Annotated in this window: 52 protein-coding genes and 1 pseudogene (1 of these 53 running past the window's edge); 25 read left to right on the top strand and 28 right to left on the bottom strand. The window is 69.9% G+C overall.

The annotated features are described in order from the left end of the window. Positions 1-461: the 3' portion of a zinc finger Ran-binding domain-containing protein gene (locus SSMG_RS42180; RefSeq protein WP_009071640.1), read on the top strand. It extends 280 nt beyond the left edge of the window; only the last 461 of its 741 coding nucleotides appear in the window; the start codon falls outside the window, past its left edge; it ends in the stop codon at positions 459-461. Here the strand turns inward: SSMG_RS42180 and SSMG_RS00265 are convergent. Next, complete coding sequence (locus SSMG_RS00265; RefSeq protein WP_009071639.1) at positions 445-1,356, bottom strand: LysR family transcriptional regulator; 912 nt, start codon at positions 1,354-1,356, stop codon at positions 445-447. The two genes, SSMG_RS42180 and SSMG_RS00265, sit on opposite strands and share 17 nt — an antisense overlap. Positions 1,357-1,479: 123 nt before the next feature. On the opposite strand from SSMG_RS00265, the gene SSMG_RS00260 reads away from it, so the two are divergent. Further along, positions 1,480-2,469 (top strand): NADP-dependent oxidoreductase, encoded by a 990-nt coding sequence (locus SSMG_RS00260; RefSeq protein WP_037712083.1) that lies wholly within the window; start codon positions 1,480-1,482, stop codon positions 2,467-2,469. Positions 2,470-2,507: 38 nt separating this feature from the next. On the opposite strand, the gene SSMG_RS00255 is transcribed toward SSMG_RS00260, so the two are convergent. From SSMG_RS00255 to SSMG_RS00225, 6 genes and pseudogenes are all read right to left on the bottom strand, one after another. After that, positions 2,508-2,912: an OmpH family outer membrane protein gene (locus SSMG_RS00255; protein WP_009071635.1), complete on the bottom strand. Its 405-nt coding sequence runs from the start codon at positions 2,910-2,912 to the stop codon at positions 2,508-2,510. A gap of 9 nt (positions 2,913-2,921) precedes the next feature. After that, entirely contained in the window at positions 2,922-6,119 is a 3,198-nt protein-coding gene (locus SSMG_RS45155; RefSeq protein WP_009071633.1) for a WXG100 family type VII secretion target, read from the bottom strand. A 333-nt stretch (positions 6,120-6,452) separates the two neighbouring features. After that, a complete protein-coding gene (locus tag SSMG_RS47520; protein ID WP_353611791.1) occupies positions 6,453-6,641 on the bottom strand; it encodes an acyl carrier protein in 189 nt (62 codons plus the stop codon). A gap of 572 nt (positions 6,642-7,213) precedes the next feature. Next, a pseudogene (locus SSMG_RS47515) lies at positions 7,214-8,311 on the bottom strand (AMP-binding protein); the annotation flags it as partial. A 44-nt stretch (positions 8,312-8,355) separates the two neighbouring features. After that, positions 8,356-8,982 carry an NAD(P)-dependent oxidoreductase gene (locus SSMG_RS00230; protein ID WP_009071629.1) on the bottom strand — a complete coding sequence of 209 codons (627 nt, stop codon included), beginning with the start codon at positions 8,980-8,982 and terminating at the stop codon, positions 8,356-8,358. Positions 8,983-8,999: 17 nt separating this feature from the next. Beyond that, entirely contained in the window at positions 9,000-9,446 is a 447-nt protein-coding gene (locus tag SSMG_RS00225) for an SgcJ/EcaC family oxidoreductase (RefSeq protein ID WP_009071627.1), read from the bottom strand. 88 nt (positions 9,447-9,534) lie between these two features. Here SSMG_RS00225 and SSMG_RS00220 point away from each other — a divergent pair, with 88 nt between their 5' ends. After that, positions 9,535-9,978 carry a MarR family winged helix-turn-helix transcriptional regulator gene (locus tag SSMG_RS00220; protein WP_009071624.1) on the top strand — a complete coding sequence of 148 codons (444 nt, stop codon included), beginning with the start codon at positions 9,535-9,537 and terminating at the stop codon, positions 9,976-9,978. Between the two features lie 11 nt (positions 9,979-9,989). Here the strand turns inward: SSMG_RS00220 and SSMG_RS00215 are convergent, their stop codons facing one another. Both SSMG_RS00215 and SSMG_RS00210 read right to left on the bottom strand, forming a co-directional pair. Further along, complete coding sequence (locus SSMG_RS00215) at positions 9,990-11,195, bottom strand: RNA polymerase sigma factor (RefSeq protein WP_009071623.1); 1,206 nt, start codon at positions 11,193-11,195, stop codon at positions 9,990-9,992. After that, on the bottom strand, positions 11,192-11,563 hold the full coding sequence (locus SSMG_RS00210) for a YciI family protein (RefSeq protein ID WP_009071621.1): 372 nt from the start codon (positions 11,561-11,563) through the stop codon (positions 11,192-11,194). The genes SSMG_RS00215 and SSMG_RS00210 overlap by 4 nt, the downstream gene beginning before the upstream one ends. Positions 11,564-11,680: 117 nt before the next feature. Here SSMG_RS00210 and SSMG_RS00205 point away from each other — a divergent pair, with 117 nt between their 5' ends. After that, positions 11,681-12,448 carry a methyltransferase gene (locus SSMG_RS00205; RefSeq protein ID WP_037716333.1) on the top strand — a complete coding sequence of 256 codons (768 nt, stop codon included), beginning with the start codon at positions 11,681-11,683 and terminating at the stop codon, positions 12,446-12,448. 6 nt (positions 12,449-12,454) lie between these two features. On the opposite strand, the gene SSMG_RS00200 is transcribed toward SSMG_RS00205, so the two are convergent. Further along, positions 12,455-13,201: an alpha/beta fold hydrolase gene (locus SSMG_RS00200; RefSeq protein WP_009071617.1), complete on the bottom strand. Its 747-nt coding sequence runs from the start codon at positions 13,199-13,201 to the stop codon at positions 12,455-12,457. A gap of 80 nt (positions 13,202-13,281) precedes the next feature. Between SSMG_RS00200 and SSMG_RS00195 the strand changes: the two genes are divergently transcribed. Continuing rightward, on the top strand, positions 13,282-13,878 hold the full coding sequence (locus SSMG_RS00195; RefSeq protein WP_009071615.1) for a TetR/AcrR family transcriptional regulator: 597 nt from the start codon (positions 13,282-13,284) through the stop codon (positions 13,876-13,878). A gap of 372 nt (positions 13,879-14,250) precedes the next feature. Here SSMG_RS00195 and SSMG_RS00190 read toward each other — a convergent pair whose 3' ends face one another. Then, positions 14,251-14,784 (bottom strand): hypothetical protein, encoded by a 534-nt coding sequence (locus tag SSMG_RS00190; RefSeq protein ID WP_100266672.1) that lies wholly within the window; start codon positions 14,782-14,784, stop codon positions 14,251-14,253. 183 nt (positions 14,785-14,967) lie between these two features. On the opposite strand from SSMG_RS00190, the gene SSMG_RS00185 reads away from it, so the two are divergent. Then, entirely contained in the window at positions 14,968-16,014 is a 1,047-nt protein-coding gene (locus tag SSMG_RS00185; protein WP_009071611.1) for a LysR family transcriptional regulator, read from the top strand. A 359-nt stretch (positions 16,015-16,373) separates the two neighbouring features. Here the strand turns inward: SSMG_RS00185 and SSMG_RS00180 are convergent, their stop codons facing one another. The 4 genes from SSMG_RS00180 to SSMG_RS00165 all read right to left on the bottom strand — a co-directional run bounded on the left by SSMG_RS00180 (position 16,374) and on the right by SSMG_RS00165 (position 18,438). Further along, the gene (locus tag SSMG_RS00180) at positions 16,374-16,739 is read right to left on the bottom strand and encodes a DUF427 domain-containing protein (protein ID WP_009071609.1); all 366 of its coding nucleotides are present in this window, start codon (positions 16,737-16,739) and stop codon (positions 16,374-16,376) included. An 82-nt stretch (positions 16,740-16,821) separates the two neighbouring features. Next, positions 16,822-17,535, bottom strand: coding sequence for a trypsin-like serine protease (locus SSMG_RS00175; protein ID WP_009071607.1), 714 nt, complete (start codon positions 17,533-17,535; stop codon positions 16,822-16,824). A 152-nt stretch (positions 17,536-17,687) separates the two neighbouring features. Continuing rightward, complete coding sequence (locus SSMG_RS00170) at positions 17,688-18,089, bottom strand: hypothetical protein (RefSeq protein ID WP_009071605.1); 402 nt, start codon at positions 18,087-18,089, stop codon at positions 17,688-17,690. Then, on the bottom strand, positions 18,073-18,438 hold the full coding sequence (locus SSMG_RS00165) for a hypothetical protein (RefSeq protein ID WP_037712077.1): 366 nt from the start codon (positions 18,436-18,438) through the stop codon (positions 18,073-18,075). Before SSMG_RS00165 ends, SSMG_RS00170 begins: the two co-directional genes overlap by 17 nt. 318 nt (positions 18,439-18,756) lie before the next feature. Between SSMG_RS00165 and SSMG_RS00160 the strand changes: the two genes are divergently transcribed. From SSMG_RS00160 to SSMG_RS00140, 5 genes are all read left to right on the top strand, one after another. Next, entirely contained in the window at positions 18,757-21,141 is a 2,385-nt protein-coding gene (locus SSMG_RS00160) for a protein kinase/lanthionine synthetase C family protein (protein ID WP_009071601.1), read from the top strand. Between the two features lie 406 nt (positions 21,142-21,547). Continuing rightward, positions 21,548-23,914 (top strand): nitrate- and nitrite sensing domain-containing protein, encoded by a 2,367-nt coding sequence (locus SSMG_RS00155; protein WP_009071599.1) that lies wholly within the window; start codon positions 21,548-21,550, stop codon positions 23,912-23,914. Positions 23,915-23,956: 42 nt separating this feature from the next. Beyond that, on the top strand, positions 23,957-24,382 hold the full coding sequence (locus tag SSMG_RS00150; RefSeq protein WP_009071597.1) for a roadblock/LC7 domain-containing protein: 426 nt from the start codon (positions 23,957-23,959) through the stop codon (positions 24,380-24,382). Then, positions 24,379-24,744, top strand: coding sequence for a DUF742 domain-containing protein (locus SSMG_RS00145; RefSeq protein ID WP_009071595.1), 366 nt, complete (start codon positions 24,379-24,381; stop codon positions 24,742-24,744). The genes SSMG_RS00150 and SSMG_RS00145 overlap by 4 nt, the downstream gene beginning before the upstream one ends. Next, entirely contained in the window at positions 24,725-25,312 is a 588-nt protein-coding gene (locus SSMG_RS00140) for an ATP/GTP-binding protein (RefSeq protein ID WP_009071593.1), read from the top strand. Before SSMG_RS00145 ends, SSMG_RS00140 begins: the two co-directional genes overlap by 20 nt. A 73-nt stretch (positions 25,313-25,385) precedes the next feature. Here the strand turns inward: SSMG_RS00140 and SSMG_RS00135 are convergent, their stop codons facing one another. Then, on the bottom strand, positions 25,386-26,759 hold the full coding sequence (locus tag SSMG_RS00135; protein ID WP_037712070.1) for a tryptophanase: 1,374 nt from the start codon (positions 26,757-26,759) through the stop codon (positions 25,386-25,388). A gap of 45 nt (positions 26,760-26,804) precedes the next feature. Further along, positions 26,805-27,902 (bottom strand): tryptophan dimethylallyltransferase family protein, encoded by a 1,098-nt coding sequence (locus SSMG_RS00130; protein ID WP_199785733.1) that lies wholly within the window; start codon positions 27,900-27,902, stop codon positions 26,805-26,807. A 331-nt stretch (positions 27,903-28,233) separates the two neighbouring features. Here SSMG_RS00130 and SSMG_RS00125 point away from each other — a divergent pair, with 331 nt between their 5' ends. Beyond that, a complete protein-coding gene (locus SSMG_RS00125; protein WP_037712068.1) occupies positions 28,234-28,770 on the top strand; it encodes a DinB family protein in 537 nt (178 codons plus the stop codon). Positions 28,771-29,613: 843 nt separating this feature from the next. Then, positions 29,614-30,969, top strand: coding sequence for a 3-carboxy-cis,cis-muconate cycloisomerase (gene pcaB / locus SSMG_RS00120; RefSeq protein ID WP_037716327.1), 1,356 nt, complete (start codon positions 29,614-29,616; stop codon positions 30,967-30,969). Positions 30,970-31,035: 66 nt separating this feature from the next. On the opposite strand, the gene SSMG_RS00115 is transcribed toward pcaB, so the two are convergent. Together SSMG_RS00115 and SSMG_RS00110 are read right to left on the bottom strand one after the other, a co-directional pair. Next, on the bottom strand, positions 31,036-31,566 hold the full coding sequence (locus tag SSMG_RS00115; protein WP_009071583.1) for a DUF4383 domain-containing protein: 531 nt from the start codon (positions 31,564-31,566) through the stop codon (positions 31,036-31,038). Between the two features lie 160 nt (positions 31,567-31,726). Then, a complete protein-coding gene (locus SSMG_RS00110; protein WP_009071581.1) occupies positions 31,727-32,173 on the bottom strand; it encodes a DUF1772 domain-containing protein in 447 nt (148 codons plus the stop codon). A gap of 90 nt (positions 32,174-32,263) precedes the next feature. On the opposite strand from SSMG_RS00110, the gene SSMG_RS00105 reads away from it, so the two are divergent. Together SSMG_RS00105 and SSMG_RS00100 are read left to right on the top strand one after the other, a co-directional pair. Continuing rightward, positions 32,264-32,842, top strand: coding sequence for a TetR/AcrR family transcriptional regulator (locus SSMG_RS00105; RefSeq protein ID WP_009071579.1), 579 nt, complete (start codon positions 32,264-32,266; stop codon positions 32,840-32,842). A gap of 119 nt (positions 32,843-32,961) precedes the next feature. Further along, positions 32,962-33,825 (top strand): hypothetical protein, encoded by an 864-nt coding sequence (locus SSMG_RS00100; RefSeq protein WP_009071577.1) that lies wholly within the window; start codon positions 32,962-32,964, stop codon positions 33,823-33,825. 3 nt (positions 33,826-33,828) lie between these two features. Here SSMG_RS00100 and SSMG_RS00095 read toward each other — a convergent pair whose 3' ends face one another. Both SSMG_RS00095 and SSMG_RS00090 read right to left on the bottom strand, forming a co-directional pair. After that, entirely contained in the window at positions 33,829-35,046 is a 1,218-nt protein-coding gene (locus SSMG_RS00095) for an esterase family protein (protein WP_037712066.1), read from the bottom strand. A 336-nt stretch (positions 35,047-35,382) separates the two neighbouring features. Next, positions 35,383-36,345 (bottom strand): alpha/beta hydrolase, encoded by a 963-nt coding sequence (locus SSMG_RS00090; protein ID WP_009071573.1) that lies wholly within the window; start codon positions 36,343-36,345, stop codon positions 35,383-35,385. Positions 36,346-36,510: 165 nt separating this feature from the next. On the opposite strand from SSMG_RS00090, the gene SSMG_RS00085 reads away from it, so the two are divergent. The 4 genes from SSMG_RS00085 to SSMG_RS00070 are packed head-to-tail and all read left to right on the top strand — an operon-like array spanning position 36,511 to position 39,750. Continuing rightward, a complete protein-coding gene (locus SSMG_RS00085; protein WP_037712064.1) occupies positions 36,511-36,984 on the top strand; it encodes a MarR family winged helix-turn-helix transcriptional regulator in 474 nt (157 codons plus the stop codon). 49 nt (positions 36,985-37,033) lie between these two features. Further along, positions 37,034-37,882, top strand: coding sequence for an SAM-dependent methyltransferase (locus tag SSMG_RS00080; protein ID WP_037712062.1), 849 nt, complete (start codon positions 37,034-37,036; stop codon positions 37,880-37,882). Positions 37,883-37,915: 33 nt separating this feature from the next. Next, positions 37,916-39,079, top strand: coding sequence for a sensor histidine kinase (locus SSMG_RS00075; RefSeq protein ID WP_009071567.1), 1,164 nt, complete (start codon positions 37,916-37,918; stop codon positions 39,077-39,079). Next, positions 39,076-39,750: a response regulator transcription factor gene (locus SSMG_RS00070; RefSeq protein WP_009071565.1), complete on the top strand. Its 675-nt coding sequence runs from the start codon at positions 39,076-39,078 to the stop codon at positions 39,748-39,750. Before SSMG_RS00075 ends, SSMG_RS00070 begins: the two co-directional genes overlap by 4 nt. Here SSMG_RS00070 and SSMG_RS00065 read toward each other — a convergent pair. Continuing rightward, complete coding sequence (locus SSMG_RS00065; RefSeq protein WP_009071564.1) at positions 39,717-40,592, bottom strand: CPBP family intramembrane glutamic endopeptidase; 876 nt, start codon at positions 40,590-40,592, stop codon at positions 39,717-39,719. The two genes, SSMG_RS00070 and SSMG_RS00065, sit on opposite strands and share 34 nt — an antisense overlap. A 108-nt stretch (positions 40,593-40,700) precedes the next feature. Beyond that, positions 40,701-41,630 carry a patatin family protein gene (locus SSMG_RS00060; RefSeq protein WP_037712057.1) on the bottom strand — a complete coding sequence of 310 codons (930 nt, stop codon included), beginning with the start codon at positions 41,628-41,630 and terminating at the stop codon, positions 40,701-40,703. A 112-nt stretch (positions 41,631-41,742) separates the two neighbouring features. Here SSMG_RS00060 and SSMG_RS00055 point away from each other — a divergent pair, with 112 nt between their 5' ends. From SSMG_RS00055 to SSMG_RS00040, 4 genes are all read left to right on the top strand, one after another. Next, positions 41,743-42,291 carry a PadR family transcriptional regulator gene (locus SSMG_RS00055; RefSeq protein ID WP_037716323.1) on the top strand — a complete coding sequence of 183 codons (549 nt, stop codon included), beginning with the start codon at positions 41,743-41,745 and terminating at the stop codon, positions 42,289-42,291. Beyond that, complete coding sequence (locus SSMG_RS00050; protein ID WP_009071560.1) at positions 42,288-44,294, top strand: NADPH-dependent 2,4-dienoyl-CoA reductase; 2,007 nt, start codon at positions 42,288-42,290, stop codon at positions 44,292-44,294. Before SSMG_RS00055 ends, SSMG_RS00050 begins: the two co-directional genes overlap by 4 nt. 29 nt (positions 44,295-44,323) lie before the next feature. Further along, positions 44,324-45,292, top strand: coding sequence for a prephenate dehydrogenase (locus tag SSMG_RS00045; protein WP_009071557.1), 969 nt, complete (start codon positions 44,324-44,326; stop codon positions 45,290-45,292). 65 nt (positions 45,293-45,357) lie between these two features. Beyond that, positions 45,358-45,588, top strand: a complete 231-nt coding sequence (locus tag SSMG_RS00040) for an antitoxin (RefSeq protein WP_009071555.1) — start codon at positions 45,358-45,360, stop codon at positions 45,586-45,588. A 123-nt stretch (positions 45,589-45,711) separates the two neighbouring features. Here the strand turns inward: SSMG_RS00040 and SSMG_RS00035 are convergent, their stop codons facing one another. After that, positions 45,712-47,670, bottom strand: coding sequence for an FUSC family protein (locus SSMG_RS00035; RefSeq protein ID WP_009071553.1), 1,959 nt, complete (start codon positions 47,668-47,670; stop codon positions 45,712-45,714). Positions 47,671-47,744: 74 nt separating this feature from the next. Here SSMG_RS00035 and SSMG_RS00030 point away from each other — a divergent pair, with 74 nt between their 5' ends. Beyond that, on the top strand, positions 47,745-48,191 hold the full coding sequence (locus SSMG_RS00030; RefSeq protein ID WP_009071552.1) for an SRPBCC family protein: 447 nt from the start codon (positions 47,745-47,747) through the stop codon (positions 48,189-48,191). Positions 48,192-48,276: 85 nt separating this feature from the next. Next, positions 48,277-49,035: a polysaccharide deacetylase family protein gene (locus SSMG_RS00025; protein ID WP_009071551.1), complete on the top strand. Its 759-nt coding sequence runs from the start codon at positions 48,277-48,279 to the stop codon at positions 49,033-49,035. 73 nt (positions 49,036-49,108) lie between these two features. Here the strand turns inward: SSMG_RS00025 and SSMG_RS00020 are convergent, their stop codons facing one another. The 4 genes from SSMG_RS00020 to SSMG_RS00005 form a co-directional block, all read right to left on the bottom strand. Then, a complete protein-coding gene (locus SSMG_RS00020; RefSeq protein ID WP_037712054.1) occupies positions 49,109-51,697 on the bottom strand; it encodes a CHAT domain-containing protein in 2,589 nt (862 codons plus the stop codon). Positions 51,698-51,750: 53 nt separating this feature from the next. Next, on the bottom strand, positions 51,751-52,236 hold the full coding sequence (locus SSMG_RS44550; RefSeq protein ID WP_037712051.1) for a hypothetical protein: 486 nt from the start codon (positions 52,234-52,236) through the stop codon (positions 51,751-51,753). Continuing rightward, the gene (locus tag SSMG_RS00010) at positions 52,233-52,838 is read right to left on the bottom strand and encodes an RNA polymerase sigma factor (RefSeq protein ID WP_009071544.1); all 606 of its coding nucleotides are present in this window, start codon (positions 52,836-52,838) and stop codon (positions 52,233-52,235) included. Before SSMG_RS00010 ends, SSMG_RS44550 begins: the two co-directional genes overlap by 4 nt. 1,610 nt (positions 52,839-54,448) lie before the next feature. Beyond that, positions 54,449-55,249, bottom strand: a complete 801-nt coding sequence (locus tag SSMG_RS00005; RefSeq protein WP_050788094.1) for an SGNH/GDSL hydrolase family protein — start codon at positions 55,247-55,249, stop codon at positions 54,449-54,451. Positions 55,250-55,409 lie beyond the last annotated feature (160 nt).

The raw sequence follows: 55,409 nt of genomic DNA, 5'->3' as shown, positions 1-55,409 counted from the left end.
CGCGCCCGTATGTCCGGCGCCGGAGGAAACGGCGGGTCTTCCCGTGGGTGATGCTGGGTGTCTTCGGCTTCCTGGCCCTCGTGTACGGCAGCGACTTCCTCGCCAACCTCGGCTCGCAGTTGCGGCAACCCCCGCAAACCTCGGCCACGGCACCGTGCCCGGCCGAGGCGGCCCAGTGGCTTCCCGACTCCGGAGCCGGAGCGAGTTTGGTGGCCAGGTACGACACCGGCAAGCACCTCGTGACGATCTGCGTCGGCTCGGACGGTTCCTACCGCTACAACGGCCAGATCAAGGGCAAACCGGTCACGGCGGAGAACCACGTCTCGCTTCCGGCCGACAAGACTTCCGCCGGATTCACTGCTTCCAACGGCGATTACCACTACGAGATCTCCGGACTCGACCTGACGGTCCGGTACCGCGACCGGGTCATCGGCCGGGAACAGCTCACCCCGGTGCGGTAAGGCCGGTCTCCTCGACCGCCTGCAACTCGGCCACCGCGCGCAATTCCCGGACCAACTCGCGCACCGCGAGGGATTGCGCACCCGCGTAAGTCGCGACGTATCCGATCCGCCGCGTGGGCGGGTCGGCGATCGGGGTGACCGAGACGCCCGGCGGGGCGGCGGCGAGCGTGAGTTTCGGCAGGATCGCCATGCCGATCCCTTGCGCCACCATGGAAAGGACCACCCCGTCGTCGGCGACTTCCATTTTCGTGGAAGGCAGCCAGTCCTGCCGGGCCCACCAGGAGCGGGTGTAGGAGGAGCAGTTTTCCGGCCAGTCAAGCAGCGGCAGGCCGCGCGGTTCGGGCTGGTTTCCTGGGTTGACCAGGAAGTACGGCTCCCGGAACAGTTCCCCGGCGACCAAACCGGTCGGTGGGGTTTCGTCCTCGCCGAGGGTGGCGATGGCGACGTCCGCGCGGCCGTCGGCGACCTCGCCCGCGGTGCCGCGGCCCAGTTCGGGGACGATCAGGACCTGCGGGTGCAGACCGGAATGCTTGGCGGTCAAGCGTTCCAGTGCCGCGGGCAGGAGATGTGCGGCGGCGCTGCGGAAAGCGGCGATGCGCAACGGACCGGTCAGTGCCCCGGCGGCCGCGCCTCGGGCTTCCGCGCGAAGGACGTCGAGTTGGCGCAGGATCAGCCGGGCGTGCACGAGTGCGCGGGCACCGGCCGCGGTGGGTCGGGCGCCGGTGCGGCCGCGGTCGAACAGGATGGCGCCGACCTTGCGTTCGCAGGTCCGGACGGCGTGCGAGACCGCGGACTGAGTCAGGCTCAGCTCGGCGGCCGCGGCGGTGAAGCTGCCGGTGCGCTCCACCGCGAGCAGCAGGCGCAGCTCGCCCGGCGTGAGGTCGACAGCATCCATGCGGCCAGCCTAGCTGCCACCATGAGCGAGATTCATGGATCAAGCCGGTCCATCGATCCGGAGATCTGCCCGAGTGGCGTTGTCACGCTTAAGTTGCTGGTCAGAGCCAACCAAGGAGATCCCGTGTCCCTGACCGCCGTCCGCCAGGTCCGCCGCCCCGAGGGCGCGCCGAGTGCCGCTGATTTCGAGTTCGTCACCCAGCCGCTGCCGGACCTCGCCGACGGACAGGTGCTGGTCGAGAACCGTTACCTGTCCGTCGATCCGTATATGCGCGAGTTCATGGAGTGGGGTGGCTGGGAACTCGGCGCGGGTCTCGAAGGACGCACGATCGGCGAGGTCGTCGAGTCGAAGGAGCCGACGCTGCCGGTCGGCACGACGGTGTTCCACCGGCACGGCTGGGCGACCCACGCCGTCCTCACCACCGCCGACCTCCGGACGATCACCCCGGCGGACGGCGTTCCGCTCAGCGCCTACCTGGGCATTCTCGGTGGGACCGGGCTCACCGCGTACGTCGGCCTGACCCGGATCGCGCAGGTCCGTCCCGGCGACGACGTGTTCATCTCCGCCGCGGCCGGTGCGGTCGGCAGCGCGGCCGGACAGCTCGCCCGGTTGCTTGGCGCACAACGGATCGTCGGCAGCGCCGGGTCCGCGGCGAAGGTCGAGCACCTAACTCGCGATCTCGGTTTCGACGCCGCCTTCAACTACCACGACGGCCCGGTCACCGATCTGCTCGCGAAAGCGGCTCCGGACGGGATCGACGTGTATTTCGACAATGTCGGCGGCGATCACCTGGCTGCCGCGATCGACGCCCTCCGCGACCACGGCCGGGTCGCCTGGTGCGGTTCGGTCGCGCAGTACAACAGTCTGCGCACGCCACCGAGCGCGCCGCACAACCTGTTCGACGTCGTCGGGAAAAGCCTTCGGATCGAAGGGTTTCTGGTGCGCAATCACCTGGACGCCCGCGAAGAGTTCGAGGAATTCGTGGTCCCGCACGTCCGCAGCGGGCGAGTGCTGGTGAATGAGACTGTGGCGGAAGGGTTTTCCGGCATCGTGGACGCGTTCATCGGGATGCTGTGCGGGGAGAACGTCGGGAAAATGCTCGTCCGGGTCTGAACCGGGAGGGGCCGCGCAGCCCCTCCCGGTTCAGGACCTCAATCGCGCCAGCGGTTGTTGAGGAAAGCGTCGTCGTCCTCGTCGTCCTCCACCGGACGCGGGCGGCGCGCCGGACGACGCGGTGCCTCGGTCCGCAGGGCGGGCTGGTTCGGTGTCACCGCGAACGGGGAGGCCGAACCCGGCTCGTTGCCGAACTCGTCGGAGTCGAACGCCGAGGGCGGGTCGGTGCTCGGCCGGTCCGTGCTCCAGCCGGACTTGGTCTTGCGCTTGCCCAATTCCCGCCGGTGCTGGACGTACCGTTCGGCCGCCTGCACCTGCTTGGTCATGTACTCCTGGGACTGCGCCTTGATCTCCTCGGCCTTCTGCTCGCGCAGCGCCCGGCGATCGGCCTGCTCCCGGACCAGCGCGTCCAGTTCGGCCTTCATCGCGGCGGTTTCGCTCATGCGTCCCTCCTACCTGGTCCGGATGATCGGCGCGTCGTCGTCATCGTCGAGTGAACCAGTGATCCGGCTGGCGGGTTCGGCGAGGTTGTCGAAGACCGCGCCCTCCACGCGGTACGCCGCGCGCCGCTCGGTTTCGCCACCGCCGCCACCGCCGCCGTGTCCGCCGCCCATCGCGCCCATGCCGGGCATTCCGGCGCCACCGGGCTGACCCCCGCCGGAGTGGTCGCCCGCGGGTTGCGAGAACCCGCCGCCGGTGTGGGTACCGGACACGGGCGTGCTGTCGACCCCGACTACGGGCCCGCCGTGCAGCGGAGCACTCGGGATACCGGCAGGCACGCCGGTGTGCGAAACCTCTGGTCCCGGACCGCCCTGGATCGGATGGCCCGGCGCGCCGCTCGGAACGCCGTGGTCCAGCGGCTGGACCGGTTCTCCCGCGTGGTGTCCGCCGCCGTGCGACGCTCCCTGCCCGGGGCCGTCTCCCGCCGGATGCGCCGGGTCGCCTGCCGGATGCCCGCCGAGCGGGTCGCCGGTGTGCGAGATTTCCGGGCCCGGGCCGCCTTCGCTCGGACGCCCGACGGGGTGGCTGCTGGGCGAGGCACCGCCGTGCCCGGGACCGTCGGGTCCCTTGTGGTCACCGGGGTGCTGGCCAGGACCGTCGCCCGCGTGGTGGCCGGTGCTGTCGCCGGGCATCTCCGGACCATGGTCGACCGGACGCGTGCCGTGCGGCTTGTCCTCCTCGCCGAGGGTGTAGGTCGTCGGGTTGCCCTTGCCGTCGTCGACCGTGACGACAGTCGGCCCGTTCGGCCCGTCCGGACGCTCGGCGGTGATCTTCGTGTCGCCGTCGCGGAGGTGGATCTTGCCGTCCGGACCGGGGTGGTGGACCTCGTCGCCGTGCTGACCGTCCCCGCCGTCGTGCGCGGACTTGTCGTCGGACCAGTCGATCTTGAAGTCCTTGACGGGCCCGGAGCCCTCGCCGATCTTGATGTCCATCTTGCCGTCGTGATCCGGCTCGGACATCTCGAACGTCTTGTCGCCCTGCTTGACCTTCAGGACCTCCCGGCCGTCCTCGTCGGGCTTGCCGTCGTGGTTCTTGTCGTCGTCGGGCTTGCCGTCGCCCGGCTTGCCGTCGTCGCCACCTGGGCCGCCGTCGGCGGGGTCGGTCTTGATCGGCGGGCCGTCCACCGGACCGCCGCCGCCGGGCGAACCGCCGCCGCCCTTGTCGCCGGGAACCTTGTCGTCCGGGCCCTTGCCGTCGGAACCCTTGTCGTCCGGGCCCTTGCCGTCGGGGCCGGGCGAACCGGGTTCGCCGCCGCCCGGTCCGCCGAGGGGAGCGCCGCCGTGACTGCCCTGCGAGTCCTTCTTCAGCGACTCCATCGCGGCTTCGGCCTTTTGCTTCGCCTCCGCCTGAGCCTTCTGCTTGGCCTCTTCCTCGGCCCGCTGCTTGGCTTCTTCCTCGGACTGGCCCTGGTCCGGCCCCCCGGAACCGCCCGAGCCCGAACCGGAACCAGGCCCGCCGGAGCCGGATCCGCCGCCGGAGTCGGTCTTGATCGGCGGGCCGTCCACCGGACCGCCGCCGCCAGTCCCGCCGCCCGAGCCCCCGCCGAGGGGACCGCCGCCCGGCACCTCGGACGGGACGTCGAGGTCGGGAACTTTCCCGCCGCCTCCGCCGGATCCGCTGCCGGAACCGCCACCCGAACCGGATCCGCCGCCGGTGCCGCCTCCCGTACCGCCGCCAAAGCCGCCGCCCGCGCCGCCGGAAGGAGGGCCTGCGGAATGTCCGAACCGGACCCGCCGCCAGTGCCACCCCCAGTGCCGCCACCGTGACCGCTGCCGGAACCACCGCCGTAGCCACCCTGGCCACCGCCGTAACCGCCCGTTACCCTGACCGCCAGAACCCGGACCGCCAGAACCCGGACCGCCGCCTTGGCCGCCCCCGCCCGGCCCCTGACCGCCACCGCCAGGACCACCGCCACCAGGCCCGCCGGGACCACCCGAGCCCCCGGCCCCGCCAGCTCCGCCGTCCGTGGCGCCCTCGAACTTGTTCTTGAGCTTGCCCATCTCCTTGTCGAGGGCGTCGTAAGCCTTGTCGACGAGGTCCTTGGCGTCCTTGCAGGCCTTCTCGAACCCCAGGTAGATGGTGTCCCACATGTCGGGGTTGAACTGGTTCATGATCCACTGCTTGGCGAGGTCCTTGCCGTGGCTCTGGATCTCGTCGTCGTCGCAGCAGCCCTGGTCGTTGAGGGTGTCGACCAGGTTGGTGCCGAAGTTGTAGTCCATCCACCCGGCGATCTGGGCCAGGTCGTTGACGCTGCCGTGCTCGCCGTTGGCGACCGCGATGACCTTCTGCGCCATCGTGTAATCAGCCTTGCCGACCTGGTCGCGGTACAGGGCGATGACCTGGTCGGCCTTCCCCTTGCACAGGTCGAACAGCGTCTTCGTGGTGTGCAGCGTCGCTTCGCTGGCGTGGCTGAGGTCCTCCCCCAGCTTCGCCGCCTTCTTCTGGATGCTCTCGTTGTACCGGTCCGACGCCGCGTCGGCACCGGCGCCGGTCCAGGTCCCGAACAGGGTGCCGAGTTCGGTCCCGGTGTCGGTCAGCGTCGCCTTCACGGTTTCCGAGCCGTGCTTGAAATGCATGGCGTCGTTGACGAAACTCTCGAAGCTGATCCCGCGCTGCTCGTCGAACGGACCGCGGATGTCCTTGTCGAGGTCGAGCTTGCGCGTGTTCCCCTTGCAGTCGTCGGGGATTTTCTCGAGCAGCCCGCCGAAGGTCTCGAACACTCGCAGCGCGGCGGCCGCCGGGTCGAAGAGTTCGTCGGAAGTCTTGGTGCCGGTGGCCCCGGCGTCCTTGCCCTCGCCGGGCGCGGGCGGCTGCTTCTTGTCGAGCTCGCCCTTGCCCTTGTCGACTTCCTTCTTCTTCTCGTCCTGGTTGTAGCTGTTCTGCTGGCCCTTCCGCCGGGCCTCCTCGTAGATCTCGTCGAGTTTCGGGGCGCCGCCCGGCATTTCGAACGGATTCTTCGGGATGGTGATGAACGTCCGCCCGTAGGCCTTGAGGTACTTCTCGACGTCCTTGCCCTCGTCGCCGCCCGGGTTCGGATGTTCGTTGACCCACGCCCGGAGCAGCCCGTCCTTCAGCTCCGGCGGCACCGCCGAGTTGTCGAGCAGCGCCTTGACATCCGGCCACGTCTTCGGCTTGTTTTCGTCCGCCATCAGAGAATCCCGTCGACGCCGTTGCCGGTCTTGTCGATCGTGCCGGCCTGGTTGTCCTCGTTCTTGCCGTACGCGGACCCGGCGGTGCCGATGTTCGTGCCGAACGCTTCGAGAGCCTTGCTGTACCCGGAGAGCGCGCCCCACAGCTGCTTGGCGCCCTCGAGGTACTTGTCGGCGTGCGCCTGGTGCACGCGCCCGAACTTCTCCTTGGTCAGCTCGGAGTTTTCCAGGTCCGGATTGTCGTCAAGGAGTTTCTCCGCCAGGTCACCGATGTTCTTCGACGCCTTCGACAACGCTTCGGTTGTCGCGGTGTACCCGCCCCCACCGCTCATTTCAGTGCTTCTCCTCAGCTCGGCTAGCTGCCAGGGCCTCCGCGAGCACGTCCGCCACGGATTCCACGTCGGTGAACCGATCGAGCTCGTCCAGATCGATCGACACGTCGTAGTAGATCTCCAGCGCCGCGAGAAGCCGGATCCGGCCCTTCGAGTCGATGCCGAGCTCCTCGAGCGGAGCGTCGGGCACGACGAGGGCCGGGTCGAGCCGGAAGGTGTCGCTGACGACCTTCGTGACCTCGGCGCAGTGATCACCCACGGACGCCACCGTAACGCGCCTTGGCGGCGGACCGGGCGACCTTCCCGCTGGAAGTGCGCGGAAGTCCGCCAGAAGGGACCAGGCGTACCGCGCGGAGGGTGAGATCGTGCTCTCGTGACACCGCTCGCAGCACCGCCCGGGTCACGTCCTTGACCTCGGCTTCGGCGTCGCGGGCCCATTCCGCGACCACCATCGCGCCCTCGCCCTGTTCGTCGGCGACGCACGAACGCGGCGACCCGGTCGCGGCGGATCGCCGGATGCGCCTCGCCCGCCGCCGCTTCGAGGTCCTGCGGGTGGAAGTTGCGGCCATCGACGACGATCAGGTCTTTGAGCCTGCCGGTGACGTAGAGGTCGCCGCGGTGGAAGACGCCCAGGTCGCCGGTGCGCAACCAGCCGTCGAGCCCGTCGAGGACCCCGCCGAACGCTTCCGCGTCGCCGCGGCCCCAATAGCCGGACGCGACGTTCGGGCCGTGCACCCAGATCTCGCCGACCTCGCCCTCGGGCTGCTCGTGTCCGTTGTGGACAATCCGGACGAGCTGCCCGACCGGCCGTCCCACCGACATGACCGGCTGGCCGTCCGGCGTTTCGACGGCGCGGCCCTGGGCCAACGCTTCCCGGTCGAGCACCGCGCCGCGCGGTCCTTCTTCGCCCGCGCTCGCGACGTACACCGTGGCCTCCGCCAGCCCGTACGACGGCCGATGTGCCTCCGGACGGAACCCGTACGGGCCGAATACTTCGTGGAACCGCTCGACCGTGCGCGGCCGAACCGGCTCGGCTCCGTTGAGCGCGACGCGGACGTCCGAGAGGTCGAGGTCGTCCTCCGCGCCGACGTCGGCGGCCAGGTCGTAGGCGAAATTCGGGGCCGCGGTGAAGACGGCCGGATAGTCCGAAAGCTGGCGCAGCCACCGCTGCGGCCGGTGCACGAACTCCGCCGGGGACATGAACACCGACCGGCCGCCGACGTAAACCGGCAGGCACAGCAACTGGATCAGGCCCATGTCATGGAAGAACGGAATCCAGCCGGCACACGTCGTCTGCTCGTCCGAACCGTAGGCGCGGCTGGCTTGCCAGCAGGCCGCGACGATCGCCCGGTGCGGGATCACCGCGCCCGCCGGTTCGCGCGTCGACCCCGACGTGTACTGCAGGTAGGCCGGGCTTTCCGGATCGGCGCGGACCGGATCGGCGCCCGGCCCGGACAGCTCGTCCACCACTACGAGGTCGGCCGAATCGCTGAACTCGCGCACCTTCGCCGCGACGGCGGACGACGTCGCCCACACCCGCGCGCCGGAATCGGCGAGGACTCCGGAAAGCCGGTCGGCCTGCGCGCGATTGCCGGGCAGCATCAACGGAACGGCGACCATCCCGGCGGCGAGCGCGCCGAAAAACGCCAGCGGATAAGCGAGTTCCTGCCCGGCGAGGATCGCGACGCGCTCGCCCGGTTCCGCGATCCGGCGCAATTCCCCCGCCACGATCCGGACTTCGGCGGCGAATTCCGCCCACGTCAACGTGTGCTCGACGCCGCGATGGTGATCTTGGTGGGTGAACAACGGCCGTTCGTCGCCGGCGCGGGCGAACAGCCGGTCCACAATGGAGACGCGCATGACCTCGTCGGGCACCGTGCGGGACACCTCCGCGAAGCTACCCGCTACGACGAGACCGCGACCACCCGCCCGAAAATCCGCGGATCGTCCAGGTGGTCCACCACGTAGGCGGCCAAATCGGCCCGGGCTGTACGCGGGCCGAGACGTTCGGCGGCATCGAGGGAAACGCGAGGACGGCCAGTTCCCGGCCGGTCGGTCAATCCGCTTGGCCGCACCGCGGTCCACGCGAGCCCGGAGCTGGCCAGCACCTTTTCCATCCGCGCCATGTCCGCGTACGGATGCCGCAGCACCCAGCGCAGGATCCGGCTGACCGCCCGGGCACCCGGCCCGGCGTCCGGCGGTGTCGCGAGACCGGCGGAGGAGAGCACGACCAGCCGTGCGCCGGGCGGCAACGCCGAGACGATTGCCGCGGTCCCGGCGGAATAGACGGTGGTGGGGCCGCGACCGGTCGAGCCGAGCGCGGAAACGACCGCCTCGTGTCCGGCGAGCGCCCCGCGCAGCGATTCCGGATCCAGCGCGTCGGCGGCGCGGCGGGTGAGCCGGGGATGGTCGAGGTCGAGGTTCCCCGGCTCGCGGGCGATGGCGGTCACCTCGTGCCCGGCGGCCAGACCGCGTTCGACGAGCAGCCGGCCGGTGCGCCCGGTCGCGGCGACGACAGCGAGCGAAGACATGGCACTCCTCCGCGCGGTCAGGCGGCGGCCGGTTTGCTCGCCGGCTGGAACTTGAAGGACACCGCTTCCAGCAACGGTTTGCGCTTCGTGTTCTGGAAGGCCGCGACCTTCCACCCGGCCTCGGTGCGGACCAGGCTGTAGGTCTGGACCTTGTCCAGCTCAGCGGATTTCGCGCCCTTGCCGGTCGCGCCCCGGGTGATGACGAGCGCCGAGTCGGGCCCGACGCGGCGAATGCTCTGCACCTCGTGAAGCAACCGGGTGCCCTTGAGGAAGCTGCCGAAGAGCGCTTGGTGCGCCCGGCCGATCTCCTCCGCACCCTGGTAGAGGGTGCCGACATAGGTGATGTAGGTGGCGTCGGGCGTGAACTCCGCGGCGTACGCGGCACCGTCCGCGCTGTCCCACGCGGCGACCAGCCGATCCAGCACGGCGGTGATGGCAGCGACGTCCGTGTCCAGCGTGTTCATGATGTCTCCCCATGGTATCTTCTTCAGAGAAGTAACTGCTCTGAAGATTTCTCTTCGTTGAGGAAGAGATTATGAGACGGGAGGCGGGATGTCAACAGCCGAGGATCCGTCGGCGGTCTACCGGCGCTACTTGAGCGCGGTGCTGCTGCACTCCCAGGCCAGTGCACGAGCCGTCGGACTGGGCGCGACCGACCTGTACGCGCTGAACATCCTGGAACTGCACGGCGCGATGACCCCCAGCGAGCTGGGCCGGATGGCCGGCCTGACCACCGGCCCGACCACGCGTCTGGTCGACCGCCTCGAAGAGGGCGGCTACGTCCGCCGCGCACCGGACCCCGGCGACCGGCGCAAGGTCGTCGTCCAGCCGTTGCACCAGCCCGAAGGGTTGGACAAGGCGCTCGCCCCCGCGCGCGCCAGCATCGGCGAGATCCTGCGCGGCTACCGGCCGGAAGAGGTGGCGGTCCTGTTCGACTACTTCGCCCGGGCCGCCGACGCCTACCAGCAGGCGACGGACCAGCTCGCCGAATCCTGAGCTTCCGCGCGTTACCGGCTCGGCTTCACCCGACTGGCCCGGGCGGTCAGGAAACGCTGCTCAGCGATACTCGCCGTCGCCTTCGCGGCCAGCCGGTAATTCTCGTACGCACCGGGCAGATCCCCGGATTTCTCCAGCAAATGCGCCCGCACCGACAGCAACCGGTGGTGCCGCGCCATCCGCTCCTCGCTGTCCAATGTGGACAACAGAGCGAGCCCGGCGCGCGGCCCCTCGGTTTCCGCGAGCGCGATCGCGCGGTTCAACGTCACCATCGGATTCGGCGCGATCCGTTCCAGGATCAGGTAAAGCGCGTGCACCTGCCGCCAGTTGGTCTCGTCCGCGGTCGCCGCGTCGGCGTGCGTCGCGGCGATGGCCGCCTGCAGCTGGTACGGACCGAGCTGCGCACCGCCCAGCGACGCTTTCGCCAGCTCAGTGCCCTCGTCGAGCATCGCGCGATCCCACGTCGTGCGGTCCTGTTCGGCCAGCGGGACAAGGTCGCCGGACGGCGTGGTGCGGGCCGCGCGACGAGCGTGAGTTAACAGCATCAACGCGAGCAGACCGGTCACCTCGCTGTCGTCCGGCAGTCGCTCGTGCACCATCCTGGCCAGGCGAATCGCCTCGTACGCCAGGTCGGCGCGGTGCAGATCGCTGCCGGACGACGCGGTGTAGCCCTCGTTGAAAATCAGGTACAGCACCTGCAGCACTACATTCAGCCGCTCCGGGCTTTCGGCACCCGGAAACGAACTGCCCGCCGCCTTGATCCGCTGTTTGGCACGGCTGATGCGCGCCGCCATCGTGCCCTCCGGCACCAGAAACGCGCGGGCGATCTCGGCCGTGGTCAGGCCGCCGACCGCGCGGAGGGTCAACGCGGTCTGCGACGCCGGGGTCAACGCGGGATGACAGCAGAGGAACAGCAGAAGCAGCGTGTCGTCGGTGTCCGGCACCTCGGGCGCGGTCTCGGTGGCGTTCGCCAGCTCCCGCTCGCGGCGCGCCTGATCGCTGCGGAGCTGGTCGACATAACGCCGGGACGCGACCGTCGACAGCCAGGCGCGCGGATTGTTCGGCACGCCCTCGACCGGCCACTGCTGGGAAGCGGCGAGGACGGCTTCCTGCACCGCGTCCTCGCAGCCCTCGAACTGGCCGTACCGGCGCACCAACACGCCGAGAACCTGCGGCACGAGCTCGCGCAGCAGGTCCTCGACGGAGGGAGGCTTCACGCGTCCAATTGCCCTTCCGAGAACATCACCTGGCGCACCTCGACGCCGAGCCCCTCGATCGCGGCGTCCGGGACCTGCGCGGCCAGCTCGATCGCGCGCTCCTTGCTCTCGACGTCGATCAGGTAGTAGCCGCCGAGGAACTCCTTGGCCTCGAGAAACGGCCCGTCGGTCACCACCGGCTGCCCGCCGCGGACCGACACGACCGCGGCCTGCGACGGATCGGCGAGCGCCTGGGCGGCGATCAGCTCGCCGGACTTCTTCGTCGACTCCATGAACGCGCTGACGCCGTTGCCGAGAGCTTCCTTCTCCTCGTCGGTCAGCGCGTCGAGGACGGACTGGTTGATGTGCAGGCTGATCAGGAACTTCATCGTCTTGCTCCTCGCGGTTTCGGGGTCTTTCGCGAAGTGGTCGGAGGCGCGGGCGGGTTCTGGACATGGAGCTTATGTGACGCGCGTCACTCTCGATCCGGGCGCACTATGAACGGCATGGAACCCGACGCCTGGGCCGCGCTGGCGAGTCCGTTCGTGGAAGGCGCGTACGCGACCGTCAAGGGCCGAGTCCGCACGTACGTCCTGCATCAGCAGCTGCTGGCGCATCTGCCGCCACCGCCGGCGACCGTGCTCGACGTCGGCGGCGGGGCCGGGCACCAGTCGTTTCCGTTGGCGCGCCTGGGTTACGACGTCGTCCTGCTGGATTCGTCCGACGCGATGCTGTCGATGGCGGAGCAGCGTCTCGCCGCGGAATCGGCCGAGGTCCGGGAACGCGTCCGGCTCGTGCGCAGCCGCGGCGAGGACGCCGTCGCGGCGGTCGCGGGCCAGAAATTCGACGCGGTGCTGTGTCACGGCGTGCTGATGTACATAGACGATCCCGTGCCAATGATCGACGCGCTGTGCGCCTGCGCGGCACCCGGCGGGATCGTCTCGGTGATGGCGCTCAACGCCGAGACGCTGGCGGTTCTCCCCGCGCTGGAAGGACGATGGAGCGACGCACTGGCGGCGTTCGACGCGCAGACCGAGCCGGGCGTCCTCGGCGTGAACACCCGGGCCGACACGGTCGCTGGACTGTCGCAGCTGCTGGTCGGACAGGGTGCCGAACCGCTTGCCTGGTACGGGGTTTGGCTGTTCGCCGACTGGATGGACCTCGACGGCGACGAAAGCCGGATCGACGAGATCGCGGCGGTCGAACTGGAGGCCGCGCGACGAGATCCGTACCGGCGGCTCAGCCGGGTGTTCCACCTCGTCGCGCGTGCCTGAACTGTCCTATTCGGACGCTTCCCAGAATTCCGTGAGGACCCGCGCGCCCTGGACCGGGTCCTGCGTCATCCACCAGTGCCCGAGCCCCTCCAGCACCGCCAGCTTCGCCCCGGCGCGCGCGGCCGAACGGCGGCGTTGCTCGTCCGTCCCGACGAAGTGGTCCTCGGTCGCCAGGATGACGAGCCCCGGACGCTCCGCCGCGCGTTCGAGGTCCCGGCCGGATTCCGCGATCGCCGGCTGCGCCGCGGACCGGTAGAGCGGGAGCACCGCGCGGGCCATGTCGTCGTTCATCCCCTCGGCGACCTTGGCGGCCGCCGATTCGTGCATCCCGCCGCGGACCAGGCGCGTGGTCCGGGCTTCCACCGGCACCCCGAACATCGCCGCGACGGTCTCCTCGCCGACGCCCGGTTTCTGCCACGCCTGCGCGAGGTCGTGCCAGACGTAATCCGGCTCGAACGCGCCCGCGGTGTCGCTGGCCCAGCTGCGCACCAGCTCCGGACGCGCCATGACGGCGTTGAGCACGTGCGCGCCGCCCCAGTCGTGCCCGACCAGGTCGACCGGCTCGGGGAACTTCTCCAGCTCGGCGATCAGCCAGTCGCGGTACTCGACAGCCGTCGCGCCGAACCCGTCCGGCAACGGCGCGCCGAACCCGGGCGGAGACAGGCACACCGCCGACCGGTCGCCCAGCTCGGCAAGCAGACGCTCCCACACCGCGGCGGTTTCCGGATTGCCGTGGACGAACACTGCGGTCATCGGACTTCCTCCCTGTCGTCGTGGCCACTCTACGCATACTTGCTTGTCAGCTGGCAAGTATGTTTGTAGGGTTTCTCCCCATGCCCACGCCGCGCCGCACGCAGCAGGAACGCCGCGACCAGGCGTCGGCCGCCCTGCTGAAAGCCGCCGCCGAACTGGTCGTCGAGGAAGGCGTGCGCGCCGTGACGCTGGCCCGGGTCGGCGAACGCGCCGGGTACAGCCGCGGCCTGGTGACCCACCATTTCGGCGGCAAACAAGCACTGCTGGAACACCTGGCCCGCACCGCACAGCCCGGTTTCGTCCCCGGTCTGGCCGACCTGCCACCCGGCCTGGACCGCCTGCTGCGGCTGATCGACGGTTACCTCGCCCAGCTCAGCGAACCGGACGTGCTGAGCCGGGCTTTCCTGGTGCTGTGGGCGGAATCCATGACCGCGCCAGAACTGGCCCCGATCTTCCGCGTACGCGACCAAGCCTTCCGAGACGACCTGCGCGACGAAATCTCCGCGGGCATCGCCGAGGGCACCATCCGCGCCGAGGTCGTCCCGGAACAGATCGCCGTGGCCATCGTCGGGCAACTCCGGGGCATCGCGTTGCAACGCCTGCTCGACCCGGCCGCGGTGGAGCCGGGCGAGTTGTGCCAGTGCGCCGCGGAAGTGTGGAAGCGGGCGTTGTCCTAGAGCTGTGCTGCCGGATACTTGTCGGCCTGAACCGTGCTCAGCTGCTTTTTGACCCGGTCCCGCCTCGCCGCCCGTCAAGCGGCGAGGCGGAACTCCCCCTCACCCGGGACTCCCCTCCCGGCGTCGCTTCCCCTGAAGCGCTGCCGCCGACGGCTGCCCCCTCGAACGACGCCTCTCCCACGCCGTTCCCCGCGCAGCCTCACCTGACGCACCGCTTCCCCCGAAACGCTGCCGGACAGCTCGCCCCCTCGAACAATTCCCCCTCCAGCGACGCCCCCGACTGCCCCAACGCAGTCGACCCTCCGGCACCGCCTCGGCAGTTCGGCTTGCCAGGCGGCACGACCCCTCAGACGTGCCGCCCGTAAGCACCGCTCAGACCGCGAACGCGGCGGCCTTCCGGGACAGCACCGCGTTCTTCCGTGCCCGAACCGCGCGGTTGGCGCCGGGCAGCCACTGCACCACGAGCACTGCCAGCAGGCTCAGCACCGCGATCGTGTCGAAGGCGTTCAGCAGGGCCGGGTTCACGTCGATGAGATCACGCAGTCCGAGGCCGATGCCGAAGACCGCGAAGACCGTCAGCACCACTCGGGCCCAGTTGTGCGCGGCTAGCACCATCGCGGCCGACACCAGCGTCACCAAGCCGATGACCAGCCAGATCGCCGCGCGGGCGGTGAACGACGCCATGGCGATTTTGGTCAAATCGTCGGCCGTGAGCAGGCCGCTCGAAGCGAGGTCCCGGGCCTCGGTCTGCAGGTATTCCTGCACGGCGGGGCGAAGCAAACCTTCGCCCTGCACCAGCACCATCGCACCCCACAGCAGTCCGCTGAGCGCGCCGAGCAAACCCAGCCCTCCGCCGACCGTCAGGGTGCGCGAGCGGCGCGCGCCGGCGGAACTGTACGAACTCACTTCTGTCGAACTCCTTGGATCAGCAATCGAATCAAGCGTCACGCAGTTTCCCGCCGACCGCTTGCGCCGTCCACTGGTTCACCGATAAAATCTGTAGATTTTTTTAACTGGCCGCGAGATCAGGAAGGCCGGGTTAAGCTCTCCGGCGTCCGCGAAGAGAATGAGAAGGCGAGTCCTGCCCTGATGTCCGCACCCAGCCCGTTCCGGTCGCCGTCGTTCAACGTGCTCAGCAGGCTCCTGCGCTCGTCGCCTGCCCTGCTCGACACGACATTCGACCAGTTGCGCACGCTGATCACGGTCGCGGAAACCGGAACCGCCCTCGCCGCGGCCCGCACGCTCGGCCGCGACCAGTCCAGTGTGCAAAAACAGCTCGACACTCTCAACCGCAATTTCTCCGAATTGTGCGGAGAACCATTATTGCACCGCCAGGGCCGCGGCCGCGACGTGCTTTTTACCGACACCGGGCGCGCAGTCGCACAGCAGGCTCGCCGCACCCTTGCCGAATGGCTCGACACCATTCACGAATGCCGTCGTGAACTCGGGGGAACGCTGACCGTCGGCGCGACTCGCTACACCCTCGGCAGCCTCGCCCACGCCGGCGATCTCGTGGCCGAGCAGTTCCGCGCCCGCGACATCGAGCTGAACGTGGTGCACGTGCGCACCAAAGACCTGATCGACCGTCTGCTGGCCAAGGACGTGGACCTGGTGTGCGGCAGTGTCGTCACGACCAGCGCGCTCGACTCCGTCGACGTCCTCGAATGGCGGCGCAGCGGGCTCGGCATCGTGACCAATATGGACACTCCGAAACCCGGGGAGTCCGTCGCCACCAGCCAATTGCCGACGCTTCCGCTCGTCGTGCCCAGCGGCGGCGTGATCAACGACTTTATGCGCGGCTGGTTCGGCTCCGACTACCGCAACCGGCTCGACATCGTCGCCGAGATCGACTCCGCGCAATACGGATTCGAACTCCTCCGCTCGGGCCTGATCCGCGGGTGCATGCTCGTCACCCAAGGACTCGGCGAAGCCGCGGGCGAAAACCGGCTGCACGCGGCCTCCGGATTGCGCACAATCGGGCTCGTCGACGACATCGAGCCGAAACTCGAACTGCTCGTCGGCGTGTTCGCCCGGCGCGGCGAACGCTCCTCGTACCCGGACAGCCATCCGCTCAACCTGCTGTGGAACGCGCTGCAACAGGCCGGGGAGGCGTCCTGGCTCGAGGACGATCGCTGAACCCGCCCCAGGAGCGCTGGCGAGTACGCGACCGCGATCGACGCCGGACTGGAAGCAACGGCGACCCCGGAGCAACTGCCCCGGAAAACGACCAATCCGCGGCAACGGCGAGCCCGGAACAGCGCCGATCCGGAGCAGCAACGAACGCGCCTCAGTGGGCGGCCTGGAGCAGCGCCGCACTCGGGTCAGCCGCGCGCGCCAAGCGAAGAACCGACCCGACACCCGTTCCGCCGGCGCCAAACGCGACGAGGCCACCGGAGCAGCAAGAGCGGCGATTGCCCGGACGCATTCGGCGGCCCAGATGATCCGCACGCCGCGCTGATCTGGGCCGCAGCCAGCAGCCGAGCGCCACGAACCCCTCAGCCGACCTCCTCGATCTCCACCCGGTCCGGATAAAACGCGACATGCCCCTTGATCGCGGCGACCGCATCGTACGGAGCCTCATACACCCACACCGCGTTCTCGCCGTCCGGCACCGCGGCCAGGCTGTAGTACGAAGCGTCGCCCTTGTACGGGCAGTGCGTCCGGTGGTCAGTCGGCGACAGCATCGCCAGGTCGACGTCCTCCAGCGGGATGTACTGCACCGGCGGGTAGCTGGCCTCGCGCAGCACCTGCGCGCGGGTGGTGTCGGCGATGGTCTTCTCGCCTGCTTTGACCACCACCCGCGCGGGGTTGGGCTCAACGGTGATCGGGTGGTCCGGCCCCGGGATCAGCTTGTCGGGCATGGTTCTCCTCCTCCGCGCAACGGAAGCGGTGCGCACTCCCAACACTAGGCCGGACCACCGACAAAATCAGACGTCGGGAAAATCAGACGCCGGCGACCTGCGAGATCCAGCTCCGGTACCGCGTGATGTTGGTGTACGCGGTGCTGCTCTGCCGGTCACTCGTCGACGCGACGCCGACCTGCCGTCCGGACGCGAACATCGGGCCGCCCGAGTCGCCGCCTGCCGTGATGCCGTCGCCGTACGTCGCGCAGACCGCGACGCCGCCCTCGTAGTCGCTGCACGACGGCGTCGTGACCCGCACGTTCGCCACCTTCAGGTACCGCGACTGGCAGTTGATCTCCGAACCGCACCGGCTCGTCGCGCCCCAGCCGTACACCTGCACGGTCTGGCCCGCGCGGACGTCGGTCGACGTGCCGAGCGGCGAGTACGTCGCGTTCACCGACGTGGACAGCCGGACGATGGCCAGGTCAGCGGCACCCGGGTAGCGGGTGATGGCGGCACCGGTGGCCATCGTGCCGCCGCTGCTCTGGTCGAGGCTGCCGATGCGGAAGGTGTACGTCCCGCTGGAGGCGACGCAGTGCTTCGCGGTGAGGATGTACTGCGGCGCGATGATCGTGGCCGTGCAGTTCTGCTGCCCGTTCACGAACAGCCGCGCGGCCCACGGGGCGTTCGAGGCGTAACCGCCGCCGATGATCGCCGGGGTCGAGGACGGCCCGCTGGCAGCGGCGGCCTGACCGGCGAATCCGGCGAGGCCGAGCGCGGTAGCGAGCACGAGCAAACAGGTGCGCAAACGCATGGTCTCTCGTTTCTGCGGCTTCGTCGCCGCGGTTCCGGTGGGGACGGGGCCTCGATCATCAAGGCCGCGCCCAGGAACCAGAACCGGCGAAAGTAGCCGGGGACCACCTGTTCTTCCGCGACCGCCGCCGCTACGGACAGTTCCGCGTACTGTTAGCCGCCGGCCCGCGTCCGGCGCAGCCAGTACAGGCCGACCACCGGGAGCACCAGCGGGATGAACAGGTACCCCTGCCCGTAGACCGACCACACCGTGGCGTCCGGGAACGCCTGCCGGTCGAAAATGCTCAGGGTCCCGACGGTCAGCACGCCCAGCAGTTCGACCGTGCACGCGGCCAGCGCGATCCGCCACCACGTCCGGCCGCCGCGGGCGAGTGCGATCGTGGCGAGGAGGTAGACGACCGCGGCGAAGGCCGAAAGCACGTACGCCAGCGGCGCCTCGTGGAATTTCGTGCCGATCTGGACGCCCGCCCGCGACGTCGCGGCGAGCGCGAAGATGGCGTACACCGCGACCAGGATCCGGCCGGGACCGGTGGCCGTCTTACGCGCTTGCTCCACTCCACACCTCGTTCAGTCGCAGCACCATCACCGGAATGGCCAGGCAGGCGATGCCGAGCACGACCGTGCTCGACCGGCTCTGCTCGGCCAGCGCCCACGCCGCGCCGACCGGCAGCACGACGAGGCAGCCGATCAGGTAGGCGAGGTAGGTGGCGAGGCTGCCCGGGTGGTGTCCGCTCGCGAGCAGCACGATCCCGATCACGAGCTGGACGACCAGCAGCACCTCGATCACCGCGAGCGCGACGAGCAGCGGGGTGTCCGGGAGTTTCTTGCGCGCCGCCTGGACGAAACTCCACAGCGCGACGAGCGCGGCGCATCCAGCGACCGCTATCGCGAACCCGACGATCACCCGTTCCTCCTTCTGCCCGCCGGCCTCAACGTACCCGCCTCGCCCGCCGACCCGGACGGGCGAGGGGCCGACGGCGTGGCCGGGACCACGTTCACCGGATCGGGTCGCTGGCATTCCGTCAATTCCCGAATGCCACGGAAATCCCGCTCGACCGGGCGACGGGGAATCACCCTCGGTTCGCCACTGCCGGTTTTACCCGCGCCCCGCCGGGGTCCGCCGAACGCTGAAATGGCGGATTGGCGCGACGGCGAAGCTGTGCGGGAATAGTTTCCGTCGCCGGAGCACCGGAGAAGCGCACACGCGGAAGGATCCACTTTTATGAACGTCCGGCACGAGGCATTCTGCCTCGCCGATCCGTGGTTCTTCGACCGCCGACGGGAAATATCCGCCGACGACCTCGTCGTCCCGCCAGACAGTCCACAGTGGACAGTAGCGGAGTCGGAACACTGGCACCACCTCCGCCCTGCCGGGGCCGTATTGCCGGAACAGGGCTGGGCAGTGGAGATTTCCGCCGCCCCGGGCAACGTCGACCGGATACTGGACCGCGTGCGCGAGTACTGCCGGACCCACCAGCTGCCCCACCGGCACCTGCGTTCCCGGTCGATTTTCCTCGACCGCAATGCCGAATATCCGACGACCGGCGGAACCGGTGCACTGGCCACTATTTATCCGCCCGACAATAACGCGCTCGAACAGATCCTCGACGATCTTTCCGAACTCCTCGCCGGCGAGCACGGACCGGATATCGACGGCGCGCTCCGCTGCGGAGAATGTCCGGTTCACGTGCATTACACCGGATTCACGCCATTGTGGACCGAGCACGACGGCACCCGCGTGCCCGCGCTGCGCAGGCCGAGCAGCGCGCTCGAACCGGCGCCGCGGGGCCCGGGCTTCTCCGTCCCGGACTGGGTCCGGATTCCCGACTGCGTCGCGGAGTACACCGACGCGCCGGAGCCGCCGCATCCGGTCGTCGAGGTGCTCCGCCAGGCCCACGGCACCGCTGTCTACCTGGCCGAACGCGGCGGCGAACGCGTGCTCGTCGAGGAAGCCTGGCCCTACACCGGACTGGACGCGGGCGGCGTCGACGCGGTCGCGCGGCTGGAGCACAAGCACGATCTCTTCAAGCGGCTCGCCGGAATCCCCGGCGTCCCGAAGACCCACGCCTACCTCGCCGGCAAGCGCCACTACCTGGTGCGGGAGTACCGGCCCGGCCTCCCGCTGGACGCCTGGCTCACCCGCCACTACCCGCTCACCCGCCGCGACTGCCCCGAAACCGACCTCGCCGTCTACCGCAAACAGGCGTCGTCCGTGCTGGCACAGGTCGACCGGATCGTCGCCGAAGCCGCCGAACGCGGCGTCGTCCTGGAAAACCCGCACAACATCCTGGTCGACAGCTCGGGCACGGTCTCGCTGATCGGCTTCGACCGCGACGAGACGGCCCTGCGGCTGCGCCTCTTCCTTCCGCTGGCCCCGCTGTACCACCTGGTGCCGGAACGCCTCCGCTGGGCCGCCGAGCTGACCGAACGCCGGTTCTCCCTGCCCGCCGGGTACGCCGACAGCATCGCGCCGCGGACCGAGCCCGCCCATACCGAACTCGACGAACCCCGTCCCGATTGGACCCTGGTGCGCAAGCAGATCGCCGAAGCCCTGCTCGCGTGCGCGACCCCGGAACGCCGCGATCGCCTGTTCCCCGGCGACATCGAGCAGTTCCGCGTCGGCGGCGCGACCTTCGGCACCGGCGCGGCGGGCGTGCTGCACTCGCTGCACGTCGCGGGCGTCGGCCGGTTTCCCGAGCACGAGCAGTGGCTCCTCGACGCGGTCGACGGGAAACAGCCCAGTCGCGCGGGTTTCTACGACGGCAGCCACGGAATCGCTTACGTGCTGGAGGAATTCGGCTACCGGAAGGCCGCGGGCGCTCTCCTCGCCGCCTCGCGCGCGCTGGTGGACCAGACGGTCGGCCACGACCTCGCGAGCGGGCTGGCCGGCATCGGCCTGACCCGGCTGCACTTCGCCGCGACGCGAGGCGACAACGAATTCGGCAGGCAGGCGCTGAACATCGGCATCCGGCTCGCCGAAGCGCTGGACACCGCGGAACCGCCGGGCGCGGAGGCGCAGGCCGGGCTGCTGTACGGCTGGTCCGGCCCGGCGCTGCTGTTCCTGCGCCTCTACGAACGCACCGGCGAGCCGGCGTGGCTGTCGTTCGCCGACCAGGCACTCGAACGCGATCTGGAGGAATGCGTCCCCGCGCTGGACGGCTCGCTGCCGGTCCGCGACGGCAACCGGGGTTCGCGGCGCGGGGCGGGAATCGGCAGCGCCGGAATCCTGATCGTCACCGAACAGCTGGCGCGGTACCGCTTCGACGCGAAGGCCGCGCGCAGCCTGCCCGCGCTGCGCGTCGCGTGCCGCGGAGAGTTCGCGCTCCATCCCGGACTGCTGAACGGCCGCTGCGGACTCGCCGCCGGGCTGGCGTTCAGCAGCACGCCGGACCGGCGCACGCAGGACGCGATCGACCGGCACCTGACGCGGCTTTCCTGGTACGCGGTCCCGTTCCGCGGCGGCCTCGCCTTCCCGGGCGCCCGCCTGCTGCGGCTGTCCGCCGACGTGGCCACCGGCGGGGCGGGCGTCCTGCGCACCCTCGCCGCGCTCCAGGACGGCATCGAACTGCTCCCGTTCCTCGGCCCGACCCCGCGAGTGAGCCAGTAGTCCACTGTGGACGCACCGGCGACCCGCGACGACACGTGTCGACAAGTCAATGAGCCGACAGTTCCACCACGCGGAACCGCGCCTGAGTGTCCGGACACTTTTTGAATCACTCATTCAGCCCAGCCCGCTGGTCCGAAATTCGCAGCCAGGGCCGGGGCCTCGGAAAACGCCGGGGGAACTCGCCGCTACCGTCGGTGACCGCCGTCAAGACGGCGTTCGGCTGCTCGTTCAGCGGAACCACGAGGCCCCCAATCGTGATAGAAACCGGGGCTGTTCCGTTCGGTGGGCCTACGAAGGGTGTATCCGAGATTTCCGTGACGAGGACCACTCGCACCCACTGGCGTGTCCGCTTCCCCGGCCGTGTCCGCACTCTCGCCGAGGGTGACCCAGGAGTTCGTGAATCATCGTGGAGACCAAGGACGATCCCGGCAAGGCGTACGACAAGTCGATCCGGAAGAGGCTGACCCGGACGGTCCTGATCCCGAGCATCACTCTGCTCGTGCTGTGGGCGGTGCTGGCGACGGCCTTCTTCATCAACGGCTTGTACGTGCGGCTTGTCGCGGGCTCGGTGCGGGACGTTTCGATCCCCGCCCTCACCGCGTTGTCGTCGCTGCAGCAGGAGCGCCAGCTCGCCCTGCAGTACCTCGACAGCCCCAGTTCCGGCCCGCAGCAGCTGCAGCAGCAGGAACAGGACAGCGACGGCAAGCTGAAGGGGCTGCAGGAAGCCTTCGCGGCCACCATTTCCAGCGCCCCGGACGAGATCGCCGGCAAGGTCACCGCGCTGAAGGCGCAGCTAGACCAGCTGCCGGTGCTGCGTTCGCAGGTCAATTTCCGCAGCATCAACCGCGCACAGGTCAACGCCTACTACAACGGCGTCCTCGACTCCGCGGCGACGCTGTTCGACACCCAGGCGCGCATCGTCCCCGACGCGACCGCCGTGCAGGGCGCGATCTCGGCGACCTCGCTGTTCCGGGCGGGCGACCTGATGTCGCGCGAGACGTCGCTGGTGTCGGCCGCGTTCTCCGGCGGAGCCTTCGCGCCGGACGACTTCGTCCAGTTCTCCCAGCTGGTCGGCTACTACCGCACGCAGCTGGCGCAGATCTCGCCGTTCCTCGAACCGGCGGTGCGCCAGCACTACCAGCAGCTTTCGACCAGCGACGCGTGGAAACGGCTCAACGCGGCCGAGGACGCGCTGATCAAGCACGGCCCGTGGACCAGCGGCGACCAGAGCGGCGTCCCGGTTTCGTCGGGCGATTGGCACGCGCTGACCGCGCAGGTCGCGCAAGGTCTGAACCAGCTCACCATCGAACAGGCCGACCAGGTCTCCGCCGCCGCGATCGACTCCGGGAACGCGCAGCTGCGCAACGCGATCATCGGCAGCATCGTGGCCCTGCTCGCCTCGCTGGCCGCGATCATCGTCGCGGTGCGGGTGTCGCGTTCGCTCGTCGACCGGACCCTGATGACGCGCCTGGAGCGGCTGCGCAACGACTCGCTCGACCTCGCCCGCAACCGGCTGCCGAACATCGTCGGCAGGCTCAAGAACGGCGATCCGGTGGACATCGAGGCCGAGCTGCCGAAGCTGGACCACGGCCGGGACGAGATCGGCCAGGTGGCCGAGGCGTTCAACACCGCGCAGCTGACCGCGGTCAACGCGGCGGCGAGCGAGGCGAAGGCGCGCAGCGGCGTGCACAACGTGTTCCTCGGCATCGCCCACCGCAACCAGGTGCTGGTGCACCGGCAGCTGCAGATCCTGGACGAAATGGAAAGCCGCGAAGAGAACTCGACCCAGCTGGCATCGCTGTTCCAGCTCGACCACCTCGCCGCGCGCGCCCGGCGGACCACCGAGAACCTGATCATCCTCGGCGGCAAGCAGCCCGGCCGGCGCTGGCGCAAACCGGTTTCGCTGATGGAGGTGCTGCGCGCGGCCGTCTCGGAAACCGAGCAGTACTCGCGGGTGCAGGTCGAGCAGGTGCCGGACGTCGCGATCGTCGGCACCGCGGTCGCGGACACCATTCACCTCGTCGCCGAGCTGGTCGACAACGCGACGTCGTTCTCCCCGCCCGGTTCGCAGGTCGAGGTGACCAGCCGGATGGTCGCGCGCGGCGTCGTGGTCGACGTGTCCGACCAGGGGCTGGGCATGAAGGAAGGCGTGCGCGAGTGGGCCAACGCGATGATGGCCGACGCGCCCGAATTCGACGCGATGGCCCTGCGCGCGGACTCCAGCCTCGGCCTGTTCGTGGTCGCGCGGCTGGCTTCCCGGCTCGGCATCACGGTCACCTTCGACCCGTCGCGGTACGGCGGCACCCGGGCGACCGTGCTGATCCCGTCGAACCACCTGGCCGACGCGAACGCCCCCGAACCCGCGGACGAGGCCCCGGCGCTCGCCCAGGTCGGCGCGCCCGCGCAGGAAAGCGCCGCGCAGCGACCGGCCCCGGAGGCTCCGCAGCCGACGCCGCGGCCGTACCCCGCCCGTGCGCTTCCGACGCCGAATCCGCGGACCCCGGAGCCGTATCCGCCGTCCGCGGGCCAGATCCCGGACGTCCCGGCCGCGCCGCGCGTTCCCGCCGCCGAGCCGGATCTCAGCGGGCTCCAGGGCGACGACCGGCCCCGGCTCCCGCGCCGGCAGCCGCAGCAGAACCTCGTCGCCCAGCTGCAGGACGACCCGACCGCCGAGGACATCGACGTGACCAACGCGGGCGAGACCACCGCGCGGACGCTGATGGCGTTCCACAAGGGCACCCGCCGGGCGCGAGGCGGGCAAAATGACTCATAACGACCGAACACCTCATCACACCGAAAGTCAGGGTCTGTCCGCATGAACGAGTACGGGAACTCCACCCCTGATCTCAACTGGCTGCTCGACGACGTCGTCAACCGCGTCGTCGGCGCGCAGAACGCCATCGTGCTGTCCGCCGACGGCCTGCTGCTCGGCAAGTCGTCCGGGATGAGCAAGGACGACTCGGACCAGCTCTCGGCCATCGCGTCGAGCCTGCAGAGCCTCGCCAAAGGCGTCAGCAGGCAGTTCAACCGCGGGCCGGTGCTGCAGAACATGATCGAGATGGAACGCGGGTACCTCTTCGTGTCGGCCGCCGGGCAGGGCGCGTGCCTCGCCGTGCTCGCCGGAGCGGACATCGACGTCGAAATGATCGCGTACGAGATGAACCGGCTGGTCAAGCGCGTCGGCGACTATCTGGCGTCGGCCCCGCGCGAGGCCGCGAACCTGCTGCGGGAGGCGACATGAGCGACGACGGCTGGTACGACGAGGCCGCCGGGCCGCTGGTCCGGCCCTACACGATCACCAGCGGACGGACCCCGTCCGAACACCAGCTCGACCTCTCCACCCAGGTGATGACCCTCCAGCAGGGCTCGGACCCGGTCGGGCTCGGCCCGGAGCACCTGGCGATCACGCAGCTGTGCCGCAGACCCTTGTCGGTGGCCGAGATCGCGGTGTACGTGAAGCTGCCGCTCGGCGTCGTGCGCGTGCTGTGCGGCGACCTGATCGACCGCGGTCTCGTCATCACCCGCGCCCCGTCCCGTCAGCCGGCCCAGGCGCCGGACCACGAAACTCTCCAGGCGGTTCTCGATGGCCTCATCAAGCTCTGAAGACGCCGCGGCGTCGGTGCCGACCCCGGTCAAGATCATCGTCGCCGGCGGGTTCGGCGCCGGGAAGACCACCATGGTCGCCTCGGTCAGCGAAATCCCGCCGCTGTCCACCGAGGAGGTGCTCACCGAGGCGAGCACCGGCGTCGACGACCTTTCCGGCGTGGAGCAGAAGAAGACCACCACGGTCGCGCTCGACTTCGGCCGGATCACCATCTCGCCGCGGCACGTGCTGTACCTGTTCGGCACCCCGGGCCAGGAACGGTTCTGGTTCATGTGGGACGACCTGGCGCGCGGCGCGATCGGCACCGTCGTGCTGGTCGACACGCGCCGGCTCGAGACCAGCTTCGCGGCGGTCGATTTCTTCGAACGGCGGAAGATCCCGTTCGTCGTGGCGGTGAACTGCTTCGACAACGCGCCCCGTTACACCGCCGACGAGATCCGCGAGGCGCTCGTGGTGCCCGACGGCGTGCCGATCGTGATGTGCGACGCGCGGCAGCGGGATTCGAGCAAGATCGCGCTGATCCGGCTGGTGAAGCACGCGATGACGGTGGTCCCGCAGCCCGCCTGAGCCGGGTTTCCGGACTAGCGAGGGGGTTCCCGGCGCGGGGAGCCCCCTCGTTCGCGTCTGTCCTTAGTGGACCTTAGTGGACCGGGGCCATCCGGAGGTTGAAGTGCCGGAGGATCTTCGGCGCCTCCACGATCCGGTAGCCGGGCACCTTCTCCGGGTTTTTCGCGATGTCGCCGAGGATTTCGGCCACGTAGTCGTAGTGGCCCTGGCTGTACACCCGCCGCGGCAGCGCCATCCGGACCAGCTCGAACGGCGCCGGGGTGATCAGCTCGTTCTGCTCGTCGAGCGTGCCGAGGTAGAGCGAACCCAGTTCCACGCACCGGATCCCGCCCGCCAGGTACAGCTCGCAGGCCAGCGAATGGCCCGGGAACCGCGAGGCGGACAGATGCGGCAGCAGGCGGCCCGCGTTCAGGTAGAGCGCGTGGATGCCCGGCGGCTGCACGATGTCCACTCCGGCGTCGTTGGCCTGCTGGGCGAGCCGGGCCGCCTCGCCCGCGCGCGCGGCGAGGTAGTTCGGGTCGACGACTTCCCGCAGACCCTTGGCGACGCGGTCGAGGTCGTGTGCCGCGAGACCGCCGTAGGTGCGGAAGCCCTCGGTGGCGATCAGGTTGGTTTCGCAGGTCTGGGCGAGGTCCGGATCGGTAAGGCCGATGAACGCGCCCATCGGCGAGATGCCGTCCTTTTTCAGGCTCGCGACACAGCCGTCTACCAGGCCGAACGCCTCCAGCGCGACCTCGCGCGGCGTCTTGTCCGCATACCCCGGCTCGCGCTGGATGACCAGCCACGCGTTCTCCGCGAACCGTGCCGCGTCAAGGAAAACCGGCACGCCGTGCGCCCGCGCGAGCTTCGCCGCCGCGGCGAGGTTCGCCATCGAAACCGGCTGTCCGCCGCCGCCGTTGTTGGTGATGGTGAGCAGCACCTGGCCGACGCGGGAACCGTCCGGTCCGGACAGGAGGCGTTCCAGGGCGTCGAGGTCGATGTTGCCCTTGAACGGTTCGAGGCTGTCGAGGTCGCCGAACTCCGCACAGGGCAGGTCGATCGCCACGGCGCCGAGCAGTTCGACGTTCGCGCGGGTGGTGTCGAAATGCGTGTTGCTGACCGAGATCCGGCCGCTTTGCAACACGCTGGAGAACAGCACGCGCTCGGCCGCGCGTCCCTGGTGGACCGGCAGGAGGTGCGGGTAGCCGGTGAGTTCGCGCAGCGCGTCGCGGAAGCGGTAGAACGAGTCCGACCCGGCGTAGGAGCGGTCCGCGGCGGCCGCGGCGGCCTCCTGCGCGGTGGAGACCGCGCCGGTGCCGGAGTCGGTGAGCAGGTCGATGCTGACCTTGTTCGCGGGCAGGTTGAAGGCGTTGTAGCCCGCCTCGGCGAGCGCCTGCTCCCGTTCGGCGCGGGTGGTGACCGGAATTTCGGCGACGACTTGGGAGCGGTACGGCGGGAAGGTCCGCATCAGGGTGTTTCCTCCAGTGGTTGGTGCCGGCCGAAAACTGCCGGGTCAGGTCATTCGGCCGAGCACCGGCCGCTTTCTCGGCGGGGCTACCGCATAAGCCTCGGAGGACAGGTAGACCGTGATTCCGGAACCGAACTCGCCCATTCTCAGCGAGACGTGCGCGATCAGTCCGACACCGTCGCGCAGCGGTCGCTGCGAAACCGCTGCCAGCGCTTTGTCCAGTTGTGTCGGGTCGAAGTCGTACTGCGCGAGAATGGCGTGCACGCGAGCCCGCGCGATCTCGTCGTCCGGCACGTAACTTCGAATAGGGAGGTAAAGACTGTAGTTTCCCGGCGTGCCGCCCATGCCTTCGACGAAGGAATAACTGGAAACGAGCGGACGGCCTTCGAAGGGTCCTTTTCCGCCGCCCAGCACGGCGAGGAACTCGCGGATCAGCATCGGATCCGTGCCCGGCACCAGCTCGGCCGCGCGCACCGCGTCCTCGGCCTCGGCGGCGTCGTGCGAGACGTACACCTTGACCCGGGACAGCGGGTCGTCGTCGAGGTCGAGCGCGAAGAAGGTGAAGTTGTCGCGCTCGCCGCGGCGCAGCGCGTGCTCGACCACCGGGTCGAACGCCTCGCCGAGGTTCAGCCGCCGGAACCCCTCGCTGACCAGGGAATCGGCCATGGTCGGACCGCTGATCTGCGGGTTCAGGTACACCTTGATCTTCGGCGCGGAGCCGTTGCGGAAGATGAGCGAGTACCACAGCGTGAACGGCCCGCGGCGCTCCTCGTGCGGGAGGAAGAGGTCGGCCACCGCGTCGAGCCGGTCGGTGACCAGGCCGTATTCGCCGGCCACCTGAGCGAGGAACCCGCGCGGGTCCGGGGCCCCGACGGTCTCGCCGAGCACCCGTACCACACAATCGCCATTGGCGTCGAATGCGACCGAGAATTCGACGGGCGTAGTGTCGTCCGCCACATTGCACGGGAACTGCGCCGGAGCGCCGACGGTCGATTCCCCGGACTCGCCGAGCAACAACCGGAGAAGTTCCAGGTGACGACGTTCTTCCGGATCGAATCCCACTGCGCGGCACAACCGGTCGAGCTGACCTCCGGCATGGGTGTACATCGACAAGTCGACCATCGGCACACTCGCTCCGACCATGGCGCTGTATTCACCGTTTCATTCGTGCGTTCGGCCCCGCGAACCATCCGCTGTTCAGCGGAGCGGGCGTTCGAGGGCCGCCGAGAAGATTAATCCCCGGAATGCCGATCACGATACCTCTGACGGAGCGACAACACCGTCTCGAAACCGTGCCTGAGTGTGCTGATCAACACCGGAATTCACCTGAATTCCGCATCGACAGGAACGGATTCTGCAGCTACCTGCCCCCGCCATGTGGTCTAGCCCACTGCTGCGCGCGGCCGGTGTCCCGTGCACCCGATGCGGCGGCACGGCGCCGGAAATTGTCGGTGGCGGGTGAGACGCTCGTCTCATGACCCAGATTCCGAAGCATCTGTCCAAAGTCGCCGAGAGCGACCGGCCGCCGATCCCCCGCCTCGCGGGCGAACGCGAGACCCTCCTGTCCTATCTGGAGTGGCATCGCGAAACCCTGGCGCTGAAGTGTGCCGGCCTCAGCCAGGAAGCCGTGTCCACCCGCGCGGTCCCGCCGTCCGCAATGTCGCTCCACGGCCTGGTCCGGCACCTGGCGGGCTGCGAGCGATGGTGGTTCCGCATCCAGTTCGCCGGGGAGGACGTCCCGCTCCTGCACTACTCGGACGACGACCCGAACCAGGACTTCGACCGCCTGGACGGGGATTTCGGCGAGGCACTGGCGTTGTGGCGCGCGGAATGCGACCGGAGCCGGGAGATCGTGGCGGCCGCCTCGTCGCTGGACGCGGAGGGGGCCGGGAAGACGGGAGGGCCGTTCTCGCTGCGGTGGATGCTGGTGTCGATGATCGCGGAGTACGCCCGGCACAACGGCCATGCGGATTTGTTACGGGAGGTGACGGACGGCGCCACGGGCCGGTGAGGGGCGGTCCGTGCGGGCTTTGGCTGCGGTCTGGAGTGGGCGGTGATGGGGTGCAGCATCTGGCTGCGGCACCCGGCGGGAGTGGGGCGATGGGCCTGAGTGGCGGGCTTGAACGGGCGTGATGCGGTGCAACGTCCGACCGCGGCGTTCGGTGGGAGGGGGCGCGCTGGAGCCTGAGCGCGGGCTCGAACAGGAGGTGACGCGGCGCCGCACCCGACCGCGGCGCACGACGGGCGGTGCGGCGCAGCACCCGGCCGCGGCATCCGAACGCAAGCGCGCGATCGGGCCGGAGCTACGCGCTCGAACGAGAGATGACGTGGCACAGCATCCAACCGCGGCATCCGACCGGAAGCGATGCGATCGGGCCGGAGCTGCGTGCCCGAACTGGAGGGGACGCGGTGCAGCATCCGACCGCGGCATTCGGCCAGCGGCGGTGCGATGGCACCTGAGCTGCGGGCCCGAACGCGAAGCGAAGCCGTGCAGCATCCGGCTGCGGTATCCGGCGAGAGGCGGCGCGACGGAGCCAGAGCTGCGGGCCCGAACGCGAAGCGAAGCCGTGCAGCATCCGGCTGCGGTATCCGGCGGGAGGTGGCGCGACGGAGCCTGAGCTGTGGGCGGGAACGGGAGGTGATGTGGCGGAGAGTCGTGGCTGCGTCCGATGAGGAGTGATGCGATGGCAAGGCTGCAAGTCGGGCTCAAGTCCTGATTGGAGCTGCAGCCAGCGACATCGCCTTCGGGAGCGGCTCAGCGAAGCTCGCGCCCCGATCAGGGCGACGCCACCCACACCGCGGCTGGTCAGTGACGTGCTCTCGCCCGCGCACCCGGCGTGCGATGCTGGACGGCATGACCGCCGATCCTGACTCCGGCCTGCTCTCCCCGGTGCGCGCCGGAACCCCGGCCGAAGCGGTGACCGGTGACCGCGCCTTCGCTGCCGCCATGCTTGAGGCGGAGGCTGCCCTCGCTCGGGCGCAGGCGCGGCTTGGCACGGTCCCAGCCGAGGCAGCCGAGCGCATCACCAAGGCCGCGCGGCTGGTGGGCGAGGGCGGACTCGACGTCGTCCAGCTGGCCCGCGACGCGCGCGAGACCGGGAACCCGGTGGTCAGCCTCGTGCGTACGCTGTCCGCCAAGGTGCCGGACGCGGCCGATTACGTGCACCGTGGCTCGACCAGTCAGGACATCGTCGACACGGCGATGATGCTCGTCGCGCGGGACACGCTGCGGCTGATCACCGCGGACCTGACGGCGATCGCGGACGCTCTCGCCGAGTTGGCGCGCGCCCACCGCGACACGGTCATGCCCGGGCGCACCCTCACCGCGCACGCGGTGCCGACGACTTTCGGGCTGAAAGCGGCGATCTGGCGGCAGGGCGTCCAGGAAGCCGCCCGCCGGATCGCTGCGCTGCGGCTGCCGGTGTCGCTTGGTGGCGCAGCGGGGACGCTGGCCGCGTACGTCCAGTACGGCGACGGGACCGACGACTACGCGGAACGGCTAGTCGCGGCCTTCGCCGAGGAAACCGGGTTGGCCGCGCCGGTTCTGCCGTGGCATGCGGATCGCGCGCCGGTCGCCGAGCTGGCTTCCGCGTTGGCTGGGGTGACGACAGCGGTGGGCAAAATCGCGGTCGACGTTCAGGTCTTGGCCCGCACCGAAATCGGTGAGGTGACCGAAGCGACCGGGGGCGGGTCGTCGGCGATGCCGCACAAGCAGAACCCGGTGCGGTCGGCGTTGATCCGGTCGGCGGCGCTGCAACTGCCAGTGCTGGCGGCCGGAGTGACTCAGTCCGGATTGGCGGAGGACGAGCGTTCGGCCGGGGTCTGGCAGGCCGAATGGCAGCTGTTGCGCGAATGTCTCCGGTTGACCGGCGGGGCCACGCACACCGCGGTGGATTTGGTGCGGGGACTGGACATCCACGCGGAACGCATGCAGGAGAATCTCCAGCTGACCAACGGGTTGATCGTCTCGGAACGACTGTCGGCCGCTCTGGCGCCAAGGATCGGCAAGGCTCGCGCGAAAGACTTGCTGGGCACCGCTTCCCGGCGCGCGATTGAGGAAAACCGTCCGCTGGCGGAGATTCTGGCGGACACGCCGGAGATCACCAGCGTCGTCGATGCGGCGACGCTGGCCGATCTTCTCGACCCGGCGCAGTACGTCGGGGCGGCCAGGCGGTTGGTGGACCGGGCGTTGGAAGACCCCGCGCACTAAAAAACGGGATCGCCGCCGGGGAAACGAACTCCCGGCAAGCGATCCCGTCACTCCACTGTGGACCGGTTAGTGGGCCAGACCATGCCCGCCCGTCTCGGGACGACGCGGCGGGACCGCCGGATCGACCTCGACGGGTTCCTCGTCCTCCGGCAGCAGCACCCCGTGCCGCGCCGGGAGAACCGCGGTCAGCAGACCGAGTACCGCGATGCCGAGGTGCAGCCAGTTGTCCGCGTCGGCGAGGTTGAGCGGGTTGCCGAGGCCGGACACCGGGTTGACGGTGATCGTCCCGGCCAGCATCAGGCCCCAGACGAACAGCGCGCCGTAGCCGATGAAGAGCAGCCAGCCGAACGTCCGCGCGCGGCCGGAACCGAGGGCCAGCAGCAGGCCGATCACACCGGTCACCACGTGGACGACGTTGTTCAGCGGATTGGCGGAAAACCGCCACAAAGTGACACCGTGTCCGGTGAAATCCCCGAACCCGGACTTCACGAGCCCGATGATGCCGTAGGCGAGAAACAGGACCCCGAGCAGAACGGCCAGCACCTGGGCGGGCTGCACCCCTTCCACCCGGACGCGGGCCCGATGCGCACGAACCATGACTCCAGTCCTTCCCGTACCGAGGTGACGGTGGGTCAACGCTGAACGAATACCCCCGGTCAAACCGGGCCGAAACCCGAATTCGGCGTCCCGGACGCGCCCACTGGGCAAGATCGGGGCTGCTGTGGCTGCTGAGCCACGGGGTGGCCGAGTGGGGCATTCAGACGAGCGCGGCGACCAGCAGGGCGAAGGCGGCGATGAGCACCGCGACCCGCGCGTAGTGGTAGCGGTCCCAGCGGTTCATCTGCTCCTTCCAGTCCGCGGGGCGGTTTTCCGGCGTCCACGTCTTGCCGCGGTTGTTGATCGGGACGAGCAGCAGGATCGACATGACCACACTGACCACCAGCAGCCCGGCGCCGAGCACGATCAGGGTGGTGCCGGGCCGGTCCCACGCGAGGATCGCCCAGATCGCGCTCAACCCGAGCGAACCGAGATACCAGAACGGCATGAGGGCGCCGAGCATCCGGCCGCCGTGCGCCCGGCCCTGCTGATTGCTGTCGTCCGAGAGCCCGCTGAGGATCGGGTTGATGACGAAGGCGACGGAAAACTCGACCCCCACCATCACGCCGACCACCACGATGGTGCAGACCGCGAGTGCGCTGAGCATGATGACCTTCCCAAGATCTAGCGTTGCTAGCCGATGAATCGATGCTAGTACTACTGCCGCTCGGTTGTCTAGCAGTGCTAGAGTCGGCTTATGTCAGTACACACCCGGAAACAGCGCGAACAGGCCGAACGCGAGCGCCTCATCGTGGCGACGGCCCGCGAACTCGCCGAACAGCAAGGCTGGGACGCGGTCACCACCCGGCGGCTGGCCGAGCGCATCGAGTACAGCCAACCCGTCCTGTACAGCCACTTCCGCGGCAAACGCGAGATCATCGGCGCGGTCGCCCTCGAGGGAGCCGCCGAACTGGCCGCGGCGGTGCGAGCCGCGACCCACGCCGTGGCGGGGCCGCGCGCCCGGGCCACCGCGCTCGCCCGGGCGTACCTCGACTTCGCTGAGCACCACCCGGCGGTCTACGACGCCATTTTCCAGCTCGACGGCGGTCTCGCGTTCGCGCAGGAAGACACCCCGGAACCGCTGAAGGACGCCTTCGCCGCGTTGCTGGAAACCCTCGGCGAGGTCGCCGGAGAAGGGGTCCACCCGGGACTGTTCACCGAGCTGTTCTGGGCGTCCCTGCACGGGATCGCGACCCTGACCCGCGCGGGACGGCTGCCGAGGGAACTCGCCGAACAGCGGATCGAGTTGCTGGTGGAACGGCTCGTCGTGGTCTGATCCACCACCGCTTGCCCGCAGCGCGGCCGAGCGTCACGCGTGCCGGCCGGTACCGAGACCCATCCCACACAACCGTCCCGTTCGGCGAACCCTGATCAGGCGATCGGGGAAGTCGGGGCATGCGCAGGGCGAACTCGTTGCTATTGCTCGGCCTCGTTCTCGGTGCGGTGCTCGCGTTTCTGGCCACCGAGGCGGAGCCGCACCGGCAGGTGGTCACCGCGGCCGGGCCGTCGACGTCCGGGCCTGGCGTCCTCTCCCCGGCCACCGGCTCGGGCTCCCCGGGCCCCGGTCTGGGCAGCTCCGCACCCCAGCAAGGCACCGAACTCAGCGCGCTCGTCCCGCAGGGGCACGTCAGCGTGGTCGTCTACGACCGTGCCACCGGGACGACCCCGGTCTCCGTCGACGCGCATCGGCGCTATACCTCCGCGTCCCTCGTGAAACTCCTCATCGCCCTCGACGCGCTCGATCGCGGCAGCAGTCCGGGAACCGTGCGGGCAATGCTGTCCCGCAGCGACGACGACACCGCCAGCAAACTGTGGGTCGAGGGCGGCGAGACGAGCATCGTCCGGGACGCGGTCGCCGAAATGGGCCTCGCCGAAACCAAGCCGCCGCACGACCCGGGACGCTGGGGCGACACGGAAATCACCGCCGCCGACATCACGCGCGTCTACCGCTACCTGATGGACCGCGCACCGGCCCCGCACCGCGAGACGATTCTCCAGGCGCTCCGCGAGGCCACCGAAAACGGCGCCGACGGTTTCCGGCAGTATTTTGGCATCCCGGACGCCCTCGGCCCCGGTTCCTGGGCGGTCAAACAGGGCTGGTCCTGCTGCAATCCCGGGCGGATCCTGCACTCCACCGGCCTGGTCGACGACAACCGGTACCTCGTCACGGTCCTCACCGAGAATCCCCGCTCGGTCGGCTACGAAACCGCCGCAGGGCAAGTCACCGAAGTGGTCAAGCACCTTCCCGGCATCCGCTGAACGTCACTGCTCCGCCGCGGTCAACGCACCCCGCCCACCCGTACTCGGCAACGGCCACGGCTTCACCCCGCCGGTCACGTCGGCCCGCGGCCCGGGAGCCGACGGTCCCGGGATCCGCTGCCCGATCCATGTCAGGACGTCCGGCAGCTGCGCCTTGAACGTGTTCATGTTGTGCCCCGCGTCGGGGATCCGCCACGTCGTGAACTGCACCGGCGGCTGCGCGGCGGCCCGCATCTGGTCGACCGCGCGGCTTTCGTTCTGTTCCTTCTCCCCGGAGATCGCGAGGAGTTCCAGCGGGGCCGGGTGCTGCCGGACGTTGATCTTGACGTTGTTCGCGTCCTCGATGTCCTTGCGGCCGCGGAAAAGGTTCTCGGTCTCGCCGTCCACCTGCGCCTTTTCGTAGCCGCTCACGCTCGCCGCCTGCGCGTACCACTGCGGATGCCGCGTCACGAGGTTCAGCGCGCAATAGCCGCCGGACGACCAGCCGGCGATCGTCCACGCGCGCCGGTCCGGATTGAGGCCGAGACGCTGGATTCCCCATTCCCGGACGTCCGCCGACAAGTACGTGTCGTTGGGACTTCCGTTGACCTCGTCGACGCATTCGGTGTCGTGGCCGATTTTCGGCGTTCCGGTCGGGTCCGGGATCAGCACGATCACCGGCGGCAGCAGATGCTTCGAGATCGCCGAGTCCAGCTGTTCGGGCAGGTGGTACCCGATCGGCGCGGTGGTGACCTCCGGGCCGGACGGGTAGTTCGGGATCCAGATGATCGCCGGGAACCGCATCGCCTTGTACGGATGCTGGAAGTATTGCGGCGGAAGGTAAACCGTCACGTCGCGGGTCAGGCCGGTGCGCCGTCCGGTCACCGTCACGTGCGCGATGGTCCCCTTGCCGACCCGCGCGTGCGCGACGCCGAGGTCGCGCGCCCGGCCGAGGTCGACGCCGTTGTCGCCGCCCTCGACGTCGATGCCCTCGGCGGCGAACGCGCCGGTCCCGAGCAGCGAGCCGAGCGTCGGGAAGAATCCGCCGATCATGTTGCCGGTCAAGCCAAGCGTCACGATCACGAGGCACAGCGCGACCAGCACCGTGGCGCTGCGGCCGAGTTGCTTGCGCTTGCGCCATTTGTCCCAGAACCACGGCACCGCGATGACCCCGAGGAGCGCGAGCACGCCGACGACCGCGAGCATGACGGGCGAATCCAACCTGATTGCGCTCAGGTGCACGGGAAAACCTCCAGGACCGATCGCGCGCCCGGAAGGCGGGACCCGCTGCTGTAGATACGTTTGAGGGGCCATTCGCGTTGTGATCACGTGACATCGATCACGCCAGACTGGCTGCGGCGAACTCAGCGGAATCTCAGGATTGCCCGTTCGTTCCTGATCAGGTGCGTCTCCTGACATTCGAGCAGCGGCGGGGGGATCGTGCTTGCCGTAGCGCGTAGCACCCTGGCCCCTGCTTACAGCCGAATCTGGCCAGAGTCGGCTGACGCGAAAGGCTCCATTTTCTCGGCAATTGACGAGAATCGGCGTCCCGTGGCGCCTCCCGGAATCAGCGACGACTCAATTGCCGAACGCGCCCCGCAACACCGTGATCGCTTGGGTGATCGCCGCTTCCGCCGCGTGCGTTTCCCGCAGCGCGTTCACCATCACGAAGTCGTGGATCACGCCCTGGTACCGAACCGCCGTCACCGGAACGCCCGCCTGACGCAGCTTCGCGGCGTACGCCTCGCCTTCGTCGCGAAGGACGTCGGCCTCGCCGGTGATCACGAGCGCCGGCGGCAGTCCGGCGAGTTGCTCCACAGTGGCGCGAAGCGGCGAAGCGGTGATCTCGGCGCGCTGTGCCTCATCGGTCGTGTACTGGTCCCAGAACCACTTCATGCCTTCGCGGCTGAGGAAGTAGCCCTCGGCGAACTTCGTGTACGACTCGGTGTCGAAGGACGCGTCGGTGACCGGGTAGAACAGCACCTGCTGCAGGAACTTCACGTCCCCGCGCTCCTTCGCCATCAGCGTCAGCGCCGCGGTCATGTTTCCGCCGACGGAGTCGCCCGCGATCGCGATTCGCGTGGTGTCGAGCCCCTTCTCCGCACCGTGCTGGACAACCCACTTCACAGCGGCATAGTTCTCTTCGATCGCGACGGGGTAACGAGCCTCGGGCGAACGGCTGTATTCCGGGAAAACGACTGCCGCACCGGTGCCGGCGGCGAGTTCGCGGACCAGCCGCTCGTGGGTGTGGAAATCGCCGAAAACCCAGCCCGCGCCGTGGAGGTAGACGAGCACCGGCAGCGCGCCGGTGCCGCCCTCCGGCTTCACGATCCGGACCTCGACGTCGCCGTTCGGTCCACCCGGGACAGTCAGAGTCTCGATGTCGGCGGGGGCGAGTTCGACGTCGCCGTCCTGGACGCCGTCGACCGCCTTGCGGCCCTCGGCGGGCGGAAGCTGGAACAGGTACGGAGGCTGGTCGGTGGCCTCGGCGAACGCCTGGGCGGCCGGTTCGAGGACGAGGTTCTGCGGGTTCGCGGTCATGGCTTCCTCCGGTAGCGGATCGGTCGGACCGCACCAACATAGCTCGCAACTAAGTTGTGCACAACTAAATGACACTCAATGAGATCTGGAGCACTTGAGTTGCCCTTCTCGCGCAGCCGAGAGAGGATGGAGAGCTGGCACCGAGAAACCCCAGGGAGGCCGCCGATGACCAGCCCAGACACCGGAGAAACCGGCTCGTTGCTGCTGGACGACCAGCTGTGCTTCGGCCTGTACTCGGCCTCCCGGGCAGTCACCGCGCTCTACCGCGCGCTGCTCGAACCGCTCGACCTGACCTATCCGCAGTACCTCGTGATGCTCGCGCTGTGGCAGCAGGACGAACAGCAGGTCAAGGAGCTCGGAGCCGCGCTGAACCTCGACTCCGGCACGCTGTCGCCGCTGCTGAAGCGGCTGGAGAAGGCCGGGCTGATCAAGCGCGAACGCCAGTCCGACGACGAGCGCTCGGTCCGGATCCGGCTCACCGACGAGGGAACCGCGTTGCGCGCCAAGGCGGAACGGATCCCGCCGCACGTCGGAGCGGCGATGAACCTGGACAACGCCGAACTGGCCAAGATGCGCGCCGCGATGGATCAGCTGACGGCTTCGGTCAACGCCTACCGGGAGTCCTACCGGCCGAGCTGAACGCGGCGCCATGGTTAGCATGAGCGCCAGGGCGAGCGTGAGGACGGCGATGAGCACACAGGACGAAGCACTGCGCGCGGTGGAAGCCAGTCTGGACCGGCCGTCGGCGGCCCGCGTCTACGACTACTTCATCGGCGGCACCACCAACTACGCGATCGACCGCGTCTTCGCCGAGAAGGTGCGCGAACGGCTGCCGCTGATCGGCGAGTACTGCCGCACCAGCAGGCAGTTCCTCGGCCGCGCGGTGCGCCAGAGCGTGCGCGAGGGCATCCGGCAGTTCGTCGACATCGGGTCCGGCCTGCCGACCGCGGGCAACGTGCACGAGGTGGCCGACGACGAGCGCCCGGAACACGACACTTCCGTGCTGTATCTGGACAACGAGCCGGTGGCGCTCGCGCATTCGCAGGTGCTGCTCGCCGACACCGCGGACGAGGACCGGCACCAGGCGATGGCCGCCGACCTCCTGCAGCCCGCCGAATTGTGGGACCGGGTCGCCGATTCGGCGGTCATCGACGTCCGGAAGCCGGTGGCGCTGATCGTCAACGCGGTGCTGCACTTCATCAAGGACGAGCAGGACCCGGACGGCATCCTCGAGTTCTACCGCAAGCAGCTCGCGCCGGGATCGCTGCTCATTCTTTCCCAGATGACCAACGAAAACCCGGTGGACGACAACGAACGCCAGGCGCTGGTCGACATCATCAAGTACTACGAGTCGACCACCAACCCGGGCATCCTGCGCACGAAGGCGGAGTTCGAACGGTTCTTCGGCGGCTGGCCGCTGCTCGAACCGGGACTGGTGTACGCGCCGGCGTGGCATCCGGACGCCGGCACGCTGTTCGCGAAGACTCCGTCGGAGTCGCGGGTGATCGGCGGCGTGGCCCGCAAACCGCAGGACTGACAGGGGTTTCCGCGCGAGCACTAGGCTGCGGACATGTCGACGCGCCCGGCGGAGTGGATCAGCAGAGCCGTGCGCGACGCCGCGGTAGCCGACCGATGGCTCGCGGCGCTGGTGACCGTTCTGGCTTTCACGCCGCCGCTTTCCTTGATCGGCACCACTTTCGGCGGCCTGCCGTCCCGCGCGCCCGACGCGGGATCGGTGCTGCTCACCTTGGGCATGACCGTGCCGCTCGCCGTCCGCACGCGCTGGCCCGCGGCGTGCTTGACGGTGACCGGCCTGTCGTTCGCCTGCTACGAATCCCTGGGCTACGACGCGACTTTCGGCGGCCTCGCCTTGGTGTTCGCGCTCTACTCGGCGGGCGCGCACCAGCGCCGGTTCCGGATCCCGCTGGCGCTCGGCGCTTCCGCGGTCTACGCGGTGTTCTACCTCGTCCTGCGGCTGCGCGGCTCGCCCGAACGCCCGATCGACGCGGTCGTCTTCTACGCCGCGCTGGCCGCGGCGGCGGTCATCGGCGGGCTCGTCCGCGGCCGGCGAATCGCGGAAGCCCAGCGACGGCGGCTCGAAGCCGACGCCGCCGCGGCGGCCGAACGCGCCCGGATCGCGCGGGAACTCCACGACGTGGTGAGCCATCACGTGACCGCCATGGTCGTCCAGTCCGGCGCCGCTCAGGTCCTCGTCGAGTCTCCGGCGCGGGTCACCGAGGCATTGGGCAGCATCGGCGAGTCCGGCCGGGAGGCGCTGCGCGAACTGCGTTCGCTGCTGGGAGTGCTCGAAGCGACCGGCGAGCGGGTCCCGGACCGGGAACCCCCGTCGCTGCGTTCGGTGTCCGACCTCGTGCGCAGGGCCCGGATCGGCGGACAGCCAATCGAGTTCGCCGAAGAAGGAGATCGGCCGGAACTGTCCGCGGAAGCCGGGCTCACCGCCTACCGGGTGGTGCAGGAGGCGTTGACCAACGCCGTCAAATACGCCACCGGACGACCGACGACGGTCCGGATCGGCAATCGGCCGGAGGAGGTCGACCTCGAAGTGACGACCGAAGGCACCACGCCGGGAACCGCCGACGGGCTGTCCGGCGGACGCGGACTCGACGGCCTGCGAGACCGGGTCCGGGAGGTCGGCGGCGAACTCACCGCCGGGGCCGGACCGGACGGCCGTTTCCGGGTGCACGCCCGGATTCCAGCGAGGAGAGAGCCATGACCGAGCGCGTGCGGGTGCTGGTGTGCGAGGACCAAGCGCTGATCCGCGCGGGTTACGTGACGATCTTCGGCGCGCAACCGGACCTGGAGGTGGTCGGCGAGGCCGAAGACGGTCCCGCCGCGCTCGCCGCCGCCGAAAAGCTGCGCCCGGACGTCATCGTGATGGACATCCAGATGCCGTTCCTCGACGGCATCGAGGTGACCCGGCGGCTGGTCGGCCCCGGCTCGGCGAATCCGGCGAAGGTGCTCGTGGTGACCACCTTCAACATCGACGAGTACGTCTTCTCCGCGCTGCGCGCCGGGGCGAGCGGTTTCCTGCTGAAGGACGCGCAACCGGCCGAACTCGTCAACGCGGTGCGCACGGTCGCCCGCGGCGAAGCACTGCTCGCGCCGACCGTGACCCGCGCCCTGATCGGGCAGTTCGCCGACCGGATCCGCCCCGCCTCGGCCGCCGGTCCCGGTCCGCTCGAACACCTCACGCCGAGGGAGCGGGAGGTGCTCGTCCAGCTCGCCCGCGGACTGTCCAATGCGGAAATCGCGGAAGAACTGGTGCTCAGCATCGAAACCGTGAAGACCTACGTGTCGCGCATCCTGGCCAAACTCGACCTGCGCGATCGCGTCCAGGCGGTGGTGCTGGCCTACCGGACCGGACTGGTGTCCGATCGCGACTGACGCCCGCGCAACGGCACGATCCGGCCCCGGCGCGCGGCCGAGCGAAGGAAAAAGACCGTCGGCACGGCGCAGACCAGCACGGCGAAAATGCTCGCCTCCGGACCGAACGCCCCGCCGGTCACCACGTCCGGACCGGACAGCAGAGTATGCAGGAGGCTGCCGGCCCCGCCGTCCGCGCCGGACACCGTGGTGCCGAAAACGCCTCCCTCAGCGAGATTCCACGCGAAATGCAGGCCGATCGGCAGCCACAGCGTGCGGGTGGCGACGTAGGCCGCGCCGAGCATGAGGCCAGCCTCGACCGCGATGGCGAGCGCGCCCCACAGCGAAGCGCCCGGGTTCACCAGATGCGCGACACCGAAGAGGATCGCGGACAGGGCCAAGGCGCCCCAGGTGCCCAGCCACCGTTCGACGATGCGGAACAGCACTCCGCGGAAAAGCAGTTCCTCCGTCACCGCGACGGACGCCATCAGCCCGGCCGTCGCCGTGAAACCCCAGAACGAACCGCCGGAAAACCCGTCCACGCCACCGAAGATGAGTACCAGCAGCATGGTGGCGACGAAGGCCGCCGCACCGATCGCCATTCCGCGCAGCACCCCCGCACGTGCGTTGGCGGGCGACAACTCGGCGACCGGCCGCTGCTCCACGACCCGGCTCAGCCGGAGATAGCACCACAGCGCCGCGGCCGCGGTGCCGACGCCGATCGCGAACTCCAGCACCCCGAGGCCGGTCAATGCGGAGTTCAACGCTCCGGCGGCCACCATGAGCGCTGCCATTGCCACGATCAACAACGGAAAACGGAACTTCCGCCATCCGACTGCGGGGTTCGCGGTCTGGGAATCCATGTCAGTGCGTCCTTTCGCTCGATGCACCGAACGCTAGGCAGCACGGAGACCGCGGAAATCCCTCGAGAACGGACACCTCGGGTAGCTCTTGCGAGGGACCCGGCCGGTTCAGGACGCCCGGCGCAGGCCCTCCAACGCCGCGTAAACCGCGTCCCGCCCCAATTCCACCGCACGGCGCAGCACCGCCGGATCCCGTTCCAGCACAACAACATCCGGTGCCCCAGCGGGCGGCCGCACACTCGCCAGCCGCGGATCTTCCCGCAACTGGCGTTCGTCCTCCAGATCCCGGTGATACTGCGTGCGCCAAGCATCGATGGCACCCGGCGCGTGGCGACGGAGAAAGCGCGGCACCACGACGTCCTGCACGCGCGGCGGCGGCACCGGATGTTCGTCCTCGCGCCGGGTGCGCAACACCAGAACGTCCGTCGCCCCCTGCGCCAACGCGGTACGAAACGGCAGCGGCTCGGCGATCCCCGCGTCCACGAACCGCCGCCCGCCCATCGCGATCGGCGGCCCGGCCAGCACCGGCATGCACGACGACGCCGCGAGCGCCGTTTTGATCCCGTCGACGTCCTCGATGAACGGCCGCAGATCGGTCGACTCACCGGTGTCGGCGTCGGTGGCGAGCGGATGGAAGCCGACCGGATTCGCCAGGATCGCGGGGAAATCCATCGGTTCGAGGACCGAGTAGACCTGGTGGACGAGATACTCGAGATCGATCACCGCGCGCCCGCGAAGGGTGTGCAAGGGGTTGATGATCCGCCGCATGACAGCCGGGTTCCACCAGGTCCGCACGCCGGTCCGCGAGCGCCCGCACAACAACCACGCGGCGTTCAGCGCACCGGCGGAGGCCCCGTAAACGTCGTCGAAGGCCAGTGCGGCCCCGAGTTCTTCCAGCGCGAGCACCATCCCGCTCGAATACGTGCCCCGACTGCTCCCGCCCTCGACGGCGAGCGCGAGCCGACGGCCGTCCGTCCGCCGCCCGGGCACGCTGCCTTCGGCGATACGGGCGGCGAGCAGTTCGAGAACCGGATCCACCCCTCCATCTTGGTTCTTTCCGCGGGGTGGATCGACCCGTTTTGCCCCCTCTGCGGGTGACCTGGATTGCACTCAGTTGCACTGCACCTAGTTGCATATGACACTGTCCGGCATGGCACTGGAGCACGCGATCCTCGTCTCGCTCTCGGAACGCTCCGGCTCGGGGTACGAGCTGGCGCGCCGGTTCGAGAAGTCCATCGGGCTGTTCTGGAGTGCCTCTCACCAGCAGATTTACCGCGTGCTGAAGCGGATGGAGGAGGCCGGTCAGGTCGCGGTCGACGTCGTGGTTCAGGACGGGCGGCCGGACAAGAAGGTCTACACCGTCGCGGAGCCGGGCCGGGTCGAGTTGCGGCGTTGGCTCGCTGAACCCTCTCCGCAGGCTGGGCCGCAAGAGCTGGCGGTGAAGCTGCGCGGGGCGTCGTTCGGCGACCCCGAAGCGGTCGCCGCCGAGATCACCCGGCACCGCGACGCGCACGCCGAGCGGCTCGAGCTGTACCACCAGATCGAGAAGCGTGACTTCCCCGCCCCGGACCGGCTCCGCGGCCGTTCGCTGCACCAGTACCTCGTGCTGCGCGGCGGAATCCGGGTCGAAGAAGGCCAGGTCGAGTGGCTGGAAGAAATCCTGACCGCGTTGCGGGCCGACCAGAAGGACGGACGATGACCGAGTACCCGAACCTGCTGTCCCCGCTCGATCTCGGCTTCACGACGCTGCGCAACCGCGTCCTGATGGGCTCGATGCACACCGGTCTGGAGGACCGGGCGTCCCGTTTTCCGCAGCTGGCCGAGTATTACGCCGAACGCGCGCGCGGCGGGGTCGGGCTGATCGTCACCGGCGGGTTCGCGCCGAACCGCACCGGCTGGCTGTTGCCGTTGGCCTCGAAGCTGTCCACGCCCGCCGAGGCGAAGCAGCACCAACTGCTGACGAGCGCGGTGCACGCGGAGGGCGGCAAGATCGCGCTGCAGATTCTGCACGCCGGCCGCTACGCCTACCACCCGCTGAGCGTTTCCGCGTCGAGCCGCAAAGCGCCGATCAACCCGTTCCGCCCGCGCGCGCTCACCTCGTACGGCGTGCACCGCACCATTCGCGCGTTCGCCGATTGCGCGGCGCTGGCCCGCGACGCCGGGTACGACGGCGTCGAGATCATGGGTTCCGAGGGCTATCTGATCAACCAGTTCCTCGCCGAACGCACCAATCGGCGCACCGACGCGTGGGGCGGCACCGCGGAGAAGCGCCGCAGGTTCGCCGTCGAGATTGTCCGCCGTACCAGGGAAAAGGTCGGGCCGAACTTCATCATCATTTACCGGCTGTCCATGCTCGACCTCGTCGAAGGCGGACAGAGCTGGGGCGACGTCGTCGCGCTGGCCCGCGACGTCGAGGCGGCCGGGGCCACGATCATCAACACCGGCATCGGCTGGCACGAAGCGCGCGTGCCGACGATCGTCACGTCGGTGCCGCGTGGCGCGTTCACCTGGGTCACCGGCAAGCTGAAGCCGCACGTTTCGGTGCCGGTGGTGACCTCCAACCGGATCAACCTGCCGCACGTCGCGGAGCAAGCGCTCGCGGACGGCGACGCGGACCTGGTCTCGATGGCCCGGCCGCTGCTCGCCGACCCGGACTGGATCCGCAAGGCCGAAACCGGCCGCACGGACGAGATCAACACCTGCATCGCGTGCAACCAGGCCTGCCTCGACCACGCGTTCAGCCGGAAACCGGTGTCCTGCATGGTGAATCCGCGGGCCGGGCACGAGACGACGCTGAATCTCCTGCCGGCCCGGCGGGTCAAGCGGATCGCCGTCGTCGGGGCCGGGCCGGCCGGGCTCGCCACCGCGACCGCGCTCGGCGAACGCGGACACGACGTCGAACTGTTCGAGGCCGACGACGAAATCGGCGGCCAGTTCGGGATCGCGCAACGGATTCCGGGCAAGGAGGAGTTCGCCGAGACCATCCGGTACTACACCCGGCGGCTGGAGGTCACCGGCGTCAAGGTGCGGCTCGGCACCCGGGCGACCGCCGCCGACCTGACCGGGTTCGACGAGGTCGTGCTGGCCACCGGCGTCACGCCGCGGGTCCCGGCGCTGCCCGGGATCGACCATCCGAAGGTGCTCTCGTACGTCGACGTCGTGCGGCACGGCAAACCGGTCGGCGAACGCGTCGCGGTGATCGGCGCGGGCGGCATCGGCGTGGACGTCAGCGAATTCCTCACGCACAGTTCGTCGCCCGCGTTGGATCGCGACGCCTGGATGGCCGAATGGGGCGTCACCGATCCCGCGCTCGCGCCCGGCGGACTGGCGAAGCCGAAGCCGGAACCGTCGCCGCGGCAGGTCTACCTGCTGCAGCGCAAGAAGTCGCCGATCGGGGCCGGGCTCGGCAAGACGTCCGGCTGGGTGCACCGCGCGGCCCTGCGCGCGAAGGGCGTGGAAAAGATCAGCGGCGTCTCCTACGACCGGATCGACGACGCCGGTCTGCACCTCACGGTCGACGGGAAACCGCGGCTGCTTGAGGTCGACACCGTCGTGGTCTGCGCTGGCCAGGAATCCGTGCGGGAACTCGCCGACGCGCTCGGCGACGTGCCGGTGCACCTCGTCGGCGGGGCCGACGAAGCCCGCGAACTCGACGCCAAACGGGCGATCGACCAGGGCACCCGGCTGGCCGCGATCCTGTAGCCGCTTGCGCGCACTGGCAGGATGGCCCCGTGCGAGACGTATGCGTAATCGGGCTCGGGCTCATCGGCGGATCGCTGCTGCGAGCCGCCGCGGCGAGCGGCAGGACCGTATGGGGAACCACAGTGTCCGAAGTGGACGCTGACGCGGCGAGCCGCGGCGGCTACGACGTCACCACCGACGCCGAAGCCGCCCTGCAACGCGCGGCGGCCGCGGACGCGATCGTGGTCATCGCGGTGCCGCTGCCCGCGGTGGAGAACCTGCTGCGCCAAGTCGCGCAACACGCGTCGCACTGCCTCCTGACCGACGTGGTCAGCGTGAAGGGCCCGATGCTCGACGCCGTCCGCAGGCGCGCGCCGTACACGCGCTACGTCGGCGGGCATCCGATGGCGGGCACCTCGCACTCCGGCTGGCTGGCCGGCGACACGATGCTCTTCCGCGACGCGGCGTGGGTCGTCGGCGTCGAAGAGGAAACCGACCTCACGGCGTGGGCCGAGGTCACCCGGCTCGTTCTGGACGTCGGCGCGCACGCCGTGCCGCTGCCCGCCGATTCGCACGACGAGACGGTCGCCCGGATCTCGCACCTGCCGCACCTGTTCGCCGCGATCCTCGCCTCGGTCGGCGCGCAGGGCGGCCCGCTCGCGATGTCGCTGGCCGCCGGTTCGTTCCGCGACGGCACCCGCGTGGCCGGATCGTCGCCGGACCTGGTGCGCGCGATGACCGAAGGCAACCGCGACGCCCTGCTCCCGATCGTCGACGACGCACTCGGCCGCCTCGGCGCGGCCCGCGGTTCGCTCGCCTCGACCGGAGGCCTCGCCGCGACCATCAACGCAGGTCACGAAGGCGCCCTCGCGCTGGAAGCGGCCCGCGACGCGGCGTTGTCCGGCGTCCGCATCGATCTCACCGCCGCCGACGCCCGCGAAGGCCTCGTCGCGCTCGGCGAACGCGGCGGCCGGATCACCGGCCTGGACGGGGCCGTCGCACTCGGCGAAGTGTCTTGACTTGCCTGGAACGCCTGGTGTGTGACGATTGAATCCTCTCAATCCCAACCCCGGGGAGGCATTCGATGGGCATCAACTTCGACGAGCTCAAGAACAAGGCGACCGAGGCGCTGCGCGAGAACAGCGGCAAGCTCGAGCAGGGTCTCGAGAAGGCGGCTGAATTCGCGAAGTCCAAGGTCAGCGGCCACGATTCGCAGATCGACGGCGGCGTCGACAAGGCCAAGGACCTGCTCGGCAAGGTCACCGGCAAGCACGACGAAGGCGGCGAGAAGCCCGAGGGCGGCGGACAGCAGTAACCCTCCGCCTCCAGGTTGGGCCCGGTTGCGCCCCAATGTGGCATTGGGTGCATCCCACGCACCCAACGCCACATTCGGTGCGTCCCACGCACCCAATGTGGCATTGGGGCGCTTCGGACCGGCTCAGGTGCGCCGGTGGTACGGCAGGAACCGGCGCACCAGCCGCAGCGGCGAGCGTTCCACCAGGTCCGGCCCGCGGACCGCGTCGAAGGTCGAGCCGAGCTGGTCCACCACCCCGGCGAGGCGGGGGTTGTCCGGCATCGGCACGGAATCCGGGTCCCGCTGCTCGCGGACCGCGGAAGCCAGCTCCGCCAACGCGTCCGTGAGCAGCTCGATGTCCGCGGGCGACGGCGCCGGGGCGCCCTCGCCGATCGTCACGCCGACCTCGGTCACCGCGTCGGTCACGCGCTCCAGCCCCGCGATCACCGGCCACCACGCCACCGCCTGCCGTCCCGCCGGCGACGGCTCCACGATCACCTGCTGAAACGCCGTCCGCAGGTCCGCGAGCGCGCGGTACGCCGCGCGCCGGGCCCGCGACCGGGCGAGCCGGGATTCGGCGGTCGAGGTCAGCACCATCGCGGTGCGGACGTACTCGGCGACCGTGTCGAAACTGTCCGCCAACCGTCCGCCGACGGTCGGCCGCCGCGAACCCGGCCACAGCAGGTAGCCGAAGACGAGCACGATCACGCAGCCGATCACGGTGTCGACCAGCCGCGCCAGCACGACGGGCCAGCTGCCGGTGTTGGCGAGGTCCATCTGCAGGATGATCAGCGGCGTCACGAACGTGCCGAGCATCCCGTAGTTGCGCACCTTCCCCACCGCGGCCCCGCCGGCGAACACCGCGATCAGCACCACCAGCACCCAGCCGCGCGCGCCGAACGCCAGCACCACCGCGCCGATCCCGACGCCCACGACGGTGCCCATCCCGCGCAGCACCGCGCGGCCGAACACCGAGCCGAAGTCCGGTTTCAGCACCACGCCGACGGTGAGCGTGATCCAGTACGACCGCTCGAAAGGCACCATCAGCGCCACCACTTCGGCGACCGCGACGCACAGCGTGAGCCGCAGCGTCGCCAGCCAGGTCAGCGGGCCGGACAACCCGCTCGCCCACTGGCGCAGGCGGCGCAGCAACGAGACTTTCTTGCGGCGCTTGCGGTCGTCGAGCTTCCCGATCCGCGCCAGTCCGGCGTAGAGCGCGCTGACGACCGCGTCGGCGTTCTCGTCCCGCAACTCGGGCGCGGGCGGCAGCGGCTGATTCGCGAGCACTGACGCGGCCACGCGGGTCAGGTAGTCGATCACCTCGTCCGGCGCGCGCTGTCCGGCGTTCACCATCGCCACCGACGCCTCGACCGCGGGCGTTGTCGCGGACAGCCGGTTCAGCAACCGGCGATACGCCGCGTCTCTCCCGGACAGCCACGAGCGCGCGACGAGCAACCGGTCGTACGCCGTGCTCATCGCGGTGGTCAGCTGGTGGCGCGCGACCCGCGAAGTCGGTTCGTCTTCCGCCGACAGCATCGCCGCGAGTTCGATGTAGACCTGCGCGACGGCGGTGCGTTCAGGGCTCGTCGCGCGGAGCGTCCAGGTGCCGAGCGCGACCAGCAGTCCCCAGCCAGCGCCCGCGCAGAAGTAGCCAAAGAGCACTTCGGTGCGTACGCCGGTCGCGTGCTGCGCGGTGCCGAGCACGCAAAAGACGAACATCTGCAGCCCAGCCACCGAAGCGTTGCTGCCCGCGGCGCTGATGAGCGCGGAAACCGCCGCGATGACCACGATCGCCGGGATCGACCAGGCGGGCATGCCGCCGGTCAGGAGCCCGACGAGGTACCCGATCCCGGCCGCGAACGTCGCCCCGCCCAGCCGTCGCGCGCGGTAGCGGTAGGCCCCGGCCGCCTCGGACAGCACGGTCGGCAGCGCGCCGGTGGAGATCAGCGCGCCCACCGCGATGTCGCCCGCCGCGTACGCGACCGCCAGCGGAGTCGCCAGCGCGACCACCGCGCGAGCGACCATGTTCCACGGAATGGGAACCGGTTTGGAACGCAGAAGCTGCGTCAGCCAGTGCGGCGCGGCGAAATCGGGGCGGCTCACCGCACCATCTTGACCTACCGGGGCCGTCCGGGATTGATTTGTCGCACGGTCAACAACGTCTTCAGGGAGCTTTCATGGCGGGTCGCAGGTACTCGTTCGAGGTCAACCGCGTGAGCGCCGCCGCCCCGCCGGTGCTGTTCCGGCTGGAAAGCGACGGGCCGCGGTGGTCGACGTGGGCGCGGCCGCTCGTGTGGCAGGCCCGGTGGGCGGAGCTGGGCGACGACGGCGGCGTCGGCGCTGTCCGGGAAGTCGGATTGTGGCCGGTTCTCCTGCGCGAGAAGACCGTCGAATACGTACCGGATCGACGGCACGGCTACGCGTTCGACGGTTTCGGCCCGGTCCGCGACTATCGTGCGGAGGTGGCGTTCACCCCGAACGCCGCCGGCGGCACGGACCTCAGGTGGTCGGGTTCGTTCACCGAAGGCATCCCCGGAACGGGTCCGGCCGCCCTCGCGGCGTTGCGCGGGGTGATCGGACTCCTGGCCACGAAGCTGGCGAAAGCAGGCGAGCGTGCTGCCTGACCGAGGTGCGTTGCACCACAACGATCAACGAAGACCGGAGCAGAGACGTCATCCCCTCGGGTGACCCCGAGGGAAAGGAAGCGGCATGGCGAAGCGATTGCTGGCGGCGGCATTGGCCGGTTTGCTCGTGCTCTCGGCATGCTCCGGTCCGGATTCGAGTCAACCCCCGGAACAGGCGAACCCCGCGCCGGGCGCCCGGACGCCGGGTCCGCCGCCCGGGCCGTACCCGTTCGGGACCGTGCAGCAGAAGGTCGCGCCGATCCAGGACGGCAAGGTCCCCGTGGTCCGCCGCATCCAGACCGACAAGCCGTACGTCTTCATCACGATGGACGACGGCGCGGTGAAGGACCCCTCGGCGCTGAGCCTGATCCAGCAGTCCGGCGGGCATCCGGTGCTGTTCCTGAACAACCGGTACGTGAAGGGCCACGAGGCGTACTTCAAGGCCATCCTGGACTCGACCGGCGCGGTGCTCGGCGACCACACGGTCAACCATCCGAACCTCAAGGGCAAACCGCTCGACTTCCAGAAAAAGGAAATCTGCGACGACGCGGACGATTTCCAGGCCTCGCTCGGCATCCGCCCGACGCTGTTCCGCCCGCCGTTCGGCAACTACGACCAGAACACGCTGAAGGCCGCGGCGATGTGCGGCATGCGCGCGTCGGTCCTGTGGACGGCCTCGGTGAACGACGGCGTCGTCCAGTTCCAGTCCGGCGACAAGCTCCGCCCGGGCGACATCGTGCTGATGCACTTCCGCAAGACCTTCAAGGAAGACTACGAAGCCTTCATCGCCCGGGCCAAGCAGGACGGCCTGACGCCGGTCCCGCTGGCCGACTTCCTGGGCTGAGCCGACACCTCGCACCCGCTCGTGAGTGCGCACGCCGGTTCTAACCGGCGTAGCCGCTCACGAGACCCGGCGCTCAGCCAGCTCCGAGGCACACGAACGGCCGCCGCATCGGGTCCACCGCGATCGCTTCCGCCAGGGCCAACGCGGGCGAGGTCCCCTCGGCGAGCCGGCGGTGCAGGTCCGCCATCGTGTCCGCCGCTGCCCGGTCGCCGACTCGCGCGACCGCGCCGATGACCGTCTTCGAGCCGCTCGCCAGGAGCGTTCCGGCGAAGCCCAGCGCTTCCTCGCCCGGCCGGATGTGGCTCATCGCCAGCTCGCACGCGGCCAGCACGACGCGCTCCGGCGGGTTCGCGAGCCGGGTCGTCTCGTGCGCGAACAGCGGGCCGTCCACCAGTTCGACGCGGGAGAACAGCGCGTTCGCCGGTTCGTGCGCGCCGTGCGCGACCAGGTGCGCCAAGCGGGTTCCGTCCAGCGCGGTCAGGACCGTGGCACTCGTCGCGTCGTCGCCCTCGACCAGCTGCGCGTCCGGGTAGACCGAGCGCAGCTTGCTCACCTCGCCGACCGCGCCCGGCACGCCCGGACCGCCCGCCAGCAGCACCGGACCGTCCTCCGCCGGACGTTTCGCGGTGATCCACGCGGTCGCCGAGGGCGCGATCGACACCGGATGCCCGCGCAGCGACGGCAACGCACCCCAGGGCATCGCGTAGAGCTGGCCGATCGGGACGATCACCAGCTCGCGGTCGTCGAGAGTTTTGACCAGCGACGCGGAAATCAGCGCGTCGAGCTTCTCGGCCCGGCGGCGCGCGGACGCGGACACCGTTTCGGCCATCATCGGCGGCAGATGGTCCGGCGCGAGCGCGTCGAGGTCGGCGTGCAGCTGAGTCGCGGTCTCCACGATGTCGTCCAGCGGGCCCAGTTTGAGCAGCCGGAACGTCCCGCGGTCGACGACCACGGAGTACAGCTGGTTGTTGTACGGCACCAAGCTCACCAGCACGCGGTCGCCGAGCGCGACGACGACCTCGTCCGGCGTCGCGACCGGACGCGGACGGCCCCACTGGCTCGTGTACCAGCCGAGCCGGCTCGCCTCGCGCTGCAGTTCGGCATACCGCTGCTCCAGCGCCTTCACCGGCTCGCCCTCCAGCCGGGCGCGCTGAATGGTGCGCTGGACGTGCCGCATCTCGTTCATGTGCTTGGCCAGCACCGGATCCTCGATCACCGGCAGCGGTTCGTACCGGTAAACCTGCGCCCGGGTGCGTTCGAGCCAGGCGAACATCCTCCGCGCGCCCGCCGCGTTCCGCCGCGCGCGCCGCAGCACGAGCCGCATCGCCAGCCTGCCGAGTTCCTCGCCGTGCACGGCCGTGCCGCACAACAGGTCGAGCCCGCCCATCCGGTCGCGGATCGTGCCGAGTTCGCGCAGTCCGGCGCGGGCCTGCGCGAGCGCCGCGCGCGGCCGGTCCTCGGCCACCGCCAATTCCGCCCGGCACAACCGGAACAGCATCCGGTGGTCGACCGGCGACGTCGCGCGCGGCGCGGGCACGTGCTTGAGCACGAGGGAAGCTTCGGCGATTTCCTTGCGGCGGATCAGCAATCGGACCGCGAAGAGCCGCGCGACCGCCGCCTCGTCCCGCAGCCCGAGCGCGGCCAGCCGTTCGGCGCTCGAGACGAGTTCGGCGGGCAACCGCGAGGTAGAGCGTCCTTCCCGGTCCGACAGCACCTGCTGCGCTTCCGCCCGGTACCGCGCCAGACCGGCGATCTCGGCCCACGTTCGATTGCCGCGGCGGAGAAATCGGCGCCGCGCGTCGGACGCGCACTTTCGCGCCAACGCGAAATCGCCCTCCAGCAACGCGGCCGCGGCCCGCGCGACCTCGGCTTCCGCGATGTGCTGGCCGGATCCGTTGGCCCGCAACGCCGGCAGCGCCTCGTCGAGATGCTTGCCCGCCTCGTCGGCGAGGCCCGCGGTGAGCAGCGCGCGGGCCTGGTCGAGCCGGATCAGCGGGATCGAACCGGGCGATTCGGTAACGAGGATGCGCGCGGCTTGTTCGTAGCTGGAGAGGGCCTGCGGGACGTCGCCGATGAGCTGCGCGTGGTCGCCGAGATTTTGCCGGATCTTGCCTTCGAGCAGGGTGTGCCCGTTTTCGCGGGCGAAGCCGAGCGCGCGCTCGAGGTCGGCCTGCGCCGCATTCGGCTGGTTCAGCGCCATGTGCACGAGCGCCCGGTTCAGGAGCACGACGACCATCGTCCGGCGGCCGTCGTCGAACTCGGCCTCCATGCCGGGGATGACGGCGTCGTACATCGCCAGCGATTCGCTGAACCGGCCGCCGCGCATCAGCACCACGGCTCGTTGACCGGTGGCCAGCAAACCCAGTTCGCGGACGGCCTTGCTTTCCGGGAGCTGGTCGAGAAGCTGCCGCGCGGTGTCGAGGTGCACGAGACCGGCGTCGGTGGAGGAGACCTCGGCCTCGGCCGCGCCGAGGCTCACCAGGACGCGGGCCTGCAGCTGCCGGTGTTCGGGCAGCGGATCGGCGACGCGCGCCAGCCGCGTGAGCGCGCTGCGGAACAACCGCACCGCGATGCCGGGCCGCTGGTCGGACGCGGCGGCCCGGCCGCGCGCGTACAGATCGGTCGCCGCCGCGATCGTTCGATCATGGACGGGCGCGGACACGGACTCTATGGGAGCACACCTCCGCCACTCTCCATAACGCCCGTCCGGGTTTCTCAGAGAACGACGGTCGGCGTGACGACGGTGCGGCGGTGCGGGCCCGCTCCGAGGTGCACGAGGATCTGCGTGGTTCCGCAGGGAACGCGTTCGAGCACGAACCGGCCGCCCTCGTCGGTCGCCGTCGCGAACGTGCCGTGATCGGCGACCCGGACTTCCACGTCGTACGCGCCCGCGGGCGCGAGCCAGCCGTCGATCCGGTGCACCTTCCCGATTTTGGTCAGGTTGATCATCACGGTCAGGTCGCTGACGGTGAACGTGATCGTGCCGGTCGCCGTGCTGCGCACGCCGGCCAGTTCGTCGAGCCGTTCCCAGCGCGCGACCTCGACGTCGAGGTTCTCGAGCTCGAGCGCGAACTGGACCCGCTGCACCAGACCGTCCGGCGGCGGGTCGATTTCGTCGAGGAACCGGCCGATGTCGGCCAGGATGGCCTCGTCGTCCGGAACCGCGTGGCCGTGTCCCGGCCTGCCGATGTGGTCGCTCACCGGGCACCCCCTTCTCCTGCGAGCAGATCCCGCATCGAGTCGAGGCAGCGGCCCCTGGTGGGCCCGACGCTGCCGCGCGGCATCTGCATGGCCTCGGCCACCGCCCGGTACTCGGCGCGGCCGGCGAGAACGGTCAGCCGCAGCAGCTCCTGGCAGCGTGCGGGCAGCCGGAGGAAGGCGCGCCAGACCCGGCGGTCCCGGTCGGCGCGGACGGCTTCCTCCTCAGGCGCGGGATGATCGCTTTCCAGCGTCGCGGCGACCTCGTCCGACAGCGGCACCGGCTGGGCCCGCCTGCCGTAGGGACGCGTCGCCTCCCGGCGAGTCGTGGTGATCAGCCAAGCGGCGAGCGCGCGGGGGTCGCGCAGCTTCGCGAGCTGGCTGAACAGAGCGAGCCACACGGTCTGGACCACGTCCTCGGCCACTTGCCGGTCGAGCCCGTTGGCGCGCGCGACGTGCCACACGAGCGGCGTCAGCTCGTCGACGAGTTTCGCCATCGCGCGCCGATCGCCGCCCCGCGCCGCCTCCATGCAAGCGGCGTGCAGGTCGGCGCCGGTCAGGCCTTCCCAGGGCGGGTCTACCTCGGTGGTGTGCACGTCGGTCACCGTAGCTGCCTCACTCCGGAGGTGGGCCGACCTGGGCGAGCAAGCCTCCGGTCGTGTCGGCACGGCCGGGCCCGTCGCGGGTCGCCTCTCCGGTCGGGTACCGGATCGATCGTGAATGGTGCGCGCTCTTTCGGTGGAACGGATGATGCGGACGGTGTCCAGGGGCACGACGGGTGCCCGGTGGGTGGGCTCTTGGTTGAGGAGCGGGCAACTGGGTCTGGGATACATGAATCTCTGACTTTTTTCGGGTGAGTTTTTTCGTGGCGCCCGGCGGGGCGGCTTCCGGTGCGGGTTCCGTGCTGTTCGGTTGTGGGGTTTGCGCAGGTCAAGCGGGATGCTGCTCCGGCGTGGTGCCGGGACACGACCGGCTGGGCTCCCCCTCCAGCACGGCCGTGTCCCGACAGCTCCGTCCGGACGCGACGAGTCCCCCAAACGACCCATCGCGCCCCGCCGGACCGGTTCGGCCGACGGATCCCTCCCCCGAATCCGCCTCGCACCGGCCCGGAAGCCGCTGCCCCACTCCGGAGGGTCGGCTCACCGGCTCGATGTGGCTGGGCGGATTCCTCCCCGAACCCGCCTCGCCGAACCGAGCCGCGAGCCAACTCTCCATCCGGACCGACCCGCGCGACCCGTCTGACGCGCGAACTCCTCCCCGAAGTCCGCTGGGTCGGACGGGCTGGCGAGCCGCCCGTTCCGCCGAACCGGCCTGCGTAACCCGTCGCGCTCGCGAACCCCTCCCCGAGATCCGCTCAGCCCGCCTAGTCAGCAAGACCCGCTCGCCGGTTGCGCCGAACCAGCCCGCAAAGCCCGCCAGCCGAACAGATCCCTCCCCGAATCCGCCCAACCGCACCAGCCCGCGAGCCGATCCGCCGAACCGGCCCCGCGCAACCCGTCGCCCTCGCGAACCCCTCCCCGAGATCCGCTCAGCCCGACAAGTCAGCAAGACCCGTTCGCCAGTTCCGCCGGACCAGCCCGCAAAGCCCGCCAGCCGAACAGGCCCCTCCCCGAGCCTGTCCCGCCGCGCCAGCCCGTCGGACCAGTCCAGCCAGGAATGGCCGTTCCGCTCCTCCGGCGGGCTCGGCGGCCCAGCCGGGTCCCCTCCGAACCCGGCTGGCCGGAGCCGGGTCCCCCAGACCCGCGCCGAGCGCGTTGCCGGACCGGCGGCGGCCGGTCCTTGTCGAGTGTCTTTCGCGTCGCAGCGGCCGACGGCCTGCTCGCCCCCTTCTGCCGAGCAGGTCGCCGGTCGCGCGGGTGCGTACCGGACGGCAGCGGCTGCTCTTCCGCGTGCCGACCGGTACTTCCCGCCCCCAGGGGAGCCCGCTCCCCTTTCGGGCCCCGCCGGAGGAGAGTTCCTCCCCGAACCCCTCCGGCTGACGACGTCCGGCAGCCCCCTCGGCTCCCGGGCGCCGCCCGTCTGGCTACTTGGCGGTGCCGGTGTCGTCGAACGGCTCGTGGTTGCCGTCCGGCTGCACACCCTGGTTAGCCCCAGGCGCGGGGCTCGTCTTGACGGGCGGAACGGTGGTTCCCGGCTGCCGCTCGTCCCTTCTGATCCGCAGGCATGTGGCCCTCCCTTTCCTTGGTTCGCCCTATAGGACGCATCCAGGGTGCGCCTAGATACACGGAGCGCCAAAGTTTTTGGGATTTTTGCGAACCTGCCGGGTCAGGGACGGCGGCGTCACCTCCCCCGGATGCCAACCGTCAGTGACGATCGGTAATCCCTCCGAGAGCGCGGCCGCCCAGGCGCGGTAACCGACCGGGCCGGGATGGAAACGGTCGGCGGCGAACATTCCCGCACGGAGCAATCCCGGCGCCAACGGGATGTGCGTGACCCCGGGGAGCCGCGTCAGAGTGCGCGCCGCCTGGTCGAGCGCGACCGACCGCGCGCCCAGCACGTCCCGCAGCGGCCGGGGCAGGGACGGGAAACTCGCCAGCGGCGGTACGCCCGCGAGGACGATCGGCACGTCGCCCGCCCTTCGCCGCACCTCGACGACGATCGCCAGCAGATCCCTTCGGTACCGCGCGGCCGAGTGCAGCTCCAGGGTGTCGTTCACGCCGAGCACGACGACCACGACGTCCACCGCCCGGACGCGTGGAACCAGTTCGTCGAGAACCACCCGCGCGGACGCGCCGGTGATGCCCAGCGCGTGCCACTGCACCTCCCGGTCCGGATACGCGCGGGCGAGCCCCACCGCGAGCTGCCCGGTGAGCGCGTCGGCGTGGGTCAGCGCGCCGACGCCGTCCACCGTCGATTCGCCGATGACGGTGAGCCGCAGCGGTCGCCCGGATCCGAGAGAGCCCTCGACCGGCCCCGTGGCGCCGGGAAGCCGCGGAGTCGTCCGACGCACCCGGACCGCCTGCGCGACCAGCACGGGTGCCATCAGGAAAAGGAGGAACAGCCGAAGAACTGCCATGCCTCCGACAGTAACGACGCACCCCGACAGATCCGGGCCGCCGAAGGGAGTTGTCCACAGGCGCGATGAGTTGTGGACAACCCTGGGGACAACTCTGGGGACAGCTGCGGAGAAACCTTCCGCCCCCTCCATTCTGCAACTGCCGACAGAACCGCCCGCC

The sequence above is a fragment of the Streptomyces sp. AA4 genome (genome assembly GCF_000158875.1).
In the GTDB taxonomy this organism is placed as follows: domain Bacteria; phylum Actinomycetota; class Actinomycetes; order Mycobacteriales; family Pseudonocardiaceae; genus Amycolatopsis.
This window is presented reverse-complemented; position numbering and strand designations above follow the sequence as displayed.

What these genes read in the sequence shown, in the direction of transcription:
- SSMG_RS00065 (WP_009071564.1), bottom strand. Translation starts at nt 40,592, where the DNA reads ATGGATTCCCAGACCGCGAACCCCGCAGTCGGATGGCGGAAGTTCCGT.
- SSMG_RS00185 (WP_009071611.1), top strand. Translation starts at nt 14,968, where the DNA reads ATGTCCGCACCCAGCCCGTTCCGGTCGCCGTCGTTCAACGTGCTCAGC.
- SSMG_RS00110 (WP_009071581.1), bottom strand. Translation starts at nt 32,173, where the DNA reads ATGCTCAGCGCACTCGCGGTCTGCACCATCGTGGTGGTCGGCGTGATG.
- SSMG_RS00180 (WP_009071609.1), bottom strand. Translation starts at nt 16,739, where the DNA reads ATGCCCGACAAGCTGATCCCGGGGCCGGACCACCCGATCACCGTTGAG.
- SSMG_RS00220 (WP_009071624.1), top strand. Translation starts at nt 9,535, where the DNA reads ATGTCAACAGCCGAGGATCCGTCGGCGGTCTACCGGCGCTACTTGAGC.
- SSMG_RS00105 (WP_009071579.1), top strand. Translation starts at nt 32,264, where the DNA reads ATGTCAGTACACACCCGGAAACAGCGCGAACAGGCCGAACGCGAGCGC.
- SSMG_RS00160 (WP_009071601.1), top strand. Translation starts at nt 18,757, where the DNA reads ATGAACGTCCGGCACGAGGCATTCTGCCTCGCCGATCCGTGGTTCTTC.
- SSMG_RS00100 (WP_009071577.1), top strand. Translation starts at nt 32,962, where the DNA reads ATGCGCAGGGCGAACTCGTTGCTATTGCTCGGCCTCGTTCTCGGTGCG.
- SSMG_RS00200 (WP_009071617.1), bottom strand. Translation starts at nt 13,201, where the DNA reads ATGACCGCAGTGTTCGTCCACGGCAATCCGGAAACCGCCGCGGTGTGG.
- SSMG_RS00135 (WP_037712070.1), bottom strand. Translation starts at nt 26,759, where the DNA reads ATGCGGACCTTCCCGCCGTACCGCTCCCAAGTCGTCGCCGAAATTCCG.
- SSMG_RS00150 (WP_009071597.1), top strand. Translation starts at nt 23,957, where the DNA reads ATGAACGAGTACGGGAACTCCACCCCTGATCTCAACTGGCTGCTCGAC.
- SSMG_RS45155 (WP_009071633.1), bottom strand. Translation starts at nt 6,119, where the DNA reads ATGGCGGACGAAAACAAGCCGAAGACGTGGCCGGATGTCAAGGCGCTG.
- SSMG_RS00140 (WP_009071593.1), top strand. Translation starts at nt 24,725, where the DNA reads ATGGCCTCATCAAGCTCTGAAGACGCCGCGGCGTCGGTGCCGACCCCG.
- SSMG_RS00040 (WP_009071555.1), top strand. Translation starts at nt 45,358, where the DNA reads ATGGGCATCAACTTCGACGAGCTCAAGAACAAGGCGACCGAGGCGCTG.
- SSMG_RS00230 (WP_009071629.1), bottom strand. Translation starts at nt 8,982, where the DNA reads ATGTCTTCGCTCGCTGTCGTCGCCGCGACCGGGCGCACCGGCCGGCTG.
- SSMG_RS00225 (WP_009071627.1), bottom strand. Translation starts at nt 9,446, where the DNA reads ATGAACACGCTGGACACGGACGTCGCTGCCATCACCGCCGTGCTGGAT.
- SSMG_RS00050 (WP_009071560.1), top strand. Translation starts at nt 42,288, where the DNA reads ATGACCGAGTACCCGAACCTGCTGTCCCCGCTCGATCTCGGCTTCACG.
- SSMG_RS00085 (WP_037712064.1), top strand. Translation starts at nt 36,511, where the DNA reads ATGACCAGCCCAGACACCGGAGAAACCGGCTCGTTGCTGCTGGACGAC.
- SSMG_RS00055 (WP_037716323.1), top strand. Translation starts at nt 41,743, where the DNA reads ATGGCACTGGAGCACGCGATCCTCGTCTCGCTCTCGGAACGCTCCGGC.
- SSMG_RS00070 (WP_009071565.1), top strand. Translation starts at nt 39,076, where the DNA reads ATGACCGAGCGCGTGCGGGTGCTGGTGTGCGAGGACCAAGCGCTGATC.
- SSMG_RS00145 (WP_009071595.1), top strand. Translation starts at nt 24,379, where the DNA reads ATGAGCGACGACGGCTGGTACGACGAGGCCGCCGGGCCGCTGGTCCGG.
- SSMG_RS00005 (WP_050788094.1), bottom strand. Translation starts at nt 55,249, where the DNA reads ATGGCAGTTCTTCGGCTGTTCCTCCTTTTCCTGATGGCACCCGTGCTG.
- SSMG_RS00115 (WP_009071583.1), bottom strand. Translation starts at nt 31,566, where the DNA reads ATGGTTCGTGCGCATCGGGCCCGCGTCCGGGTGGAAGGGGTGCAGCCC.
- SSMG_RS00130 (WP_199785733.1), bottom strand. Translation starts at nt 27,902, where the DNA reads ATGGTCGGAGCGAGTGTGCCGATGGTCGACTTGTCGATGTACACCCAT.
- pcaB (WP_037716327.1), top strand. Translation starts at nt 29,614, where the DNA reads ATGACCGCCGATCCTGACTCCGGCCTGCTCTCCCCGGTGCGCGCCGGA.
- SSMG_RS00125 (WP_037712068.1), top strand. Translation starts at nt 28,234, where the DNA reads ATGACCCAGATTCCGAAGCATCTGTCCAAAGTCGCCGAGAGCGACCGG.
- SSMG_RS00265 (WP_009071639.1), bottom strand. Translation starts at nt 1,356, where the DNA reads ATGGATGCTGTCGACCTCACGCCGGGCGAGCTGCGCCTGCTGCTCGCG.
- SSMG_RS00025 (WP_009071551.1), top strand. Translation starts at nt 48,277, where the DNA reads ATGGCGAAGCGATTGCTGGCGGCGGCATTGGCCGGTTTGCTCGTGCTC.
- SSMG_RS00205 (WP_037716333.1), top strand. Translation starts at nt 11,681, where the DNA reads ATGGAACCCGACGCCTGGGCCGCGCTGGCGAGTCCGTTCGTGGAAGGC.
- SSMG_RS00090 (WP_009071573.1), bottom strand. Translation starts at nt 36,345, where the DNA reads ATGACCGCGAACCCGCAGAACCTCGTCCTCGAACCGGCCGCCCAGGCG.
- SSMG_RS00080 (WP_037712062.1), top strand. Translation starts at nt 37,034, where the DNA reads ATGAGCACACAGGACGAAGCACTGCGCGCGGTGGAAGCCAGTCTGGAC.
- SSMG_RS00030 (WP_009071552.1), top strand. Translation starts at nt 47,745, where the DNA reads ATGGCGGGTCGCAGGTACTCGTTCGAGGTCAACCGCGTGAGCGCCGCC.
- SSMG_RS00075 (WP_009071567.1), top strand. Translation starts at nt 37,916, where the DNA reads ATGTCGACGCGCCCGGCGGAGTGGATCAGCAGAGCCGTGCGCGACGCC.
- SSMG_RS00195 (WP_009071615.1), top strand. Translation starts at nt 13,282, where the DNA reads ATGCCCACGCCGCGCCGCACGCAGCAGGAACGCCGCGACCAGGCGTCG.
- SSMG_RS00255 (WP_009071635.1), bottom strand. Translation starts at nt 2,912, where the DNA reads ATGAGCGAAACCGCCGCGATGAAGGCCGAACTGGACGCGCTGGTCCGG.
- SSMG_RS00210 (WP_009071621.1), bottom strand. Translation starts at nt 11,563, where the DNA reads ATGAAGTTCCTGATCAGCCTGCACATCAACCAGTCCGTCCTCGACGCG.
- SSMG_RS00175 (WP_009071607.1), bottom strand. Translation starts at nt 17,535, where the DNA reads ATGCGTTTGCGCACCTGTTTGCTCGTGCTCGCTACCGCGCTCGGCCTC.